Here is a 57671-nt window from a genome sequence, read left to right as displayed (position 1 = left end):
TTACAGCAATGTGATTCAAATCAGGTTGGCGAAATTTGGGTTGCGGGCCCTAGTGTTGCACAGGGATATTGGGGCTTGGAAGATGAAACTCGCAAAACTTTTCAGGCTTATGTATCAGACACTGGCGAAGGCCCCTTTATGCGAACCGGTGATCTTGGCTTCCTGCATGAGGGCGAGCTATTTGTCACGGGTCGCTTGAAAGACTTGATCATTATTCATGGAAGCAACCACTATCCGCAGGATATTGAATTAACCGTAGAGTCGAGTCACCTCGCCTTGCAATCCTCAGGTGGTGCTGCCTTCTCCATCACAGATGGTGGTAAAGAGCAGCTTGTCATCGTTCACGAGGTCACACGCCAAAACCGACAGCCTGATATTAATGAAGTTGCTGCGGCCATTCGTCAGGCCGTGGCAGATAAACATGATCTGCAAGTCTTCGCCATCGTTTTAGTCAAGCCGATGAGCATTCCCAAGACCTCCAGTGGAAAAATCCAGCGCCGCGCATGTAAAGCAGACTTTCTAAATGGGGAGTTGGAAGTTGTGGGTGAGTGGCGGGCAAAGAAACCCTCATACCCCGTTGGGGCACTTTCCCCAGCCCTTCCCCCGAAGGGGGAAGGGAGTCGTTCCTCTCGCCCTTCGGGAGAGGGGTCAGGGGTGAGGGCAGATGTCATTCAAGCCTGGCTTATCACTCGCATCGCATCCATGCTGGAGTTGGATGCGGCATCCATTGATCCGCGCCAGCCATTTACTTATTACGGAATGGGTTCTGTTCAAGCTGTGAGCCTGACTGGTGAACTTGAAGATTTTCTAAACCGCAGGCTCGCACCCACCCTCGCATGGGATTATCCAACTATTGAATTACTGGCGAATTATCTGGCGAATGATTCACAACCAACCAAATCTATTTCATCGCCCGTTTTAATCCAACCATCTTCAAAATTCACAAGAGAACCCATAGCCATTATCGGGTTGAGTTGTCGCTTCCCGAATGCCGCAAGCCCTCAAGCCTTTTGGGAATTGCTGCGAAACGGAGTGGATGCCATTAGCGAAGTCCCAGCTGATCGCTGGAATGTGGATGCCTTTTATTCATCCGATTTTGCCACGCCGGGAAAAGTCGCATCTCGTTGGGGTGGCTTTCTCAAGGATGTCGATTTATTTGACCCTCACTTCTTTGGGATTTCCCCACGTGAAGCGGCTCGCATGGATCCTCAACAACGCCTCCTTCTTGAGGTGAGTTGGGAGGCGCTCGAAAATGCTTTTATCAACCCTTCATCTTTAGCGGGCAGCCGCACGGGTGTCTTCGTTGGAATTAGCAGTAATGACTATTCGCGCTTACAGTTTGATGATACCGAAAGAATTGACGCATATGCGGGAACTGGTAATGCGCACAGCATTGCCGCGAATCGCCTGTCCTATTTCCTCGATTTGCGCGGCCCCAGCATGGCGGTGGATACGGCTTGCTCATCTTCATTGGTGGCAGCGCACCTTGCTTGTCAAAGCCTTCAGAATGGTGAATCAGATTTGGGTGTAGTCGGAGGCGTGAACTTAATCCTCACTCCCGAGTTGACCATCACCTTTTCACAGGCGCGGATGTTGTCTCCCGATGGTCGCTGTAAAACATTCGACGCCAGCGCAGATGGATATGTGCGCGGCGAAGGCTGCGGTGTGATTATTCTAAAACGATTATCGGATGCAATGCGTGACGGGGATAATATCCTTGCATTGATCCGTGGCTCGGCTGTGAATCAAGATGGACGTAGTAATGGACTGACCGCTCCCAATGGATTGGCTCAACAAGATGTCATTCGGCAGGCTCTTGCAAATGCCGATGTTGCCCCGCATCAGATCAGTTATGTGGAAGCGCATGGGACGGGCACGCCGCTCGGCGACCCGATTGAAATGTCATCTTTGCGCGCGGTACTTGATGATGGGCAAACAACAGGCAAGGTGTTGGTGGGTTCGGTAAAAACAAATATTGGGCATCTTGAGTCTGCGGCAGGAATTGCAGGGTTGATCAAATCGGTGCTCGCCATGCAACACGAAGCTATTCCACCTCACCTTCATCTAAAAGAAGTAAATCCATATCTTTCATTAGAAGACTCGCGGCTGGAAATTGGAACCTATCTGCGTCCATGGAAACGCCGCGACCAACTACGCTTTGCAGGCGTGAGTTCCTTCGGCTTCGGCGGCACGAACGCACATATTATTCTCTCTGATGCGCCATTGCTTGTTTCAGCAGCGCCGTCAGAAAACATGGAACGCCCTCGTCACATTCTTGCTTTATCGGCTAAGACAGATTCTTCATTGCTTGAATTGGCTCAACAAACAAAGTTTCAAATGGAATCACTGCAACAACCCATAAGCGATTATGCTTTTACTTCCAACACAAAACGTTCGCACTTTGAGCAGCGATTAACTATTCAAGCAGGAACAACCGCAGAACTGAAAGATGGATTGGATGCTTTTATTTCCAACACGAATATCCTCGCCATATCAACGGGTCATGCGAGGTTAAACGCACAACCAAAAATAGCCTTCTTGTTTACAGGGCAAGGCTCGCAATATTCAGGAATGGGGCAACAGCTTTATGAAACACAACCTGTCTTCCGTGCCGCACTGGATCAATGTGCTGAGATTCTAAAAAACATTTTGGATCGTCCGCTATTGGAGATTCTCTTCGCCGATAAAAACGAAAACATTCATCAGACCACGTACACACAACCCGCGCTCTTCGCCTTTGAATATGCCCTTGCGCAAATGTGGCAATCCTGGGGCGTCATGCCTCATGCGGTTCTTGGTCACAGTGTCGGCGAATATGTTGCCGCATGTGTTGCCGGTGTTTTCACTTTGGAAGATGGCCTGCGATTAATTACCGAACGCGCACGCCTGATGGGAAGCCTGCCTCACAACGGAATGATGGCCGCTGTATTCGCGGATGCATCGCGTGTGGCAGATATGTTGAAGCCTTATCAAGATCAAGTATCCATTGCGGCGGTGAATGGCCCTGATAACACCGTTATCTCTGGCGAAACATCCGCTGTGCAAACTGTATTAGATGCCCTCACCAAACTTGGAATTTCATACAAGCCGCTCACGGTCTCCCATGCATTCCATTCGCCGCTCATGGATTCGATTCTGGATGACTTTGAATCAACCGCGCAACGGATTCATTTCAACGCCCCTCGCATCCCTCTAAGCTCGAACCTGTTCGGCGGTATTCTGGAGCCTGATCACATCCCTGAAGCAGATTACTGGCGGAAGCATATCCGCGCGGAGGTGAAATTCTCGGCAGGGATGCAGTCGCTCGCCGCTTTGGGAATCGACTCCTTCATTGAAATAGGCCCCAGCCCCACATTACTAAGCATGGGCAAACGCTGCCTTCCAGAATCAAAGGTCGCATGGCTCCCCTCCTTACGTCAAGGACAGGATGACTGGCAAATCATTTTGGACAGCCTCGGCAAACTCTATGTCCAGGGCGCGGATGTAAACTGGGCTGGCTTCGATCAAGGATACACGCGCCAAAAAGTTTCCCTGCCCAATTATCCATTTGAACGTCAGCGCTATTGGTTTGAAGCAATAGCAAAAAAGAATCTACCTAATGAAAGCCATTTGCCTATTGTGCAGATGACTGCAAGCCCCGAATCGATATCTCTCGCCCAGCTTGAAAACAATAACGGCAGAGACAGCGACAATGGATATCACAAAGAACCAAAGGCAAAACAATTATCTGTTACCGACTTGGATCGCGCTTCTTTGTTAAAGACAGAGCCAGCGCAGCGCCAGCATACTTTGGAAGATTTCATCCAGAGACAAGCCGCCCGCGTTCTGGGAATGGGCGCCACTCGTTTGGATCTTAATCAACCACTTGATACAGTCGGCCTCGATTCGTTGATGGCTATCGAACTCAAGAACTCACTCGAATCTAAATTGGGAATCAATCTTTCAATTGCCAGCCTGCTTCAAGGGCCAACGATTTCAAGTCTCGCCACAGAAGCGCTTGAGAATCTGGATTCGCTTGAGGCTTCGAATGAAACGCCCTTCATCATCGCACAAGAATCCTCAAACGAGAGTCCGCTTTCTTATGGGCAACAAGCGCTTTGGTTTCTCCATCAACTTTTGCCTGAAGAGATTTCATTCAATGTGGCAGGTGCGGTTCGCATCACCAGTGAGTTAGATATCCCAGCCCTTGAACGCGCCTTCCAGCAATTAGTGGCACGTCACGAATCATTACGAAGTACTTTTAATGTAGTGACAGGCGAGCCTGTTCAGCGGATTCACTCATTGATGGATGGGATTTTCCATGTTGAAGATGCTTCGCAGTGGAGTGACGCAGAACTACACAACCAACTTGTCACCGAAGCCCATCGTTCATTTGATTTGGAGAACGGGCCATTATTGCGGGCGCTATTGTTCAAAAAGAGCAAAGGTCAACCCAACCGTGATAACGGTCATGAGCAATCATTGACACGGGAATACTTCCTTCTCCTTTCCATGGATCATATCGTCACAGACTTCTGGTCGATGGCTGTGTTGACCCAGGAGTTGCTTGCATTATATGAAGCAAATACAACTGGCAATGAGGTTTCTTTACCTCCGCTCCAAGCGCATTACTCGGATTATGTTCGCTGGCAGACAGATTTGCTGGCTGGCCCGCAAGGTGAAAAGCGTTGGGAATATTGGCGCGATCAACTTGGTAATGAGCTTCCTGCTCTAAATCTTCCCACTGACCGTTCACGTACGCCGTTGCAAACTTATCGCGGCGACTCGCAGCATTTGGTCATGGATGCTGAACTTTCCAGCCAATTGAAAGTTCTCTCTCAGGAACAAGGTGCTACTTTGTTCATGACGCTGTTGGCCGCCTTTCAAACTTTATTGCATCGCTATTCGAATCAGGATGAATTCATTGTTGGTTCTGTCACTGCCGGGCGAAGTCACTCGGAATTGGCAAATCTGATCGGCTACTTTATAAATCCTATTGCCCTACGCGCGGATTTTTCCAATAATCCCACGTTCAATCAAGTCCTTCAGCGCGTCCGTCAGATAACGCTTGGCGCGTTTGAACATCAGGATTATCCCCCCGCCCTACTCGCGAAACGATTGGGCTTGCAGCGTGATTCGAGCCGCCCTCCGCTTTTTGAAACCATGTTCATTTTGCAAAAAGCCCAGGGGATGGAGATGCAGGCTCTTAGTCCGTTTGCGTTGGGAATCGACGGGGCGCGCATGGAGATGAATGGCCTGACTTTTGAATCCATCGCTTTAAGAAGTGAGCCCGCGCAATTTGACCTGACCATGATGATGGCCGAAACTCAGGATGGTCTTGGAGCGGCTCTTCAATACAACATGGATCTATTTGATGCCGAAACCATCCAGCAGATGTTGAGTCATTTTCATTCCCTGTTGCAAAGCATTGTTGCTGACCCGATGAAGCCAGTTTCGACATATGCTTTGCTTGATGATTCGGAACGTCAACAAATTCTGATGGCTTGGAATGAAACACATACTGAATATCCACGCGATCTTTGCATCCATGATTTGATCCAGGAACAGGTGAAGCGCACACCCAATGCAGTCGCTGTCCAATTTGAAGATAAGAGCCTGACCTATAAAGAACTGGACAAGCGCGCTGATGAACTTGCAAAAATCTTGATCGCCCAGGGAGTAAAACCAGGGGCACTGGTGGGACTTTTTGTAAACCGCTCACTCGATATGTTGATTGGACAATTGGGCGTTCTTAAAGCAGGCGGAGCGTACCTGCCCTTGGACCCATCCTTTCCATCAGAGCGGCTTGCGCTCATGCTCTCTGATTCTGGAGCTGCGTTTATTCTCACACAAACAAACCTCTTGACTGACATGCCAGAGAATAAAGCTCAGATCATTTGTTTGGATGCACTGGAAAAATTGCCTTCAACAAAAAGAAAAAAGAAAACCAATGCTTCTAGCCCTGATGATCTTGCCTATATCATCTACACTTCTGGGTCTACTGGCAAACCTAAAGGCGTTCAGATCCATCATCGGGCGGTGGTCAACTTTTTGTGTTCGATGCGTGAGAGTTTGAGAATCAATGCAGAGGATACGCTTCTCGCAGTCACCACTCTTTCATTTGACATCGCAGTTTTGGAATTATTGTTGCCGCTTACTGTAGGAGCGCGTGTTGTCATTGCCAGTTCAGAAGTCTCTGCGGATGGTGCATTACTGGCAGATGCGTTAACCCATTCGGATGTAACATTCATGCAGGCCACGCCAGCGAGTTGGAGGTCATTGCTTGAGGCGGGCTGGAAGGGAAAAGCTGATCTCAAGATTCTGTGCGGCGGCGAAGCGCTCACCAACGATTTGGCAGAGCGATTGCTGGAACGCGGAGCGCAGTTGTGGAATCTCTACGGCCCAACCGAGACAACAATTTGGTCTACGATTTATCAGGTCACGTCAAATGATTATCAAGGCATTTCCAATACTGTTCCAATTGGCAAGCCTATCGCAAACACACAGATTTATATTTTGGATTCCAATCTGCAGCCTGTTCCTATAAATGTGATCGGTGATCTTTACATAGGCGGGGATGGAGTTAGTCGTGGTTATCTCAATCGTCCAGAGTTGACTGCGGAACGATTCATTCCGAATCCGTTTGATATTTCTTCTGCTATCAATATTTCACAAAAAAACTCTGGAGTCGGGCAGCTTATTTACCCTGTGGGTGCTGCCCAAAATTCCCATCAACAAGCTGATAGAGTCCAGAATCGTGATCTACCAATTATCTACAAAACTGGCGATATTGCCCGCTATCTCCCCGATGGCAATATTGAATTCTTTGGTCGCAGTGACCAACAAGTGAAGGTGCGCGGTTTCCGCATCGAAACAGGGGAAGTGGAAACTGCGTTGGCAGGGCATCCATCTGTGGGACAAGCTGTGGTTGTGGCATGGAAGGAAAGGTCGTCAGATGCGAGTCTGGTGGCTTATGTAGTACCAGCCTCGGCTGAGAAAGAAGCGGATGCCAGTCAGTTGCGAGTGTTCCTTCGCGTTAAGCTTCCTGAGTATATGATCCCATCCATCTTCGTTAATTTGGAATCCTTGCCATTAACCCCCAACGGAAAAGTAGATCGTAAAGCATTGCCACAACCATCACAGGCGCGTCCTGATTTGCGAGCACCTTACGTTGCCCCGCGTACACAATTGGAAAAAGAACTGGCCGAAATTTGCGCGCAGGTATTGGGATTGGAAAGCTTGAATGGACATTCTGGCGTTGGCGTGCATGATAACTTTTTTGATCTGGGCGGCCATTCATTGTTGGGAACGCGTTTGGTTTTTCTGTTGCGTGAAAAGTATGGGCTCGAAGCGGCGCAATTTCCACTGCGGGCACTATTCGAACAGCCGACGGTTGCCAACCTTGCAAGAATCATTGACGTGGCGATAAAAGGGGAAGGTGAAGTGGTTTATGCAAGCCGCGGTAATTTTATTCAGAGCGGCCAATTAAGTTTGGAAGAGTTAAATGCAGAGGCGCAGCTTGACCCAGGCATTACTGCGGGCGGACTTGTATATCAACATATTGAAGAACCGAAACATATTTTGCTCACCGGGGCAACAGGCTTCGTTGGTGCATTCCTGCTTCGTGATCTGCTAAAACATACATCAGCCGAAATTCATTGTCTTTTGCGTGCAGAGGATTTGGAACAAGGCATATTGAGATTGAAGCGCAATCTTAATTCCTATTCATTATGGGATGATTCCTTTAGTGATCGCATCAAACCGATATTAGGTGATTTGGGTGCACTGCAATTGGGTCTGGGCGTTGAGGCGTTTGAGGCGCTGGCCCATCAAATAGATGTGATCTACCACAACGGCGCGATGGTTAACTTTGTTTATCCATATAAGGCGCATAAGGCGTCCAACGTGCTGGGCATGCAGGAAATTCTGCGGCTTGCGAGTCAGATAAGACTAAAGCCAGTTCATTTCGTTTCTACTTTATCCATTTTGTATTCGGGTGGCGTCAATGATGGTCGCGTCATCCACGAAGATGCAAATTTGGATCAAGTCGGAGCGCCGTTTGGAGGCTATGCCCAGAGCAAATGGGTGGCGGAGAAGTTGGTCACGCAAGCTGGCGAGCGAGGCATACCTTATGCGATTTATCGCCCGGGTTTGGTTTCTGGAGATAGCCTCTCAGGCGCGTGGAATACAGACAACCTGATTTCCAGCATGACTCGCGCCTGTCTACTTTTAGGAAGCGTTCCCACTTTGGATGTTATGATTAATATTGTGCCAGTGGATTTTGTTAGCGCTGCGATTGTGCATCTTTCCAAAGCGGCAATGAATTTAGGAAAGGTCTATCACCTTGATAACCCCAAACCTCTTCATTTTAGCAAACTGGCCGATTGGATGATAGATCAGGGGTTCAACGCCCGTAAAGTTTCTTTCGATGAATGGCGCGCGGAACTCTTCAGGCAGTCTATTTATATGCCGTCTGATGGATGGGAATCCTACTTGCCTCTCATTGAAGAAGTGGAAGAGAAGCAGGTGTTCATGCCAGAGTTTGATCTTAGCAACACACTCGGCGGGTTGAATGGCAGCGACATCGTTTGTCATCCGGTCAATAACCAATTGTTCACTACGTATTTGGAATATTTCACTCCGCACGGTTTCCTTGAGAAACCCGAGATCAAAGCCACGTGAACCAGACTCCGCCAAATACAGATCGTTGGTTCGTTTGCCCACGGCCCAATTCAAAAGCAGATAGCCGCCTGTTCATCTTTCCATATGCGGGCGGCGCTCCGACAGCGTTTAATAAATGGCATCTTGAATTTCCCAGTAATATAGAAATCTGGATCGCTTATTACCCAGGCAGGGGTTCGCGCTTTAACGAACCCCCGATCAAAGAGCTTTCTGTTTTGGTTGAAAAGATCAATCATACGATCCAGCCTTTATTAGACAAGCCGTTTATTTTCTTTGGTCATAGTTTGGGGGGCACGATTGCTTTTGAGCTTGCTCGAAAACTATATGAGCAAAATCTTCCTCAGCCGCATATTCTTTTCGTCTCGGCTTGCGGCGCGCCACATATTCTCAATCCAAACCCGCCTATTCATACACTACCTGACTCTGAATTCATAAAATCGATACAGGAACTCAACGGCAGTCCCGCTGAAGTGCTGAACCATTCAGAGTTGATGGAGTTACTCCTCCCGGCATTGCGCGCTGATTTTGAAGCCATCGAAAAGTATCAACATATTTTCAGTGAACATCGGCTGCCCTGTCCCATCATAGCTTTCGGAGGAGACGATGATCCTCGTGTCACCCGCGAGCGATTGGAAGGCTGGGCTCTCTATACATCTGCCAGTTTCAAATCGAAATATTTTTCAGGCGACCATTTCTTTATCAATACCGCACGTGACTCAGTAATAGCATCAATGACCGCTGAGATATCATCATCGTATGCAAACAGATAACTGGATTTGCTCGATCTGGAAATTGATCAAGTCGATGTCTGACGCGTCTCTCTTAATCTGACATCTGATTCCATTAAATTGATCGCGGCTACCCTGTCAGCGGGTGATCGTTTCCGCTCGCGGCGATGCACTCAACCTGTCGAAGTGTCGAAGCGCGGGGCATAATTAAATGTATTTGCGGATTACTTCAACAGCCTTGCCAACGCCATCTTCAGCACTGATTTTTTCACCCAGACTAATCGCCCGCTCGCGCATCGTCGAATCGTGAAGGGCCGTGGAAATAGCCTGGGCCAACCGTTCAGTTGAAAGCTTTTTCCGCGCAATGGGTTCAGGGCCTACGCCGAGTTCAGCAATACGTCTTCCCCAATAGTATTGGTCACCAAAATGTGGGATAACTATATTAGGAGCCCCAGCACTTAATGCTGCTCCAGTTGTCCCTGCTCCGCCATGATGCACAATTGCAGCCATTTGAGGAAGTAGCCATCTGTGAGGCGTATTCTTAATTAGAAAGATATTCTCCGGTAATGGTTGGTCTGTTCCCAATCCACTCCATCCAGTAGACAGGACTGCTCGCTCACCTGTTTCTGCCAAAGCCTTCAGAATAATATTCGCTGTGTCTTGATTTTTAGCAGGGTTTCCCATGCTTCCAAAACCTATATAAATTGGGCGTCGGGTGGATTTTAAAAATTCAGTTAGCGCAGGCTCCGGCTGCCAGTCGGGATGTGGATCAAGGAACCAATACCCGGTAATGGTCACATGATCGGGAAGCTCCTCAGATTTTGGCAGCACAGCGGAGCTGTATCCGCATAGAATTGGCTGGTGTCCTTTCAGAATTTCTTTATAAGGGCCGATGACCGGGATACTTGTTTTTCTCCCCCAGAACTTACGGACAACAGGCAGGAAGACCTGCCATGAGATTTGATGAACCAGCAGGTGGGTTAATAAATTTAATGCCTTGCTTGGGCTGCGCTTGATATTGGATAATATGGCTGGGTATGACCGCGTGGGCATTGGATGTAGGCTCGCAGGAATACATGGAATGTCGAGTTCTTTGCCCAAATAGTAGATGAATGGCAAGGCATAACTATGATAGACGATTGCATCACTTCCCTGACAGGCATCCAGAACATCCATGATGATCTGGCTTAGCATGGGCCTGATAACACGATTTGTGCTCAAAATAAGATTAGGAATTGAGTCTGAATCAAGCCAGGATTGTGTCTTGCTGTTTTGCACAAACTCGAAAGAGTCGAATCGGATTGGAAAGAACTTCAAGTTGTAGCTGGCCGCCAGGCCAGCGAAATTTGAGTTTGCGGCAAACCGGACGTCATATCCCTCGTTCTTTAATCCGAGAGCCAAAGCAAGATAGGGTTGAACGTCTCCCTGGGAACCAACCGCTAAAACAGTTATGCTCATCGTTTACAATATACTATAAATCTCAACTTTATAAGTGCTGCAATCGTTGCTCCAATCATCACAAACCTGATGCTCCGATGTGAAAAAGAAGCAACCACAATAGCCAAAATTTTGCGAGGGTCGATGAAAAGTTCCAATAAATTACTTGATGTCTTGTATAAATATCATGCTTCAAAGAATCTTGTGTATCAGCTATTAAGAGACAGGGCCAAAGACCTGGCAAAAATGATCTCACCATATCTAAAGAATGGCGAGCTCATCCTGGATATTGGACCAGCAAGTTGCACTGTGACTGAAACCCTAATGAAACAGGGTCTAAAAGTCATTCCATTGGATGTTGAGGACTTTAGCATTGTCGAATCAGTATCACCCACATTGTATGACGGGCACAAAATGCCATTTAAAGATGATCAATTTGACACTTCTTTAATTCTTTTTGTTCTACATCATACATACGATCCGACCGAATTATTGGTGGAGGCCAAAAGGGTATCGAGAAAAATTATCGTACTCGAGGATATCGTTACTTCTCCCACACATAAATTCCTAACCGCAGCACTGGACAGCCTTATGAATTTGGAATTTTATGACCAGCCGCATACAAATAAAAGTGACAAAGAATGGCAGACTCTCTTTGGTCATCTAGGTCTTAAAGTATTAGACCGGCAATACAAAACCTCTGCCGCCATAATGAGGCACGCACTTTATTTCCTTGAAAAGTAGTTGTGACTCTGAGAACCGAGTGCTCGAATTTTATATTGGGAGGAAACGAACAGGAGAGATGGTTACTCGCGGTCCACCAACTGCGGAATTCGAATCCTATTCCATGCGTTAGCTGAGTCACCATGCCCGGTATTTATTCTATCCCAACATGATCTTTGGCCGATACTGCAATGCCTCCCCTAAATGCGCGGATTGGATCTCTTCGCTGCCAGTCAAATCTGCAATTGTGCGAGATAGTTTCAAAATGCGGTGATAGGCACGCGCCGATAAATTAAGTTGCGTCATTGCGGCTCGCATCAAGCTCTGACCTTCAGCCTGCAACTGGCAAAATTGCCTTACCTCCCCGACGCGCATATCTGCATTGCAAATAACATCGGTACTTGAGGAATCGGGATTCGTGAATCGGGCATGTTGTATATTCCTGGCTGCTTGCACCCGTTGACGAATGGCTTCGGATGTTTCGCTAACTCGGTTACTGCTCAACTTTTCATAATCAACCCTGGGGACTTCAATGTGAATGTCAATGCGATCCAGCAATGGACCTGAAATTCGTTTTTGATATTTTGTCACCATGGCAGGTGCGCAGGTGCAGGGTTTGAGTGAATCACCGTGATAGCCGCAGGGGCAGGGATTCATGGCGGCGATTAATTGAAAGTTCGCAGAAAAAGTTAATGAACCTTTTGCGCGGCTGATGGTGACGACTTTGTCTTCCATTGGTTGGCGCATGACTTCGAGGACGCGTGTGCCAAATTCGGGAAATTCATCGAGGAATAAGACGCCCCGATGGGCAAGGGAGATTTCACCGGGCTTGGGGATGTTTCCGCCTCCAACCAGGCCAGCATGTGAAATGGTATGATGTGGCGAACGAAAGGGCCGATGTCGAATCAACGGCGTTCCAGTGGGGAGTTGGTCTGCTACCGAGTAGATGCGTGTGACATCCAGCGACTCTTCGATATTCATTTCTGGCAGAATGCCGGGCATGGCGCGCGCGAGTAATGTCTTTCCCGCTCCAGGGCTGCCCACGAGAAGAACATTATGTCCACCGGCTGCGGCCACTTCTAATGCGCGTTTGACGTGTTCCTGCCCTTTCACTTCTGAAAAATCTGTGGGGGTGAAGAGTGGTTCGAGCGAGTCGCTTGAGGGTTGATAAGGCTGAATGAGACGCCGACCAGATAAATGATCGTGAAGATCCGCAAGCGATTTGACCGGGATAACTTCAAGGTCTGGAATCAAGGCTGCTTCAGGCGCATCCACTTCCGGGACGAACATCCGCTTGTATCCATTACTGCGGGCTGCTGCGGCCATTGGTAAAATGCCGCGCGTATGACGGACGACTCCATCCAGTGAAAGCTCACCGACGACAAGGGTGCCATCGACGACGTCATGTGGAAGATAGCCTGCGAGGATGATGACGCCGAGTGCGATAGGGAGGTCATAAGCGGGGCCTTCCTTGCGGACAACGGCAGGCGCAAGATTGACGACGATACGATGACGTGGGAAATGCAAACCTGCGTTCTTGACAGCGGTTTGCACGCGCTCGCGACTTTCTTGCACGGCGGCGTCTGGGAGTCCGACAATTGTTACGCCGGGCAGCCCATTGGTGTAATCTACTTCTACTTCGACGATTACGCCTTCAAGACCCACCACGGCGCAGGAATATACGCGGGATAACATGGGTGGAGTTTAGATGATATTACATGGAAAGTCAATCGAAGAAAAGAAAGAGGCCTGCTGGAAAGCAGGCCTCCTGTATTGAGATGAAATTTCAGTTACTGGTTGAGTGGAACGCTGACCATTACCGATTGTGTAGCCGAGTTGCCGCAGGCATCTGTCACCATATAAGTGATGGTATAGATACGACCTGTACCGACGCCAGAGCGTTCGGCACGCAACTTGAAGTTGAAATCGTCCACTATGACGATATCGTTCACAGTGTTTCCATCGTCGTCGCCATCGTCTGGCTCATTGGATGTTACCGAGACCAACGTAATGGTCGGACTGGGATCGAAGTCGTCACTAACCAGGACTGTTGCTGTAACATCCACATACTTGTGGTTGGCGGGCCAGAGAACACTTGGAGTCACTGAGACCTCATCAAATGTTGGAGCGATCTCATCACAGACGTCCAATCCAACGATGATTGGATCGTGATCCGAGGAACGATACTGGTTAGGCTCATAGATCGGCAGGCTGGTCGATTCGCGCTCAAACGAAGACTCATTAGCGCCATCGTCGATCTCGTCATTATAGTCAAAGACGGGAATCTCGTCGGCATTGATGTGCCACTCGGTGACGCCGGTTACTTCCTCCAACAAGCCACTGCTGACCAACCCGGTATCCAAATAGCCGAGCTGCCCATCAAATACATACGAGTAAGCCGATGGACCGACAAGAGTATCGAGCAGATCAGTGAAGTCATCTGCTGTACTGGCCGTGTCATCTGCACCTGCTTCAATGGTATCGATCGGATGCTCATTGCGATACGAATTCAAATCGCCCATGATCAGGAAATCTTCGTCTCCACTGTCGGTTGGATCCGTGGCAAGCCAATCGACCATGGCGGCCGCGGCATTTGTGCGAGCAATGTTGCAGTTGCCCTGTCCATCCAGGATATCCGGGTCGCCAAAATTGGTGCATGCAGAGCCTTTCGACTTCAAGTGGTTAACTACTACCGTGAAGATGCCGCCAGTCGTATCGTCCTGGAACGTTTGCGCTAACGCCGGGCGATTGAGGTCATCATTGAAGCGTGGGTCCACACTGCTATCGAGAATGGCAAAGTCGCCCACCGCGCTTACGGTTGATGGTCTATATATAAAAGCCACCGTGATCTCATCGGTGCCAACCACTCCGGTGTCGATGAAATCATACGGACCACAGTTGGCATTGATCCCGTTCAGTCCATCCAACAGGTCACTGATTGCTGTGGGGCCATTGTTCTCGATCTCGATCAAACCAACAACATCCGCGTCCATCGCGCAGATCGCTGCCGCGGTCTTTTCGCGCTGACGGTCAAGCTCAACAGTCGAGTCGGCGCCGCGGGAATTGATCGTGGTGAAGTAGTTCAGTACGTTGAAGCTGGCTGCTTTGAGAGAGTCACCCACATCCTCAGGAGTTGAGGTGCGTTCATTGTTGCTGGTGAAGTTGTAGCTGAAAGCAGGCTCGACCGGGCGTACGCGCCACGCATCCGTGCCGCTTTGACCGGCGAAGGACCAATGCAGAACGCCTGTTAGTCCAGAAATGCTATCGCCGCCGCGTACGAAGTTGCTGTTGCTCAAGCCGGGCCGCGGCCAGAAATATGGCTCATCCCCGGCAGGAGTGCTGCCCAGTGCATCATTCTGGATATTGTTATCATCGTCCAGAATAATGCGCCTGCTGTTCAAGTCAGCCAGGAATGCCGCATAACCCGGAATACTCGGCTCGTTGGCATCTGTAAACTGCGACGGCCGGGCATCCGCTGTAAGGATAAGCTGTCCGTAGCGGGCGAGTTCGAAGTATTCACTGACATAAAGTGTGTCAGTAAAGGTCACCAGCATACCTTCAACGTTTTCGAAAGTGGCCGCCGCGCGAGTGCTTCCAGAGGCAGGAAGGTTGATCACAGCCGGAGTCGGCAGGGGGGTGCCCGAGCTGACGACAGTGACATTGGCCGCTGAGGTGGCGCTCAACTGGCTCATCCCAAATTGTTCGCTGGCGCCGCCAGTGACTTGTACCTTGTCGCCCACGTTCACCGGGGTCGGACAACTGCTGCAGAAGACGAAGATGCCCTCGGAGGTGGCTGGATCAGCATCAATGTCCGCATCTTCTTCCTGGATAAAGAAGCCGCGCAATTCACCTGATCCCTGGGTTTGAAAATCGCCCACCACAATCGCCTCGACTGTGAACGGACCGGGGCCCGTCACCGCGCTGCCGCTGCCCTGAATATCATGGATGAGAGTAAAGGCGACCTCATCGTTGACAATCGTTCCTACGCCCTGACCGTCGGATACAGCCACACCGATCACATTCGTAACATTCACGAAGAAGGTCTCATTGGATTCCAGGCTTGTATCACCATTGACCAAAACGCTGAATACATAGGTTGAGCTTCCAGCAGGGATTATTTGCCCTGTCAGAGAATGGGCTGCGTAGTCGTTGCCAGCAACAGTCGCTGTGTCATCGGCGGTGGCAATATCGAAGGTTACGCCGCCCGGGCCGGCTGGAGCAGAGATGCTTACTGTGAAATCGAACGATGTTGTTCCAGAATTGCCCTCGTTGGAACTGATATTGTTGATCGCTAGTTCGAGGCCTGGCGGAGGCCCACCACACCCATTGGTAACACCCGGTGTACCATCAGGAGTGGAGAAGTTATGAATGTTTGTAAAGGAACCCAGCGGCGCGTCGGGACAGCGGTAGGCGCCCGAAGGTAAAAATGTTCCATCCGGCCCAATCGAGGGGGCACCATAGCTAAAATCAGCTACTGAATCACGGATGTTAATGGAATCCAGGATAGTATCCCAGGGAGTAGTATCAAGCGTACCATCGTTGTTAGTGTCAAGATCGCTGCCTGCGGTACCTGTAAACCCAGAAACCAGTAAGTAGGTCGCCGTACTATTCTCGAAGCTATCATTTGCAATCGAAATATCACCCGTAACAGCGTAGGCGCTGGCGCCAGCAGGACTGATACCCAGCCAAAAGCCATCAGTTGGAATGCTCTGCCCTGACAGGCTAATGACCTTATCAATTGTGCCCGCAAGAGTGCCCGTATCGCTTTCGATGCCTACCAGAGTTAACGCAGACAGATCGGTACCTGCTGAGCCTTGAAGCTCAACGAACTCCCAGTCTGTTCCAGATGTGCTGACCTGGATTTCATTTATGAAGACAGCCGGTGTTGCCGCAAGTGCAAATTTCAATGGGATTCCCCCCATCATTAAAGCCAATATCGTAAGTATCGAAAACATCTTGAACAACGATTTGTTCATCCTACTCTCCTCTAGTGGTCTATTTAGAATCGGAAAATGATGCCAACAGGTTTGAAATTGACGTGAAATTCGGTTTTGACGAGCGCGAGGCACCTCCTAAAACAATGTCACACACAATCCAATCGCTATTCAAGTTCCCAACATCTATTTTAGAATAGACCTATCAAAATTGCAAGTAGTTTTGCCTGCTATAATCCCCGCATGGAAAATCAAAAGCAGCCTCTTTGGACGCGCGACTCATCCATTTTGCTGGGAGGATTCTTCGTCACTATTTTTCTTATCGTTTATATCTGGTGGCCGCTAGCGGAGGAATATCTTGCGTATGTAGATTGGAACGGTGCATGGTGGCTGTACATGGATTGGCTGTTGCTTGGTGTTTTCCTATTCATGTCCATTACCATTGTGGCACGCGCAAATCTTAAAACGGATGTGCTGATCGTCTTCGTTGGTATCTGTGGGGGACTCGCAATTGAATCGTGGGGCACGCAAACGAATCTTTGGCATTATTACACCGCAGAACGCCCGCCTTTGTGGATCATTCCCGCCTGGCCGATTGCTTCTCTTTCGATTGATCGAATTACAAGGTTTATGGATTACGGATTCCGACGACTCCTGTCGTCGGTCCGAAGTCGGGAGACCCTTCGACAAGCTCAGGACACCGCTTCGGACTCCTTTTTCAAGACTCTCTACTGGCTGACCTTCGCTTCTTTCTTAATCTTGATGCTGGTCTTTGTTTCCCCAACATTTGACAAGTCCTATACATGGTTGGCAACAATTTTATGTATCCTGCTTATTCTCACGCCAACAGATCATCGTTTTGCCTTGCTGACGTTTATTGCGGGTGCGGGTTTGGGTTATTACCTTGAGTTATGGGGGACAACCCGCGAATGCTGGATTTACTATACAAATGAAACACCACCCTTATTTGCAGTGCTTGCGCATGGGATGGCTGCAGTCGCTTTTTGGCGGGCAGGGTTACTGGTGAAGTTGGTTTTGGAGAAGGTGAGTGGATGGCAGTTGTTGGTCAGGGGAGAGCAGTAAAAAGTAATGAGTGAGAAGTAACGAGCAGTGAGTGAAATCCCGAAGGGGTGGCATGATTGTTACAGGGAGAAATTGCCCGTCGAAACGGAATCAATGATCGGCGGGGTGAGAGGCGATTGTGAAGTTAAACATCTTGACAGGACGGCGAATCTGCCTATAATGTGACCTGCTGGTCATGTGACTTGGAGGTCACATTTTTTATGCCCAAACAAACCTTCCTCAATCTGCCTGAAGAAAAACGCGAAACGATTATGGATGCTGCTGTCGATGAATTTGCCCAATATGGTTTGGAAAACGCGTCTACAAATCGCATTGTTAAAAACAGCGGTATTGCAAAGGGAAGTTTCTATCAATATTTTGAAGACAAACAGGATGTCTTCATGTATTTGCTCTCCGTGATCGAGCGTAAGGAAATGGAATTTTTCAAGGACAAGCATCCACCAAGTAACAACATGGATACCTTCCAATATTTCCGCTGGATGGTCAAAACCGGTATGGAATTCGGACTTGCCAACCCACGTATGATCCAAGCTGCCTGGCGCGTATTGCTTGGCGAAGGATTCTATTACGGAAAAAATCTTGCCGAATATCGCCAGAAGACCACACAGGCACTGACGACAATGATCCAGCAAGCCATCGAACGCGGCGAAGTGGACCCAAGTGTGGATGTGGAACTCGCTGTCATGGTCATGGAAACATGGAGCAATGCGATCACTACCTACGTGCTAAACGAAGGTATGAAACAAAAAGATGTATTGAAATGGATGCGTGCACGCAAGACACAGGAAACGATCGATAAATTGTTATATGTAATGGAATATGGCTTGCGTAAAACAGAATCAGAATTTACTGCAAGTGCTTAGAAAGGAGTTTAGAAATGCAACTCTATTTAAAATTAGCATGGCGAAATATCTGGAGGCATCGCCGTCGCACGGTCATCATCGTGCTGGCCATGGCGCTGTCCCTTGGCATGATGATGTTCTATGATGGTTTGATGGATGGCTTCAACCAGGCTATTGCCGGAAACGCTGTGCGCGTGCTCGGAGGCAACGTCCAGGTTCATGCCGAGGGTTATCGCGAAAAAGTGGATAGCAACCCGCTTCTTCCTTTGACCGATGACACGGCTGTGGTGCAAGCGGCATTAGCCCAGCCTGACGTCGTCGCTGCTGCACGGCGCATCCAGACAGGGGGGCTGGTCAGCAATAGTGAAGGAGCGTTTTCGCTGAATATTATCGGCATCGAACCCGAAGCAGAAGCACCCGTCAGCCTGATCGCGGAACACATCGTTGATGGACGCTTTCTCGAATCCACTGATGAAGATTCGATCCTCATCGGCAAGGGACTGGCAGATGCTCTGGCGCTAAGCGTTGGCGACCGAATTACGATGGTGGGTAGTGATATTCATAAACAGAATCGCCAACGCACAATGACCGTCATCGGCATTTATGATATCGGCATTCCAAGCATGGAAAAGGGAACGCTTTATATTTCGTTGACCGAGGCCCAAAGCCTTTTTAACCTTTCGGGTCAATCCACGGAAGTGCAGATCACCCTGAAAAAGGTTGGAACAGAATCAAAAGTAGTTGCTGCGCTTTCATCCGTTCTGCCTGATTATGAAGTTGAGTCATGGGCCAATAACTACCCTGAGCTTGGGAATGCAGTTGGCCGAAAGAATATCGTGATGGATATTTTCAGCATCATCATCGTGATGATCGCTGGCATCGGGATTCTGAATCTGCTTTTGATGGCAATATACGAACGGACGCGTGAAATTGGTCTGCTCGGCGCCATGGGGCTGAAGCCAGGTGAGATCGCCACAACATTCATCCTTGAGGGCGCTTTGATCGGTGTGGTGGGCGTGTTCGCAGGTGTGGCAACGGGACTGGCGATCAACCTCAGCCTGATGCAAGTGGGCATGGACTATAGCTCGTTCGGAGGCATCACAGATTACATGGCGTTGATCAGTGGGCGCGTTTATCCCACCTTGGGTGTAAGTAAATTGTTCAGCCGTGCCGCGATCATGCTTGTCATCGCCGCGCTGGCCGCGCTGATCCCAGCCATGATCGCATCGAGGCGTGAGCCGTCCGAAGCTTTGCATCACGTCTAAACTATCGCGTTGAGCGGAGCGAACGCTTTTCAGCGAGCGTAGTCGAAGCATTTTTCATTGGCGAACCCGCCCTTCGACTACAGTCTCGACAAGCACTCGACCTCCGCTCAGGGCGAACGTAAAAGGTAAACCTTATGTACCAAGCATTCAAACTAGCTTTTCGTAACCTAGGACGCAACAAATCCCGTTCTTTGCTTTCTGCATTAGCGGTGGGTGTTGGCATGGCGTTATTGCTTCTCATGGTTTCAGTACTTGAAGGCGAGATGACCGGCGCATTGCAAAACACCATCCGCCTTCAAAGCGGACATCTCCAGATCAGACCTATATCCTATGAAGAGGGCAAGATCAGCCTGAAATGGGAAGACATGATTGCAGATCCTGACCAGGTGGCGCAACAGATCAAATCGCTGCCGCAAGTTGTTGTAGCAACACCTCGATTAGTTGCAAGCGCTATCTTAACCCTTAGCGATGAATCGAAAGGTGTGCAACTCCTCGGCATTGACCCTGACTCAGCGGCGAACCAGCCCTTTCGTGATGGGATGATCGCTGGAGAATTTATCAAAGCTGATGACCGCGAAGGCATCCTGGTCGGAAACATCCTTGCGGATAAATTAAGTCTGGAAGTTGGCGAGAAAGTTAACCTGTTGGTCACCACTTCCAATGGCGATGTGAATGAGCAGTTGTTTACGGTCCGCGGCATATTCACAACAAGGACGCCCGGCTACGATGAAAGCACGATCTTCATGCCGCTTGCCAAGGCACAAGCCATTACTGCAACTGAAAATCACGCCAGTACGATCTTTGTGATGCTGCAGAATGATAAGGATGCTGAAGCTGTTGCACAGGCCATACAATCAAACAATTACAAAGTCCTGACCTGGCGCGAGCAGAATGTATTCATCACCCAGTTTGAAGATTACGCCAACTCCTTCTTTGTCATTCTGTATCTGATTGTTCTTGGTATTACGGCCACGGTTGTTACAAATACATTGGTGATGGCAGTATTTGAACGGACGCGCGAGATCGGCATCCTTGCCGCCATTGGCATGAAAGGCCGCGGCATCATGGCGCAATTCCTGGCTGAAGCCGCATTGCTTGCCACAGGTGGTGTGATCGGCGGCTTGATCATTGGCGGTGCCCTGGTTGCCTATTTCACAGTTTATGGAATTTACATCGGCGATTATGGGATCACCGGCGTGCTTTTTGAAGACCGCATTTATGCCCACCTTACTCTTGACAATACCATCACCCTTGCCATCGCTACATATATCGTTACCCTTGTCGCTTCACTGTATCCCGCCCGGCTTGCCGCACGTTTGGAACCTGTCGAAGCATTACATGGATTAGGAGACTAACTCTCGCTCTGGGCGGCGTCTCGCCGCCGAGGACGGCAGCTAGAGCTTCAAAAATAGGAGGCTAAAATGGAAGTTACAAAAGTTACCAATGCAACGCGCGTTTACAAGATCGGCGAAGTGGAAACCAAAGCCTTGCGCGGCGTCGATTTATCAATCGAAAATGGTGAGTTCACCGCGCTTGTCGGACCTTCGGGTTCGGGCAAGACTACACTATTGCAGCTCATTGGGTTGCTCGACAAGCCCACTACTGGCAGTGTATCCATCAATGGGCAGGATGCCACCAATCTGAATCGTAATCAGCGTGCAGACCTGCGGAAGAATGCAATCGGATTCGTATTTCAATTCTTTGCGCTCATCCCAACATTGACCGCATACGAAAATGTGGAAATGCCGCTCTTGTTGAATGGAACAAAACCCGCGGATCGCAAGAAACGCGTCAATGAAATGCTGGAAGCAGTCGGCCTCACTGATCGCGCGCATCACCGCCCCGATCAACTCTCAGGCGGACAGCAGCAACGCGTCGCTGTTGCCCGAGCGCTTGCTACCAATCCCAAACTGATCCTGGCTGATGAACCCACGGCCAACCTCGATACCGAAAATGGCAAACAAGTTATGGACATCATGGAAAGGCTCAACAAAGAAACAGGTGTCACTTTCGTGTTTGCTACGCACGATCCGCGCGTAATCAAATATGCCAAGCGTGTTATTACATTACACGATGGTCTGATCGAACAAAATAACAAAGCGCATTCAAAATAATGTTTGGAGTTAGATAAATGAAAAATGTTTTATGGATAGGATTAAGTATTCTGGCGCTTATGTTAGCCGCCTGCGGACAGTCAAATACACCGGCGGCTATTCCAACTGTTTCCTTGGATAGCGATCAAACCTCATCGAACGCTCAAACCAGCAGCGGAGATTCGATTACAGCCGCCGCAGTTGTCGTCCCGTTGACCGAGGCGAGTCTTTCGTTCACCACTGTTGGCCGCGTCACTTCCGTCAATGTTGAAGCTGGAGACGTTGTTGAGGCGGGGCAGGTTCTTGTTGAATTGGATACCTCGATCCTGGAAGCAAAAGTCAAGGAGGCCGAAGCCAACCTGGCCTATGCAGAGATTGAACTCAAGTATTTGATACGCGTCACAGGTTGCCGCGGCGAGGGCTGCACGCCCAGCCAGAAACATATTGAAGTAGCTGAAAATGAAGTCGCCCGCGCGCAAGCCTTGCTTGATTCTGCCAATGCGACTCTGAACACACAATCGCATCTGACCGCGCCCTTTGCTGGTACTGTTGTATCTGTTGATATTTCTCCCGCTGAAACAGTTGTGCCGGGCCAGGTTGTGGTCGTATTGGGCGACCTGTCTAAATATCGAATTGAAACGACAGATCTAAGTGAACGCGATATTAATCAGGTCAAAACTGGTCAAACCGTGAATGTGTATCTCGAAGCGTTGAATGAAGAGTTTACCGGCAAAGTGGTTGACGTTGCCCGCACCTCAACCACGCTTGGCGGCGACGTGGTTTATAAAGTGACCATTGATTTCGACCAGCAGCCTCAAGGGCTGCTGTGGGGCATGAGCGCGGATGTTGAAATCCTTGTTGAGAATTGACAGGCATGATGAGGAGTTATAAATGAAACGACTTGGCTGGTCGATCCTTGTATTGACCATCATCCTGACGGCCTGTGGAAACCCAACTCCAATAGCAGTTTCTCCCGCCTCTCCCGCGTCTGTTGAAGAGACCATTGTCTCTTCCTCTGATGTTGCTGTTGCTTCTGCAACTGTTATTCCTGTGCAGGTATCAGAATTGGGGTTTACTATCTCCGCGCTTGTAAAGGAAGTAAAAGTCAAAGAAGGCGATAAAGTTCAAGCAGGTGAGACTTTGGTTGTGCTTGATACACCTGAATTGGAATTCGCGGTTGTGGCGGCGAAAGAGGATTACAACTCGAAAAGTCTTGCTGCGGAATTGCAAAAAGCCGAAAAGGTCAAGTATGTTAATCCAAATAACGGGAACATTCGCTGGTACAGCCTTCCAAGAGAAGTGTATCTGAAGGCTTTGTCGAAGGCAGACCAGTCTAAAGCAGTATGGGATTCCGCTGTTGCCAGCCTAGCGCAGGAAACGTTGTTAGCACCGTTTGATGGGACAGTGGTTGATGTTCAAGTCATCCCCGGGGAGACCGTGCAGGCAAATCAAACAGTTCTCGTGCTCGCGGATCTGCTGCATCTGCAAATTCAGACTACCGACTTGAGCGAACGAGATATTGCCAATGTGAAGATCGGTCAGAGCGTGGAAGTTTACATCGAAGCGCTGGATGTGACTGTAACAGGCAAAGTGACCCGTATCTCTCCCATCGCTGAGAGCGTGGGTGGGGATGTGGTTTATCCCGTCACGATTGAATTGGATGAACAGCCTGATGGTCTTCTATGGGGAATGACGGCGGAAGTGCAAATACAAACGAAGTAGCTAGACTTCCGAGTTCTTTAAGAACTCGGAAGTCTGTGTCATATGCGGATACAGGTAGACAGGCACAAGCGTATTTATACGCATTCACCTGTCTACTTTTTTTACCTGTTTACGTGCCTACCTTTTTACCTGTATACTTTCCTCGTAAAGGAGAACTTCATGACCACCATCACTGTCATTGGCGCGGGCAGCGCTTCATTTGGAGAAAACACTCTTTCAGCATTGCTTCGTTCAAAAAAACTGCAAGGCTCCACCCTTCGCCTTGTGGATCGTAACCCCCAAAGCCTTGATATTGTTCACAGGCTCGCGAATCGCTTGAACAAGGAATGGGATTCGAAATTCACCATCACAGCACACACACATCACAAGGATGCGCTTGAAGGGGCAAACTTCGTTGTCTCGGCCATTGAGGTGGGCCCGCGTGAGGAATTGTGGAAATCTGATTTTGAAATCCCATTGAAGCATGGCGTGCGTCAACCTTATGCAGAAAATGGCGGCCCCGGCGGTTTTGCACATGCCGCTCGTAATGTGAAACCCGTGCTCGAAATTGTGCGTGACATGGAACAGGCTTGCCCTGATGCATGGTTTATCAATTTCACCAATCCGATGGTTCGCATCTGTGATTTGGTTAATCGTCACAGCAAAATAAAAGCGGTCGGTTTATGTCATCAAATTTATATCGGTTATTGCATGGTGGGTATTGCGCTTGCCCAAGACCTTGGCATTCAAGTGCCCGATGGGCTCGAAGGCATGCATGCCGATGTAATGCAGCATCCGCTCCAACATATGGTTATGGATCAAATTGTTCCATTGATTGATATTCGCGCTGCGGGTACCAATCATTTCTCATGGATCGTTTCAGTCCACGACAAACTCACAGGCGAGGATTTATATCCGCTTTTGAAGAAACGCTTCTTCGAACTGGACGAAAAATTTGAACCGCTCACGCGCCGCATCTTTAATGACTTCGGCCTGTTCCCGGTTCCCGGAGATACCCATCTCTGCGAATACCTCCCGTGGATGAGCGACCCAATCACCAGACCTTGGGAAAAATTTAATATTCGGCTGTACGATTGGGAGATGATGGCTGGTCTGCGGGATTTCAGTTTGGATAGATTAAATGAAATGGCAAACGGCAATATAGCCATTGAAAGCCTGCTCGAAACAGATTCGGAAGGCGCGTTGGAGATGATCGAGAATATTGCGTTTGCAGGCAATCATTATCATCTGGCTGCCAATCTCCCAAATGTGGGTCAGATTGCCAACTTACCTTTGGGTGCAACTGTTGAGACTCCAGTCCACGTCAATGGGGCAGGGATACATCCTGTGCATGTCGGTTCATTACCTGAACCTATTGCAGAATTATGTCGCCGAGAGTTACTAACCGCACATTTATGTGTGGATGCGGCTGTTGAAGGGAATTATGAAAAAGCGTTGCAATGTTTATTGCTTGATCCTGTTATCAATGACATGGATATTGCAAGAAATATTCTTGATGATTATTTGAAAGTATATAAAGAACATTTACCGCAGTTTTATAAATAAAGTTTGTGTAACAACATTCTTTACCTCGTACTTGCTAAAGACGGACACTATGCCCGTCTTTGATTCTTAAAAACGTTAAAGACCTTAATGACCTTAAAAAAGTTTATCAAGATGAATGTAAAAATAGCAATTATTACTTATAATATTTTAAGATAAATGTATGCTCAAAAACCTTTACATAAATCAATAGTTGTATACAATAAACATATAATAATGATTAATTCGATCATTATTATATGTTGAATGAAGAAATTAAAAAAATAACATGCATATTCATTACAGCGAATCAACAACAAGACAATAAAAGAATGAATATAAAGGAAAGATCATGTACATTTGCGTATTAACAAGTATGCCGGACGAAAACGATATACCCTACGATCCATCGCCATATATGAATGGGTATCGTTGGAAGCAACATTTGGTTGAACCAGTAAATGTTGAAAAGCAAATTAAAAAACTCATCGATGAAGGGGTGGATGCATTTATCAATTTGTGCGATGGTACTCCCGATGATGCCCTTTCAGGTATTGCACTTGTGCATGCTCTTGAAAAATATAATGCCGCTTTCACGGGAGCTGATTCAAAATTCTTTGACCCCACCCGCGATGAAATGAAGAACGCTGCACGCCGCGTATCCGTTCCTACACCCAATTGGATCTTCGTCAATCGCGTGGAGGATGCGGAGAAGGCTGCGAAGCGTTTGAAATTCCCGATGTTGGTCAAACCGCCGCATGGCTATGCCAGCGTTGGCATCCGCCGCAGTTCCCGTGTGGAGAATATCGAGCAATTGCGTGAACAACTAAAACTTGAAATTGATGAATTTGGCCGCGCGTTGATCGAAGAGTTCATTGAAGGGCGCGAGTTCACCTGTCTGATTGCAGAGAACCCAGAAAACCCCAAAAAGCCAATTACATTCACGCCGGTAGAGTTTATCTTCCCGGACGGTGAATCATTCAAGCATTATGAAATGAAATGGGTCGAATACGAAAAAATGTCAGTGGCTGTGGTCACCGATCCACGCGTTGAAAAAACATTGCGCGAGCAGACCCTGCGCGTCTTCAAGGAATTGGGCGGCAATGGCTATGCTCGTTGTGATTACCGCATGGACGCAGAAGGCGTGATCCATATGCTTGAGATCAATCCAAACTGCGGCATCTTCTATCCGCCTCACGAACCTGGTTCTGCTGATTTCTCGCTTCTCAACGACCCAACCAATCACACCAAGTTCATGAAGTTGATCATCCGAAACGCCCAATTACGGCAGACACGCATCGCTGCGGAAAAGATCATGAAACGTCAGCCTCGCAAACGCGCCGTCGAAGTTGAACAGATGGTTTACGGCTAAATAAAAAAATGGACACGTACAACGTGTCCATTTTTTATTCCATGACGATACTCGCTCCCTCGCTGGCCTTACAGACGTAAACATTCGCCTCCAGCCCTGACCTCTGCCTGTATATCCTTGCAACAGCAGATTCAAACTCCTCAACTTTTTCCTGATTTACCAGCGCAACAGCACAACCGCCAAACCCTGCGCCTGTTATGCGTGCGCCGTAACAACTGTTTTGTTCGCGTGCACAATCTACCATGGTGTTGAGCGCCTCACTGCTGACTTCGAAATCATCGCGCAGACTGTCGTGGCTGGCATTAAATAATTCCCCTAATCTTCTTACATTTCCTGCTTTCATTACATCGACTGCTTCCAGCACTCGCTCATTTTCTGTAATGATGTGTCTTGCCCTCTTCATTACAATATCACTCAATCCACTTTCCTCTTTCGTCCCTTCCACTGAGCTTACATTGTCCCGATGCTCTTTTGGGAGAGCAATCCTTCTCTTGAATTCTTCCGCGCTCACATCTCTCAAGGCCTTCACCCCGAACCAACGCGCCGCCTCCTCGCATTGACTGCGTCTTTCGTTATAGGCCGAATCCACCAGCCCGCGCCTTGTGGATGTGTCCAAGATTACGATGGATACACCTTTGGGCAGGGGAACATGCTGAATTTCAAGAGAGCGGCAATCCAAAAATAAGGCATGACCATCCCTGGAAGCAGCGCTTGCGATTTGATCCATAATGCCGCAATTTACCCCAACCCATTCGTTCTCGGCCTTTTGTGCGATCTTCGCCATCTTTAGCGCATCCCATTCAAAGCCAGAGGCAGCGGCGAATGCGCGCGCAACTGCCAACTCCACTGCGGCTGAGGATGATAACCCAGCACCGCGCGGTACACCACCTGTTATGACTGCATCAAAGCCACGTAATTCGTAGCCAGACTTCATGAGTCGATAAGCAACACCTTTGGGGTATTCGATCCAGCCGCTGCCTTTCGTGAGGGAATGTAACTCGAAAGCAGAATCAGGTTTCGGGTCGTCCTGAGCGGCAGTCGAAGGAGGAAGCGCGGGTTTTATATCCAATGAATGAATGTGCACCTGTCCATCCAATCGAGGGCGAAGCGCAATCCATACCGCGCGATCAATGGCCATGGGCAGGACAAAGCCTTCGTTGTAATCTGTATGCTCGCCGATCAAATTGACCCGCCCCGGTGCGCGGACGATGATTTCAGATTCAGAGTTAAAATAGGTTCGAAATGATTGCTTGAGGTTTTGAATATCCATGATTGCTTTTATACCATAGCAGAGGCAATGTGACTGATCTTGAATTGCTCGAAAAATATGAGCCTGTTTTGCGATTCGCGAAAAGCGAGCGTTTTTTTCCGATGGCTGTGGAGCCCTATTTGGAAAGGTGCTCGTTATTTCCCAGTGGGGCACACGGGGTGGCGGAGTTGCTCACTCATTTACAGGAACCTCTTATTGATAAAGTCGGTAAGCTGAACAGCGAGCAGCATTATTTGCGATTCGTGAACAAGCCTTTGAATGATTCAGATGCGTGGGTCTGGTGGGGCGGCCTTTCTCTGGTTGGTGTTGCTGCAGGTTGGTTTTTCATGAAACTGGCAGGCATTGAACTTGCTATTATTATTTCTTTGGTTGCGGCATTGGTCATCTTTATGCTTGCCTCTCCGATTCGACTGCGTATTATTCCCGCTGTGTTTATCTCAATACTATTTATTGTGCTTTGCGTTGCACCTGTTTGGTTTTTTCTTCGCCCCAGTGAGTACGTCAGCATCGCCGTGGAATACCTTGTATTATTTCCAGTTTATTTGATCTATTTGTTTTATCTCCTGGTGCGTACCATGAAATTCATTATCGAGCGCATCCTACCTGAAGGCCCTGGTCTTATTATGGACATGCTTTCGCAAGCGACTGAAAAGATCGCGCGCGAGGCTTATTATCAATATGCGGAGATATTGGAGAAGGAACCTCAACCTGTTTATTATGGCCGCGTCCTGCGTGAAAGGGATGAGCAGAATAATCAATGGGTGATCCTGCAATATCACTTTTTTTATGCTTTCAATGACTGGCGGCTGGCGGCCAATGGCATGAACCATCATGAAGGGGATTGGGAGATGGTTGCGGTCTATGTTAAGAATGATCAACCGTATGCGCTCCTGCTCTCTCAACATGGGGCGGGAAATATTGAAAAATGGGAAACCGTGATCAAAGCGGCGGATAAGCAGGGGAATATGACCACACATCCCGTTGTGTATGCAGCACTCGGGTCGCATGCGAATTACAGCAGGCCGGAGGTGATCCGTTCGCCGAGTATGTATAAGCCAGGTAGGTTACAGCGTATTCTTTATTGGATCGATGGTCTGGTTCATTATTTATTTTTAGTATTTAACCCAAATCAGAAGGCGCGGCAAATTGCGTTGAAGGAACTTCAAGCCAAGCATACAAATTTTTTAGCCGAGGATGCCTTTGTTTACCTGCGTGATGAAACCGATCATTATGTTGTAAGCCTGCCAATGGAAATCGCATCTGGGGATGGGTTTCGGATTGGTTTTCAAGGTGATAATCTGAGAGAAGGGGTGATGAAATCAAGCAGCTATATAAAACGGATCATGTCTGATCGCAAGACGACCCGTCCGCCCATGAAAGAATGGAAGCGCGTGCTTCTTAATTCCGAACCGAGTTGGGTGCAATATAAAGGATTGTGGGGAGTGAAAAGTTATTTGACTGAGGAATCAGGCCCGCCAGGCCCGAAGTGGGATAGACCATGTAAAGATCAGATCGGTGTGAATCCGCGAGTCCGCTGGGATAAGCCGTTGGATTGGCTTACAGGATTGGAAGACTATAAACATTAAAGCATTTGCAAAAATTCCGAGGTCTTATGCCTCGGAATTTTTATTTGACAGACCACCTCGCATAGACCGCCTGTGAAAGCAGGCGGTTTGCGCTTGTTTCTCGTGTCACCAATTCGCCGCTATCTGTTTCCCCTTTGTATTTTTTCATCATTTCGTCGAGCGCTTGCGCTACATGGATGGCAGATGCGCGCACTGCATAAACTGTTACGATCACAAAAAGTGGGTTGCTGCTCAAACAAGCGCGGCACATATCCAATAAGTTTGGCAGGGATTTATACACTTCCCATACTTCGCCTTTGGGGCCGCGCCCGAATTTTGGGGGATCGAGAATGATGCCATCGTATTTCACTCCGCGCTTTGCCTCACGTTGGACATATTTCACCGCATCCTCCACGACCCAGCGGATGGGTTTATCGCTCAAGCCTGATAGCTCCTGATTTTCACGCGCCCAACTGACGGACTTCTTGGATGCATCCACGTGAGTCACTTGTGCTCCAGCCGCTGCTGCTGCAAGAGAAGCCAGACCTGTGTACCCAAATAGGTTGAGTATATTTGGTTGGCGGTTTGCCCTTCGGACGGAATCAGCCATAAAGTCCCAGTGAGAGGCGACTTCAGGAAACACACCGAGGTGGCGTCCTGGGGTTGTCATCGCAATGAACTTCAACTCTCTCATCCCCAACCCTTCCCCCGGAGGGGAAGGGAGTTCCCTCTCCCTTTGGGAGAGGGCTAGGGTGAGGGAATAACTCATTTCCCATCTCTCATCTACTCGTTTCTTAAAATCCCAATGACCGCCGCTCTCCTCGCCTGATGGTTGGAACACGGCATGAACATTGTTCCACTCTGATGCTGGCAAGGCGCGGCTCCACATAGCTTGGGATTCGGGGCGCGAAAAAATGTATTTGCCAAAGCGTTCAAGCTTTAAGCCATCACCTGAATCTAGTAATTCATAATCATGCCAGTTTTTTGCTTCGAGCAGGGTGAAGGTGGGGGAGTTTTGCATTCAGCAATGCCTTTGAAATATGAGAAACAGCATCCACCACTTGATTTTTACCAACAAATCAGTATAATGTGGGAAGAAGTGGTAGAAAGTGGTAGAAAGTGGTAAGGACGCCGGGATGCCCGGCGTTCATCGCATTAAAAGGATAAGTAGCACATATGTTCTTGGGTCACTTCCAACACAACCTCGATGACAAAGGACGCCTGATGATACCAGCGCGTTTTCGTGAATTGTTGGAAGGCGGCGCTTTTATCACACAGGGCTTTGACAAATGCCTGATGGTGATGACCGAGACCTATTTCAAACAAGTTTATGAGCGCATCGAGGCCATGAACCTGGCTGACCCCACCGCCCGTCTTTTGCGCCGTTTGATTCTGTCCAACGCCTACCCAGTTGTAGCGGATAAAGTTGGACGCATCCTTGTGCCACAAAACCTGCGCGCTTTCCTTGGAATTGAAAACGGCGAGCTGGTGGTAGCGGGGCAGGGTGAATATTTTGAAGTCTGGATGCCTGCACTGTGGAGCGAACAAATGACTCAACTGCAGGATACAGAAGCCAATAACGCTCGTTTCTCTACGTTAGATCTTTCCAAAACAAAACCTGCGTCATAACCAACGTTATGGACGCTCACAAACCTGTACTTTACAAAGAGATTATACACGCTCTGCAATCCCGCAACGGCGGGCGGTATGTGGATGGCACTTTGGGCGCGGGCGGTCACGCTCGCGGGATCCTGGAGGCTTGCGCGCCAGATGGGCATTTGCTGGGTCTGGATGTAGACCCACAGGCTTTGGCGCTTGCTCGTGAGACCTTGGCTCCTTACGAGGGGCGCATTCATCTCGTGCAAGCCTCCCACATAACGCTCAGTGAACAACTCGCCGTGTTGAAATGGGATTTTGTAGATGGCATTCTGCTAGACCTCGGTGCATCGTCTATGCAGTTTGATAATGCCGAGCGCGGCTTTTCCTTCATGCAAGATGGCCCGCTCGATATGAGATTTGGTCCACATGCAACAATGAGCGCGGAGGATATCGTCAACAAGTTTGATGAAAGAGAGCTGGCCGACATCATTTTCCGTTATGGCGAAGACCGTGACTCCAGAAAGATCGCGAGGGCCATTGTGATGAACAGACCGCTTCATACTACCCGTGAGCTGGTCGCAGTCATCGAGAAAGCCTCTCCCCGACGAGGTGACCGAGTGCACCCTGCCACGCAGACCTTTCAAGCTCTGCGAATCGCCGTCAATGAAGAATTGGCAGCAGTGGAGAAAACTCTTCCGCAAGCCGTAGCAGCTCTCAGGTCCGGTGGAAGATGCGCGGTGATCTCCTTCCACTCGCTGGAAGACCGCATCGTCAAAGAGTATTTTAGAGAGCAGAGCAAGGATATCGTCAACCCGCCTTACGAAAGAATTTATGAAGTGGAACGCAAGGCTGTAGTGAAGCTGATCAATAAGAAACCGATATTGCCGACTGATGAAGAGGTAAAAGAAAACCCGAGAGCGCGCAGCGCCAAGCTTAGAGTTGTAGAAAAATTATGAACATACCGAACGTAAACCACTACATTCATGCCTACAAGATCGCTCCCTGGCGCATTCAACGCCAGTGGATCGGAAACGTATTGCTTGCAGTGGTTGCGCTGGCTATGGTTGCCACTCTTTATCTCAACATCACCTCGAAGACTGCAATTGCGGGACGCGAAATTCAGGATCTTACTTATTCAATTGCTGTCAGCCAGCAATTGAGTGAAGATCTGCAAACACAGCTTGCTTCATTAACATCGGCCAGTGCTATGGAAACCCGCGCGCGTGAGCTTGGTTTCCGCCCGATGGAACCGGATGATGCTGAGTACCTGGTTATACCGGGCTATTCCGAACCTGTGTCATATATCTTATCCTCCGCGCCGCAGCTTCAATTGAGTGCCCTCACCCTCCCGCCGGAATATAACCAGTCCTTATTGGATTGGATGGATGAAAGAATATCATCTTCCCGAGGCGCACAATGAGACAGCAATATGCGCGCCGAACCCAGGTATTGATCAGCGCGATGGGGTTAATTGCATTTATCATCATTGTGCAGATGACGCGCATTCAAAACAGTGTGGAAGCCGATGTCTTTCGTCAGCAGGCGGAAAATTACGCTTACGAATTGCATACCTTTTACCCGAACCGCGGCGAGATTTATGATCGCAATGGTCGTTTGCTGGCAGGGAATAAAACCGTATACGAGGTCGGCGTTGATCTGACCACCGCCCAGGACCCTCATGCGATTGCATTTGCGGTGAGCGCAGAACTTGGCATGGATTACGATCAGATCATGAATGTAATTCAAAACCCGCCTGAGGGTCTTTCCTATATCGTCATTGCTGATTTCATAGATGCACAGCAAGCCTTAAATCTTCAAGAGTTGAAGAGGGCATTGCAGGAACAGGCCCCCGAAGGAACACTCGGCGGGCTGACCGGGCTTCAGTTCAAATCCCATCCGCAGCGCAGCTATCCTGAAGACGCGCTGGCTTCAAACATCATCGGTTTTGTAACCCGTGAAGGACGCGGCTACTTTGGCATTGAAGAGAAGTATGATACTTTGCTGGCAGGCAACCCGGTGCAGGTACTCGTCCCAACCGACCCGAATAAAGCCTTCGAGATTCCACGCGTGCCTGATGGCACAACCCTCGTCCTAACCATTAACCGAGATCTACAAGCTGCCGCCGAAGATATTTTGGATGCAGCCTTGGATGAGTATGAAGCGCAAGGCGGGACCATCGTAGTAATGGATCCACGTAATGGTGAATTGCTCGCAATTGCCGCCACCCGCCGCATGGACTTGAATCAATTCTGGAATTACGGCGTGGTTTACGACAATGTCAGCGAATACAACCCGGCCATTTCAAAACCCTACGAGCCCGGTTCCGTAACAAAAATCCTTACCATGGCCGCTGCATTGGATAGCTCCACTGTCAACCCCAATACAACCTACCTGGATACCGGCTCTATCTTGATCGGCGGAGTCACCATCAAGAATTGGGACCAACAGCCCTGGGGTGTCCAGAATATGGTCGGCTGTTTGCAGCACTCGTTAAACATCTGCATGGTCAACCTTTCTGTGCAAATGGGCGCGGAGACTTTTTATAACTACATGGATGCCTTTGGTTTTGGTCATCTCACAGGCGTGGATCTGGCTGGGGAAGTCAGTGGCAGACTCAAGACCCCGGGTGATTCAGATTGGTATCCGGTTGATCTTGGCACAAATGCCTTTGGTCAGGGTGTCACTGTTACCCCGATCCAGATGTTGATGGCAGTTTCATCAGTTGCAAACAATGGACGTTCGGTAACACCTCATGCCTTGAGCGCAATGGTGCGCGATGGCCGCCAATATAATGTCCCTGCGCAATATGCCGGCTCGCCCATCTCCGAGCAAACAGCAGATACATTAAGCGAAATGCTCGCCATCTCGCTTGAATCAGAAGCATCCAAGGCGCTTGTGCCCGGTTATCGCATCGCTGGAAAAACTGGCACCGCACAGATCCCTGTCAATGGATTCTATGACAGTACGCAAACCAATACCTCTTTTATTGGCTGGGGCCCGGTGGACGATCCGCAATTTATGATCTATGTCTGGCTCGAGCGCCCAGCCGCATCCATTTGGGGCGCTGAGACTGCCGCGCCGGTATTTGCTGAAATGGCAGAGAAAACCATCATCCTTTTGGATATTCCCCCGGATTATATTCGCCAACAACTTGTGGCAAAATAATATGCTCACATTCGCCGACATCCTCGAAGCCCTCACGCACAACGCGGTTCGCATTCCAAACGCAACTGCGGTTGTCACCGAAGCCGCAATAGACTCGCGCCAAGTGATCCCTGGTTCGCTCTTTGTGGCGATGCCCGGCGAAAATGTAGATGGTCACGATTTTATTGCAGATGCATTCAAGAGGGGGGCGTCTTTTGCTTTAATTCAGAAGGATGTATCCGCTTCTTTCCCGACCCTTGACCTGCGCGCCGCGCAAAGCGTATCAACTGGTTCTCCCCTTCAGCTTGATTCGCCTCTCTGCCTGCGCGTAGACAATACCCTCTCTGCCTTGCAACAAATTGCCCGCTTCTGGCGCCGCAAACTGGATTTGCGTGTGATCGGCATCACCGGCAGTGTTGGGAAATCCACCACAAAAGAAATGGTCGCCGAAGTGCTGGGCACCCGCTATCGCACGTTGAAAAACCTTGGTAATCTCAATAATGAGATCGGCTTGCCTCTCACTATTTTAAAACTCAGCTCCGGTTACGAACGCGCCGTATTGGAGATGGGATTTTACGTTCCTGGTGAGATCCAATTCCTTTGTGATATAGCCATGCCTCAAATTGGCGTAGTTACAAATGTGGGCACAGTCCATGCGGAGCGTGCCGGTTCACAGGAAGCGATTGCTAAAGGTAAAAGTGAATTGATCCAATCCCTTCCATCTGACGGTGTTGCGATCCTTAACTTTGATGATCCCTGGGTTCGCAAAATGGAGGAGAAATCCAAAGCACGAGTCTTCTTCTATGGGCTTTCACCGGAAGCAGACCTCTGGGCAGACCAGATCGAAGGCCTTGGTTTGGATGGCATTCGCTTCCGTTTGCATTACAAAGGTGAAGTACTTCATACACACATCCCCATGATCGGGCGGCACTCGGTTCATACTGCGTTGCGTGCCGCCTCTGTCGGTTTGAATGACGGCTTGAACTGGCAGGAAATTTTCGATGGCCTCTCCCATGGACATGCGCAATTGCGCCTTGTAGCTGTGCGCAGCGGGAATGGTGCATTGATCCTGGATGATACCTACAATGCCTCGCCCGAATCCATGCTGGCAGCATTGAATTTACTGGATGAAATGGATGGGCACAAGATCGCCGTATTGGGTGATATGCTTGAGCTCGGCCCATACGAAAAACAAGGCCACGAGATTGTGGGCGTGCGCGCTGCTCAGGTGGCAAAAGTTCTGCTTACGCTTGGCACGCGTGGGCGTATGATCGCAAACGCCGCGCGGCGCGCTGGAATGAAGCCCGCACATATTTTAGAATTTGAAGAATCTGAATCGGTGGTGGATTGGTTGAATAAAAATCTTACATCAGATGATACCGTGCTCATCAAAGGCTCGCACGGTTTGCGGATGGATCGAATCACCGCAGCCCTGGAGGTCAGCTCATGAGGCAGATCGCACTCTCGCTCAGCCTTTCAGGGCTTGCTTTCATCATGACCGCTATTTGGGGTGGACCTCTGCTGCGTATCCTGCGCCATTATAAAGTTGGTAAGATCATCCGCGTGGAAGAACCTGATGCGCATCGTGTAAAGATGGGAACGCCTACCATGGGCGGCGTCATGTTTATTCTGCCGGTGCTGCTGCTCAGCGGGTTGTTGAATGGAGTTGCCTTGGTCGGTGTGGCCTCCAGCGGCGTGGGGCGTTCCGTTCTTCTCCCAATGGCTGTCATGGTTGGATATGGCATTCTTGGCGCGTTGGATGACTGGGAAGGGATTCACGGCAGGCGCAAAGGCGATGGAATGCGTGTCCGTACCAAATTCATGTTCCAGGTGCTGCTTGCCCTTGGCACTGCTTACGTTCTGAAATATGTAATTGATGCACCGGACGTTTACATCCCCGGCCTCTTCTTCGAGATCGAGCTTGGCTGGTTCTATGTGCCTATTGCCGCTTTCATCATTGTCGCCGAATCGAATGCGGTCAACTTTACAGATGGCCTCGACGGCCTGGCAGGCTTGATCGCTGCCACAGCGATTGCCGCGTTCGGCGGCATTGCCATCATGCAGGAACAGGTTTATCTCGCGCGTTTTTGTTTTATTCTCGTTGGCGCGCTCTTTGGCTTTTTGTGGTTCAACGTCCATCCCGCCGAACTTATCATGGGCGATACAGGTTCGCTTCCCCTTGGCGCGGTGCTGGCAGTCATCGCGCTGATGACAGGTCAATGGCCCATGCTGCTCGTGATCGGTATTATCCCGCTTGCTGAAATGTTGAGCGATGTGATCCAGATCGGTTATTTTAAATGGACGAAAGGTAAACGTTTTTTCAAAATGGCGCCCATCCATTTACATTTTGAATTGCTAGGCTGGAGCGAAACCCAGATCGTACAACGCTTCTGGCTCATCGGTTTGATGGCGGCGTTGATAGGAATAGGTTTATCGCAGGTTTAGCTTATCCGTCATTGCGAGGGCGTTAGCCTGACACTGCGCCGCGCGCCAGTGCGGTGAGCAATCCCCAACAAAGAATAGAGATTGCTTCGCAAAGTGCGCTCGCAATGACGATAGAAAATTATGACCAACTGGAACGGCACCCGCACCCTCATCCTCGGCGCAGCGAGACAAGGAATCGCCCTTGCTCGCTGGCTCTCCCGTCACGGTTCAATCGTGACCTTGAGTGACTCGCGCCATGCAGACGAATTGACCTCCGCCCGAGCCTCCCTCGTGGATACGAATGTGACCTGGGCAGTGGGTGGGCATCCGCTTGAGCTTCTGGATCACACGGACGTGCTTTGCCTCTCCGGTGGCGTGCCGTTGACTTTGCCCATTGTGCAGGAAGCTATCAAACGCGGCATTCCCCTTTCAAACGATTCACAGATCTTCATGGAAGTCGCCCTATGCAAAACAATTGGCATCACCGGTTCGGCAGGTAAGACAACGACAACTACGTTAGTGGGTGAGATGGCTAAAAAAAACTCAGAAAGCAGAAGGCAGAATGCAAAATCATCTGCCTTCCACCATCTGCCTTCTGCTTTTATCGGTGGCAACATCGGTGACCCGCTCATTAACTACGTGGACGATATGAAACCCGATGACATCGCCATCATGGAATTATCATCCTTTCAACTGGAGCAGATGACCATCTCGCCGAACATTGCTGCTGTTTTGAATATCACGCCCAATCATTTGGATCGTCACGGTACGATGGAAGCCTACACTGCGGCCAAGGCGCGTATTTTGGATTTTCAAACTGACAAAGATACCGTCATCCTTGGCAGGGATGATAAGGGTGCCTGGGATTTGCGCGATAAAGTAAAAGGCAAATTGCTGACATTCAGCCTGCACGAGTTGGACAAAGGATTGAATGGAGCATATTTACATGATGGATTGTTGAACCTGCGCGATGGAAATGCCTACCTGCCTTTGTTATTGCGCGAGAAGATCCAATTGCGCGGCGACCATAATGTAGCCAATGTCCTCGCGGCGTTCACGATCGGTCACGCAGCTGGATTCAAATTGGATAACATGCTCGAAGCGGTTGAAGAATTTCGCGGTGTGCCGCATCGTTTGGAACTTGTGCGTGAGCTGCACGGTGTGCGTTGGTATAACGACTCGATTGCAACCGCGCCGGAGCGCAGTATGGCCGCCGTCCATGCTTTTGATGAGCCGATCGTGCTCATGCTCGGCGGACGTGACAAGAATCTGCCGTGGAATGACATTGCCAAATTGATATGTGAACGTGTGGATCATTTAGTGGTTTTTGGCGAGGCAGCGGATATGATTCAGAAAACAGTGGCAGGTGTCGGCGGAGAGCGAAGCGTGGATATTCGTCGCGCAACGAATCTTAAAGAAGCAGTCGCCCTCGCTGCAGAAGCGGCCCAGGCAGGAGACATCGTCCTGCTTTCGCCAGGCGGCACAAGTTACGATGAGTTTAAAGATTTTGCTGAGAGAGGAGAATCGTTTAGAAAATGGGTACTGGAACTTTCGTAAAAGAACAAACCTATTCATCGCATGGCCCCGCTGGTTTTTTGCGCGGCTTTGATATGCCATTGCTGGTATCTGTAGTGGCCTTACTTGTATTCGGGTTATTGATGCTCTTCTCAGCTTCGTGGGATTTTTCGCTCGGCGCCTATGGCGACCCGATGTACATGTTCAACCGCCAGCTAACCTGGCTTGGTATTGGCGTGGTGGTTGCAACTTTACTTGCATTCTTTGATTACCATCATTGGCGCAAATTAGTTGTGCCTGCCATGGCATTTACGATCCTCTTGCTGGTTGTTGTTTTGCTTATGAGTGAGATCCGCTTCAATGCGAAACGCGCCGTCTTTGGCGGGTCGGTTCAGCCATCGGAACTTGCCAAATTAATTTCGATTCTCTATCTCGGAGTTTGGCTGTATGCAAAGCGACAATTTCTGCATGATATTTCACTCGGTCTGATTCCTCTGGGCGTGATCCTGGGTGTGGTGGGCGGCTTGATTTATCAACAGCCCGACCTGAGCGCTGCTGCAACAGTCCTCGTCTTGGGAGGCTTGCTTTTCTTTTTAGCGGGCGGTGATCTGAAACAGATTGGTGTTCTGCTGATTGTTGCTTCCATTGCTGCATGGTCGGTTGCATCAATCAGCCTCACAGGCCGCGAACGTGTGGGAGATTTTGTGGCAGGCATCAAAGACCCATTGCAGGCTTCGTATCATGTGCGTCGTTCATTTGAAGCCATTGTCAACGGTGGATGGTTCGGTGTAGGGCTGGGTCAGTCACAATCAAAATTAACTGGTTTGCCTGTTCCGCCAACGGATAGTGTCTTCGCCGTTGTGGTTGAAGAACTTGGCTGGTTCGGCGCGGTTGCATTGATCGGTTTATATGGCTTTCTCATCTGGCGCGGATTAGTGATTGCACGCCGTGCACCAGATATGCTTGGCACATTGCTTGCTTCGGGCCTTGTGATTTGGATCGGTATGGAAGCGTTGATCAACATGGCGGTGATGGTTGGGCTTATGCCATTTGCAGGCAATGCTTTACCGTTCGTCAGCGCGGGCGGCTCAAACCTGGTTACTACACTTGCCGCGTTGGGCATTCTCTTTAATATTTCGCGCCAGGCAGGTGATGGCACAACTACAGATGAAGAATGGAGGTCTTACAGTGCGGTTGCTAATTTGCGCTGGTGGAACGGGCGGCGGAGTGTATCCCGCACTCGCCGTTCTGGAAGCGCTCAACGTTCAACGTGAGACACTCGACGTATTGTGGGTTGGCGGCGAAGGCGGCATGGAAGAGGAACTCGTGAAGCGCGAAGGCATTGCTTATCGTTCCGTTCCAGCCGCAGGTGTGCACGGTGTTGGTTTGCGTGCGCTGCCCGGCAACCTTGCCAAACTTACACGCGGGGTCATTGAATCGCGCCGCATTCTGCGCGAGTTCAAACCCGATGTGCTCTTCTTCACCGGTGGCTTCGTTGCTGCACCCATGGCCGTGGCTGGTCGAAATGTTCCAACCGTATTGTATGTCCCTGATATTGAGCCAGGTCTCGCACTTAAGTTTCTTTCACGTTTTGCGGATGTCATCACTGTGACCGCTTCCGACTCAAAAAAATATTTCCCCCGCCCCGAGAGACTCATTCTCTCAGGCTACCCGCTTCGTGCTGACCTTGCAAGTTGGTCCCGCGAAAAAGCGACTCAGCACTTTGGGCTTGATCTAAATAGGCCCACCCTGCTGGTCACTGGTGGAAGCAAAGGCGCACGTTCACTCAACATGACCACCTTGAAACACATCGAAGAACTGTTGAGCTTTGCGCAAGTGATTCATCTCACTGGTTCTTTGGATTGGCCTGTGGTTGAGAGAGCCGCACAGAAATTACCAGCGCAGCTTAAGCCTTATTATCATGCGATGCCATATTCACATGAAATGGGAGCCGCACTTGCAGCGGCAGACCTGGTTGTATCACGCGCGGGCGCATCTGCATTGGGAGAATATCCCTTCTTTGGTTTGCCCGCTGTGCTTGTGCCGTATCCGTATGCATGGCGCTATCAAAAAGTAAACGCTGATTACTTGGCCGAACACAATGCCGCAGTCATCTTGCAGGATGAATTATTGGAAGATAAACTCTTGTCTGTGATAAAAGATATATTGATGAATGAAAATAAACTGGAAGCCATGCGAGCCTCGATGAAAAAATTATCACACCCCAATGCAGCAAATGTTATTGCCAGCCAGTTGGTTGAATTGGCAGGAGAGCACCCACTATGATGAGCATCGTCTATATCTTCTGGATGTACGTCCTGCTCTTTGCGGTGATCGGGGCCATGCGTGGATGGGCAAAGGAATTGCTGGTGGCCTTCAGCGTCATCACTTCGCTGGCGGTCAACCTGCTTCTGGAGAAATACATTCCCCTCGTCCGCGACCTGGACGATGCGAGCACTTCTGTATTATGGATCCGCGTTATTATCCTGATTGCACTTGTTTATTTTGGATATCAAACTGTATCTCTCCCACGGCTTGCTTCCAAAGCCGCGCGTGAACGTTTGCAGGATGCACTCTTCGGTGCTGTATTGGGCGGCATAAATGGCTATCTCATTGCAGGCTCCATCCTGTTTTACAACCATGTGGCAAACTATCCATATCCGCATATCATCAGCCCCGCCACTGACCCAGCCATCATCCAGGCTGTTGATACGATGATGAAATACATGCCTCCTCGCTTTTTAGGTGAGCCAGGCATTTATTTTGCAGTCATTATCATTTTGATCTTTATTATTGTGGTGTATATCTGATCTTATGTCATTGCGAGGCGGCGCTTTTCCGCCGACGCAATCTCCTGCATCATCACGTAGATTGCTCACCGCACTGGCGCACGGTGCAGTGTTGGGCAAAGAACAAGAACGCCCTCGCAATGACATCAGGAAACCTTATGACACACGTTCACTTCATTGGCATTGGTGGTTCAGGGCTTTCTGCCATCGCGCGCCTGCTCAAGGAAAGCGGATATAAGGTGACAGGCTCAGACCGTACTCTCTCAAAATTTGCAGCAGACCTGCAAAATGAAGGCGTGTCGATCTATATCGGACATCATCCGCGCAACGTGGCAGGAGCAGATTGGGTGGTACGCTCCTCCGCAATTGGAGATGACAACCCCGAGGTGCGGGCTGCGATACAGGCAAGGATTCCCGTTCATAAACGCGCAGATTTCCTCGGCCAGTTAATGTCCAAAAAAACAGGTATTGCCATTGCAGGGACGCATGGCAAGACCACCACCACCGCCATGATCGCGTGGATTTTATATGCAATGAAACGCGACCCATCCTTTATTGTGGGTGGCACGTTGAACAACCTTAATACCAATGCACACGCAGGCAAAGGCGACCTTTTTGTGATTGAAGCTGATGAGTATGACCGCATGTTCCTGGGCCTCAAACCTTTCATTGAAGTTGTAACCAACCTCGAGCACGATCACCCGGATTGCTACCCGACATTTGAAGATATGTATTCCGCCTTTCAAAGCTTCGTAGACCTGCTGCCTCTGGATGGGACGTTGATCGTAAGTGCCGAAGATGAAGGCGCAGCAACTTTACTGACCCATGCACGCCGCCAGGGATTGAATATCGTTTCTTATAGTATTCAAGGTGAGATGACGATCAACAGCCCGCAATGGGTGCAGGCGCGCACCTTGCATGCCAATGATCGTGGTGGCTATGATTTTTCTATCATGACAAATATGGGCTCGGCTTCTGCGTCGATAATCAATGTCTCTTTGCAAGTGCCCGGTGAGCATAATGTACGGAATGCGCTCGCTGCCTTATCAGTCATAGCAACTTTGGGTCTTTCGCTTCAGGAAGCGGCCAATGCGTTGAGTCAATTCACTGGAACAGGCCGCCGCTTTGAAGTGCGCGGTGAGCGCAACGGCGTGACCGTGATTGATGATTATGCCCATCACCCCACTGAGATCCGCGCCACGTTGGCGGGCGCAAAGGCGCGTTATCCGCGCCATCGTATTTGGGCGGTCTGGCAGCCTCATACCTACTCGCGCACACAGACTTTATTCCTTGAATTCTCACGTGCCTTTGTAGATGCTGATGAAGTGCTTGTGACTGAAATTTATGCCTCACGTGAAGCAAAGCAAGGCTTCTCCTCCGCTGAAGTGGTTAGTGCCATGCCTCATCCCTCAGCCCACTATACAGGTTCGCTTGAAGATACGAAGAATTATTTATTGAAAAACCTTCGCTCCGGTGACGTTGTGATTGTTCTTTCGGCTGGTGACGCAGACCAAATCAGCGAAACCCTATTGAAGGAAATATGAGGCGATAATGACTGACAAAAAACAAGAGACGCCTCAAGACCAGACCGAAGTGATTGCTCTGCCTCCGTTGAGAATGGTCCTGGTCCATGCCAGGGATGAACGCGAAAATAAAGCCCTACGGAAACCTGTGATCAAACCTGTGGCAGAGCAGGAGCATGTAGAGCCGCAGGCATTGAAGAAGATCATTGAACATTTGGAGAAGAAAGATTAGTTGAAATGATTATGACCAGTTCCGCTTATTCCGTTGATGTATTACGCCAGCAGTTTGGCAACGCTGTGCACGAGAATGTCTCTCTTGCACCGTACACTTCTGCGCGCATCGGCGGCCCTGCGGATGTGATGATTACTGTCAAATCGGCGGATGAACTTGCTGGCGTTATGCAATTGATCTGGGAACATCAACTTCCATATTATGTGCTGGGCGGCGGCTCGAATGTTCTGGTCAGTGATAAAGGTGTGCGTGGGATAGTGGTTTTGAATAAGGCGAAGGAAGTGCGCTTCGAAACAGGTGACAGCCCAACAGTCTGGTGTGAAGCGGGGGTCGTCTTTAGCAATCTTGCAAATCGCTGTGCATCCAAAGGCCTGACAGGTTTGGAATGGGCAGCCACAATCCCCGGCACAATTGGCGGCGCAGTGTATGGAAATGCAGGTGCATTCGGCGGTGATATATCTGGTAATTTGATTTGGGCCGAGATGTTGACGAAGAATGGACGCGAGAAATTTTCTGTTGAGCAAATGGGATATGGTTATCGCACCAGTGTATTGAAACGCGGTGAAATTAAGGCAATAGTACTTTCGGCTTTATTGAGATTAAAAAATTCAACGAAAGAGGAAGTGTCTGTTAAAATCGAGCAATTCAGCGGAGGCCGAAAAGCCACGCAACCGCCCGGTGCCAGCATGGGTTCCATGTTCAAAAACCCTGAGGGCGATCATGCGGGGCGTTTGATCGAAGCCGCGGGGCTCAAAGGTACGCGCATCGGCAATGCTGAGATCAGCAAGCTGCACGGAAACTTTTTTATCAATCACGGTGAAACCAAGGCGGAAGACGTTCGCGCCTTGATTCATTTAGTGCAAAAAACTGTAAGTGAAAAATTTGGCGTTCAATTGGAATTGGAAGTGGAATTTGTTGGAGAATGGAACGTTTAAACGTGCAAACGTTTAAACGTGAAACGATATGAAGAAACTTCGCATTGCAGTGTTATTTGGCGGACGTTCCGGCGAACATGAGGTCTCGCTCATGTCTGCACGTTCCGTGCTGGTTGCGTTGGATGCGGAGCGATATGAAGTGATTCAAATTGGCATCACGCTGGATGGCAACTGGCTGACAGGTACGAATACCTTGGAAGCATTCGAGAAGAAGGATGTTTCCAGCCTTGATCCAGTCATTCCTCCAACCGAACCTGCGGCGCTTAAATCTTTGCGCGTAGTGCGTTCTACAAAGATGGGCGATAGGCTTGAAACCCTTGCCGCAGTGGATGTCTTCTTCCCTGTTCTGCATGGGCCATTTGGCGAAGACGGTACGATACAAGGCCTGCTCGAACTTGCGGATGCGGCTTACGTAGGTGCAGGTGTAGCTGGTTCATCTGTCGGCATGGACAAAGGTATTTTCAAAGATGTCATGCGTGCCAATAATATTCCAATTGTCGATTCACTGCTTGTTCTGCGGAGTGAGATCGAAAGTGATATGAACGCTGTTCTCGATAAAGTTGAAAAGATGGGAGCATATCCATTCTTTGCGAAACCCGCCAACCTGGGTTCGTCGGTTGGGATCAGCAAATGTAATTCGCGCTCCGATCTTTCCGAAGGCTTGATGGAAGCTGCGCGCTATGATCGCCGCGTTGTCATCGAGCGCGGCGCGGTCAATGCGCGTGAAGTGGAAGTAAGTGTGCTGGGCAATGAATCTCCAGAGACTTCCGTTTGCGGTGAGGTTCTGCCGAGCCGTGAATTCTACTCCTATGAATCAAAATATATCGATGGCACATCCGGGCTCATCATCCCTTCGCAATTGCCAAATGAAGTCACAAACAAAATTCGCGACTATGCTGTGCGTGCTTATAAGGCTATCGATTGCGCAGGCATGGCACGCGCAGACTTTTTTGTTGAAAACGATACACACAAGATCTACTTGAACGAATTAAATACATTGCCAGGTTTTACCTCCATCAGCATGTATCCCAAGTTGTGGAAGGCCAGCGGTATCACTTACCCGCAGCTTGTAGATCGATTGATCGAACTTGCACTCGAGCGCAAACAGCAGCGCGATCACACCGAGCATCGGAGGACAGCATGAGCAGCAAACGCGACCTCACTCGCGCTGAGCTTGTCCGCCGCCGCCGTGCACAGCGCGCTGCCAAAGAGTTGGAACAAACCACAAAGCGCGCGCTCAAGCCGATTGTGCCGGTCACTTCGCGCACACCGACCATTCCGATCAAGTCCAGGCCCATGCTGGTGTCAAAGCCTCGCCGATTCAATGTTGCGCTTGGTCTGCCGGAGTTCCATTTACATAAGCCAAATATTTCGTTCCCGCGTTTCCATGCAAATTGGCGGTTTGCTTCCATCATCATCGCTTTATTGCTTGGCACTGCCATATATCTGGCGCTCACACTTCCTTACTTTTATATCCCGGTTGCAACCGTGCTTGGCAACAATCGCATCAGCCGGGAAGAGATCAACAGCGTGCTTGGCGTTACAGGTCAATCCATTTTCACGGTTCAACCGCAGGATGTTCGAACACGTCTGCTGATGAACTACCCGGAACTACTTACAGCGGAAGTAAATGTCTATTTGCCGAACCATGTTTACGTTACGGTCACCGAGCGTCAGCCCGTCATCCTGTGGCAGCAAGGCGAAGGCTATACATGGATCGATGATAGCGGTGTGGCATTTCGTCCAAGAGGTTTTGTGGATGGGCTTGTCTCCGTCACTGCTTTGGATGAACCGCCTGCAGGCGTTGCTGTTGACCCGCTCAGCCCGCCGCCCTATGTGCAAAAAGAATTAGTGGATGGAATTCTCGTTCTCGCCCCGTCCGTACCTGCCGGCTCGACGATGACATTTGACTCAGCCCAGGGCCTCGGCTGGACAGATTCCCGCGGCTGGAAAGTTTCATTTGGCATTAGCGCAAACGACATGCCCTTGAAGTTACGCGTGTATCAATCCCTGGTTGATTCATTGATCGCGCAAAATAAATATCCTGAATATATAAACGTAGTTTATCCTGAAGCGCCGTTTTATCGCATGGCTGAAAGCACGCTTGAAGAATCAATCGAAGAAGAACCACAAGAAGAAACAGTGAGTAGTGAACAATAATGGAAGAGATCGTAGTTGGCATTGACGTAGGCACGACCAAGGTTTGCACCCTCGTTGGGCGGGTGGAGGATGAAAAGACCATCCGCATCCTCGGCGTTGGCATTGAGCCTTCGGATGGAATCCGCAAAGGTATTATTGTGGATCTTGCTGCCGCATCACAAGCCATCAAACGTTCGGTTGAAAAAGCGGAACGCACTTCTGGCCTGGAGATCACTACCGGGTTGGTCAGCCTTGCAGGGGCGCATGTCTCATCTGTAAATAGCCGCGGTACGACAGGTATACCCGGCGGCGTAATCGACGCAGTGGATATTGCCCGCGCTCTCGAACAGGCGCAGGCCGTTGCCATCCCGCATGACCGTGAGATCGTGCATGTCATTCAGCGCGGCATCACAGTCGATGGGCAGGAAGGCGTGAAGACCCCCGCTGGTATGCATGGCTACAAACTTGAAATGGAAACACATATCATCACCGCAGCTGCAGCAACAATGGATAACCTTCGTCAGTGTGTAGGCGCGGCAGGTGTTGATATTCAGCAATTTGTTTTGAATCCGCTGGCCTCTGCTGAAGTGGTGTTGACCGAGCAGGAACGCCAGATGGGTGTTGCGGTTTGCGATATTGGCGGCGGCACAACTGACCTCGCAATTTATGTCAACGGTGATGTCTGGCATACGATGGTGCTGGCTGTTGGCGGCAATCACGTCACTCAGGATATTGCGCATGGGCTGCGATTGCCCATGTCTCAGGCGGAGGAAGTGAAGAAGCAGCAAGGTTATGCTATTCGGTCCGAAGTTGGAAGCGATGAATATTTCTCCATCCGTCCCTTTGGTGAAGATCATGATGTCAAGATCAATCGCCAGGACCTGGCTCACATCATCGAAGCTCGTATTGAAGAAACCTTTGGCTTGATCCTGCAGGAGATAAAACGTTCTGGTTATGACGGTTTGCTTCCCGCAGGTGTGGTATTGACGGGTGGCACATCTGCCCTGCCCGGTATCAAACGGATTGCAAGCGCAGTATTGGGAATGCCCGTGCGTACAGCGCAGCCTGAAAACCTCACAGGGCTGGTCGATAAATTGAATTCGCCTGCATATTCAACAAGCGTGGGGCTGTTGCGTTGGGCAACTACCATGCGCGAACATGATGTTGTAGTTTCAAGCGGCAATAAAAACCGCCGCAGATCGCGAGGAGAGAAAACTATGAATTTTGATGCAATCAAAAATTGGATGAAACGGTTGTTACCGTAATATAGACTCTTTCTTCTTTCGTCTTTCGTGCTAGAAGAAAGATGAAAGAAGAAAGAAAGCTCAATGAGAAAAGATTCACAAGTCACTTTAAAAACCTTTTAAAATTTTTCAATCTCGTTTAAGATATGGCATATTCCTTGCCAGGAGGAACACATGGACTCGAACAAAAGAAATCTGCAATCCGAAGCCTTCGCCCGTATCAAAGTAATTGGCGTGGGTGGAGCCGGTCAGAATGCCGTCAACCGTATGATGGAAGAAGGCATTCAAGGCGTTGAATTTATCGCTGCCAATTCTGATGCGCAGGCGCTTACGCTTTCACGTGCGCCTGTTCGTGTGCGCCTGGGTGACAAGATCACACGCGGCCTTGGTGCAGGTGGTGATCCTGAGATCGGACGCAAAGCTGCGGAAGAATCATCCGATGAACTTTATAACGTGCTGAAAGGCGCGGATATGGTCTTCGTCACTGCGGGCATGGGCGGCGGCACTGGCACAGGTGCGGCTCCTGTAGTTTCGCAAGTTGCAAAGGAATGCGGCGCGCTCACCATTGGTGTGGTCACACGTCCATTTACTTTTGAAGGCGGCAAACGCTCACAATCTGCTGAAGCCGGTGTGACAAAAATGAAGGAACACGCTCACACCCTCATCTCCATCCCGAATGATCGTTTGCTTCAATTGGCTGATAAAAAATCGTCCCTGCAGGATGCCTTCCGCATGGCAGATGAAGTTCTGCATCAGGGCATTCAAGGCATCTCCGAGTTGATCACGATCCCTGGTTTGATCAACCTCGATTTCGCCGATGTCCGCACTATCATGTCTGAAGGCGGTGCTGCACTTATGGCAGTTGGCCGCGGCTCCGGTGATGATCGTGCCAAGACCGCAGCCGAACAAGCCATCTCTAGCCAATTGCTTGATATTACGATTGATGGCGCGCGCGGCGTTCTCTTCAACGTAACTGGTGGCTCGAACATGACTCTCTTCGAGGTCAATACCGCTGCGGCCATCATCCGTGAGACTGCGCATCCTGATGTCAATATGATCTTCGGCGCTGTTATCGACCCCGAGATGGGTGATGAGATCCGCGTGACCGTCATCGCAACTGGATTTGAACGCAGTGGAGTCCCGCGCCGCGCTTTGGAACGCCTCCCACGCAGCAACGAGAAGCCTGCTTCTCAATCTGGAGCCATGTCTGCCTCCTCGCTTTTTACACGCCCAAGTGAATCCGTCAGCGTCAACGCAGAGACACGCTCATCCAATGATACAAAATCCGCTTCACAACCGCCGAGCATCAACGCAGACGATCTGGATGTTCCCACATTCTTGAGAAATAGACGATAAGTTTCAATAAAACAAAAGTGACAGTCACACAATGTGACTGTCACTTTTTTGATTCATGCTAAAATATAAATGATGAAAGCCAAACTCCCACACCCTGAACATTATTCCTATCAAATACATCGCAAGCAGCGCAATATGCAGATCATTTTGCCTGTTGCCTTGAGTGCCTTGATATTGGTCGGCATGGTCGTATTGATCAGCCTCGCCACATTCAGGTCTGGTGGAGATGTGGGGCGCTGGGCTGCCATCTCCACGATCTGGATCGTTATTCCCATCATGATTGCGGGGTTGATATTTCTTGCCGTCCTCATTGGCCTTATCTACCTGATGGCGCGCGCGCTCGGCATTCTTCCGCACTACACTGGCATTGCCCAGGATTATGTCTATAAAGCGCGTTCATATATTATTCGCGGGGCGGATATGGCCGTAAAGCCCATCCTTGCCCTGAACGGCTGGCTGGAAACTATAAAAGCATTTTTTGGAAGGATAACACCATGAATAAAAGCAGAGTGATCATCGGCGGCACGTTGATCGGTGCAATAACCGGCCTGATAGCCGCCGTTCTTCTTGCGCGGCGCGCCGAAAGGAGTGACCGCGAAACAGCCATCACCACCGGGGAGGGCATGAAGCTCGGCGTTCTGATCTTCGGCCTGTTGAGGGCGATTGCTTCCCTGAGCGATGACTAAACATCGACTTATAAGAAAGACCGATGATCGTAATGGGTTGTCGGTCTTTTTGTCATTATTATGCGGGCACATTGATGGAGGAGAAGAGGATTGTAGGAGAACTTGATGTCAGAAGATTTATCCGCACAAAATGATGACACATTTCTTGATATATTCAAGAAACATAATGCGGTCATGCTTCTGATTGAACCTGAAACAGGGCGGATTTTGGATGCGAATGAAGCGGCTGAAAAATTTTATGGATATTCCCTTGCCCAATTCAAAAGAATGCATATCGCTGATATTAATCAGCTTCCGCCTGCCCAGGTGGATGGAGAGCAAAAACGCATCCTGAACGGAAAGGATAATTATTTTATTTATCCGCATAAACTAGCCAATGGTGAAATTCGGATCATCGAATCGCGTTCATCTCGTGTTACTGTAAATGGGGACATGGTCCTTTTTTCCATTATTCAGGATATCACCGAACGCAGGCAGGCAGAACAGGACTTGCACACAAACGAATTAAAATTCCAAACGCTCGCAGAGAATATCCCAAGTGTGATCTATCAGTGCCTTAATGATGATAACTACACTGTCAAATATATTAACAATGCAGTTGCCGAATTAACCGGCTACCCTCCAGATGCATTTTTGAATGGGTCGATCAGCTTTTTTGACCTCTATCATCCCGATGATATTCCGCTCGTGACCGCGCCTTTTACAGATACGTTTCGTGTCACATATCGCATCCGCCACAAGTCCGGGGAATGGCGCTGGGTGGAAGAATGGGGCACGGGCGTGCCAGACAACCAGGGCGAAATTCGGTATATCGAAGGCGTGATCGTGGATATCACCGAAAGCAAAAAGATGGAAAATGCGCTGCGCGAATCTGAAGCGCGTTATCGTTCATTATTCGATCAAATGATGGATGGCATTTACCGCAGTACACATGAGGGGAAGTTTGTTGATGTAAACCCGGCTATGGTGAAGATGTTTGGATATTCATCGAAGGATGAAATGTTGAATATCGACATCAAGAAAGAACTTTACTTTGCGCCCGATGAAAGAGGCAGTCATATTTTGGATACAGGCCAGGAGGAAATTGAAGTCTACCGAATGCGCCGCAAAGACGGCTCTGAAATATGGGTTGAAGATCACGGGTATTACGTCCACAATGAGCAGGGGAATATCATTTATCACGAAGGCATGTTGCGTGATATCACCGAACGCAAACGGGCAGAGGATTCACTGCGTCAGCGGCTGATCGAATTGGAAGCCTTGTACAGTGTTTCGGCATCTTTGCGGGCAGCTCAAACCTTTGAAGAAGCCCTGCCCATTTTGCTGGATCAGACACTCGCCGCGCTTGGGACAGACGCAGGTACGATCCTGCTTTACCATGCGGATAGCAGCGAATTAAGGGATACCTTTCCGCGCGGCTGGTTCAAGGATCTTCAAAATACTCCGGTCAAAGTTGGTACGGGGGTGGCTGGAACTGTATTCGCAACTGGTGAGCCCTACCATTCCATCGAGTTTGCAAAAGACCCTTTACCACAACCTTCCACTCGCAGAAAGATCCCAGCGGGTTGGGGTGGAGCTTGCGTACCCATTCGGGCTGGCGCTGAAATCGTAGGCGTAATTTTTGTCTCGGTTCAATTGCCGCGCCAGATTACTCCAGAACAAATGAAACTCCTAAACTCCTTGGCAGAAATAGCGGGTTCTACCCTGCATCGTACCCGCCTATATGATGAGACCGCGCGCCGTGCTCAGGAATTTGCCTCATTGTATGAAACGAGTAATGCTCTCTCCGCCGAGACTGAATTGAACACCATGCTTCAGGTCATTGTGAATACAGCCAAGAAACTGCTGCACTCTTCATCCAGTGGGATCTATCTTTTTATTCCATCCAGCAATGAACTGGAATTGACAGTGGATACACAGGCTTACATTACCATTGGATCCCACCTGAAAATAGGGGAAGGGCTCGCAGGGCATGTAGCAAAGACTCGTAAACCTCTGCGAGTTGACGATTATTCAACTTGGGAAGGTCGTTCTCCTCAATACGAAGGAGTTCCCCTGCGTGCAGTACTTGAAGTGCCCATGCTATATAGCGGCGAGTTGATCGGCGTTCTAACAGTGGATGAGGCCGGTGATTCTGAACGAAAATTCACGGAAGCAGATGAACGCCTCTTATCGCTTTTTGCATCCCAAGCCGCGGGCGCCATTCATTCGGCCCGCCTTCGGCTCGAGGCGCTTCACCGCCTCGAACACCTGCAAACCCTGCGGACGATTGATAAAGCCATCGCCACCAGCCTTGATCTTCGCATCACCCTGAACATCGTCCTCAATCAAGTCATCAATCAATTAGGTGTGGATGCCGCCGATGTGCTTTTGCTTCATCCTCACGAGCAAACGTTGCAATTTTCAGCCGGGCAGGGGTTTCGTACGAACATGATCGAAAACGCAGATGTTCACCTTAATGATAGCTTTGCGGGGCGCTGCGTCATGGAACGTACCGTCATCCAGGTTTTCGATCCTGAAGTCGTGATCGAAAATCAGCCCTTTTATCGTTTATGGTTTGAAGAAAAATTTACCAATTACATTTGCATTCCCCTGCTTGTAAAAGGGGAGGTAAAAGGCGTTCTCGAAGGATATAGCCGCTCAAAATTTTCAGCAGATGATGAATGGCTTGAATTCCTTGAAACACTGGCAGGGCAAGCCGCCATTACAATTGATAATGCGCAGCTATTTGACAGCGTCCAGCGCGTCAACATGGAGCTTGCCATTGCTTATGAAGCCACCATCGAAGGCTGGTCTCGCGCATTAGACTTGCGCGATAAAGAGACCGAAGGCCATACACAGCGTGTTACAGAACTCACCATGGCCTTGGCGCGGGCAGCCGGCATCAACGGTAGCGAACTGCAACATATCCGCCGTGGTTCCTTGCTGCATGACATCGGCAAGATGGGCATCTCAGACCGCATCTTACACAAGAAAGGCAAACTGACCAACAAGGAATGGGAGATCATGCGCACGCATCCCGTGCTTGCCCTTAGAATGCTTCAACCCATTATCTACCTGCGCCAGTCTTTGGATATTCCTTATTGCCATCACGAAAAGTGGGATGGCTCAGGTTACCCGCGCGGACTTAAAGGCGAAATGATCCCGCTCTCTGCACGCATCTTTGCCATTGCAGATGTATGGGACGCCCTTACCAGCTCACGCCCCTATCGCAGAGCCTGGACCAAAAAGAAGGCCCTTGAATATATCAAAACACAAAGCGGGCAATACTTCGACCCGTATATTGTGGAAACCTTCTTAAGAACGATAAAGGATATTTAACGGTTTACAAAATGACAGTCGACTCCATCTCAAAACAAACATATCGCCGCTTCCTGCTCGCCTCACAGGGACTTTGGCCTGGTCGCCGTTTCGAGGGGCCGCTCGGCGCTGAATCCGCTTTGCGCCAGATGCAGGCGCTTCAACTCGACCCGTTGACCATGGTCGCACGCAGCCAGGACATTGCCATATATGGGCGCGTGTTGAATTACAAGCCTGAACATCTATACGAGATGGCCTATGCAAAGCGCAAAGCCTTCGACTATGGCGGCTGGCTGATGATGTACCCCATGAGCGATTTTCCATATTGGCGTTTGCACATGAAACAGCGCAAAGCCCAGGGGTTGAACTACGAATCTTTCAAGCATCCGCCAAAAGAGTTGTTGAAATTCATCCTCAACGAGTTGCGTGAGCGCGGCCCGTTGGGGAATAGGGATTTTGAAGGCACAAAGGTAAAAGCATGGAGTTATCGCGGGCGCAAGGAAACTTCCGTTGCCCTCTTTTACCTGTGGTTGACAGGTGAAGTGATGATCTCCAACCGCAAAGGCTTCGACCGCATCTACGACCTGCGGGAACGGGTTGTGCCGTCAGAGTTTGATTATTCGGTAACTGAAAAAGAAACGATTGACTTTATGAGCAGGAAGATCATTGCCTTTTTGGGAATGATGCGTGAAAGCCGTCTGGGAACTGAACTTTCCTATTACATCCATAAAGATGTATCGCGGGAAAATGCGAAAAATCTGGTGCATCAACTTGTTGAGCAGGGTGTTGTCTCGCGGGTTGGGGTGGAAGGCTCAAAGGATGGATTCCTCATCTTGAACAGCGACCAGCCTCACCTGTCCGAATTGGAAGCGGGGCGCATTCCCAAAGCATGGAAGCCAAAAGGTCCAACAACGGATGAAGAAGTCACCTTGCTCGCACCGTTGGAAATCGTCAGCGCAAGAGGCCGCGCGCAAAAAGTTTTTGACTTTGAATATTTATGGGAGGTGTATAAGCCCGCCCATCAACGCCGCTGGGGTTATTACACTTTGCCGATCTTGTATGGTGACGACCTGGTGGCGCGGCTTGACCCCAAGCTCGACCGCACAACCAACACCCTTCACATCCTCGGCTTCTGGCTCGAAGACGATGCCCCGAAAGATGAAGCCTTCGCGGATGCGCTCGCCAATGGCCTGAAGAGATTCGCCGATATGATTGGCGCGCAGAAAATCGACCTAAGTGGAATCAAACCAATAAAACTGCGTGCTTACTTGAAGAAGAAGTTGAAATCATGAAATTAAAAAATGCCATCACCGATGTGCGCGGCATCGAAGTGGGGCACACGCAGAATGAAGAAGCCTTAACTGGCTGCACTGTCATCCTCTGCCGAAAAGGCGCGGTGGCCGGTGTGGATGTGCGCGGCGGTGCGCCCGGAACGCGCGAGACCGATCTGTTGGATCCCATTAATCTCGTGCAGAAAGTTCATGCCATCGTTTTGGCTGGCGGCTCAGCATTTGGTTTGGATGCAGCCAGCGGCGTGATGCGCTATCTCGAAGAAAAGAAGATCGGATTCAATACCGGTGCCGCCAAAGTGCCAATCGTCCCTTCTGCCATTTTATATGACTTGAACCTCGGTCGCGCGGACCTGCGGCCTGATTCTGCCATGGGATATCTCGCCGCCGCTTCAGCATTATCCGACCCACCTGCCGAGGGAAATGTAGGCGTAGGCACGGGCGCATCCATCGGCAAGATGTTTGGCCTCAAGCTGGCGATGAAATCTGGGGTTGGCACCGCCAGCATGGATATCGGTGGGGGCGTGATCGTGGGTGCCATCGTGGCGGTAAATGCCTTTGGTGATGTGACTGATCCAAAAACAGGCGAGATCATCGCAGGCCTTCGGTCTGGGAAGGTCGGCCCACTGCGAATTGGGAAAAAGAATCAATTTGCGGATACGCTTGCGATGATGAAGAATCCAATAGGCCGTGGGATTCTCGGTTTTGCGGGTCGTGCCAATACGGTGATCGGGGTTGTAGCGACCAACGCAAAGTTGACCAAAGCCCAGGCGACCAAAGTTGCGCAGATGGCGCAGGATGGCATCGCTCGCACCATAAGACCTGCTCATACCATGTTGGATGGTGATGTGATCTTTGCACTGTCCACCGGCGCAAAAAAAGCCGATGTCTCAATTATCGGCGCGTTCGCCGCGGAAGTGATGGAGGATGCAATTTTGCGAGCAGTGAGGATGGCAAAGTCTGCTGGCGGATTGCCCGGGTTGAATAAAACATGAAAAACTTAAAAAGTTGATTTATACTGAAGTCGGAGTTTTGATTCTTAGAATATGGAATATCTTATGGAGCAAGTAGCCTCTCCAGAAACGGGCACAATCGCGATGGATCTTGCCATCGTGTTTATTTTGGTTCTAGCGAACGCCTTCTTTGTGGCTTCTGAATTTGCGCTTGTCTCCGTCCGCAAGACACGCATTGACCAGCTTGCCGCTGAAGGCAACAGCGCCGCAGTTGTGGTTAAACATGCCGTGCGGGATCTTGACCGCTACATTGCCGCCACTCAAGTGGGGATTACGATTGCATCCCTGCTGTTGGGAGGTCTGGGGGAGGAAGCGCTGGAGCCGCTTTTGCATCCCCTTTTCATTTGGATACCGGAGACGTGGTTGGGCCTTACCTCTGCGGGGCTGACTGCGGGCTTTGCCTATTTCATCATGACCGCGTTGCACGTTATTATTGGCGAGTTGATGCCAAAGTCCATTGCACTTCAAAGGCCAGACGTAACCGCCCTTTGGATCGGCCGCCCGATGTTGTTCTTTGCCACTATCTTTTCCCCGTTGACCTGGCTGCTGAACGGCATAGGCAACTTCCTCTTGCGCCTGATCGGCTTTCATCCTGCCGAGGGTCATAGCCAGGTGCACTCACCGGAAGAATTGGATATGCTTTTTACAGAGTCACACAAAGGCGGTGAAATCAATGTCACCGAGTTTGAGATTTTACATCGTGTTGTGAGGTTCTCGGATACCACCGCGCGTGCCGTGATGGTGCCGCGGTTGGAGATGCAGGCTCTGCCGTTGGCAATAACACGCAGCGCATTAACTGATTTTTTGCAGGGTCGGCCTCACACGCGTGTTCCAGTTTATGACGATTCGTTGGATGACATTATTGGGATTGTCAACTCCAAAGATTTGGAGCATCTGAATTACCGCGAGCTTTCTCAGGAATTGGAACAATTGAAGACAACCATTTCTGATAAGAACAGCGGTCAACCAACACTGAATGGCAGCCAGGCAATTGATGAGAAAGTACTGGATTTGACGCCACTAGTGCATGAGGTGGCCTTCGTACCTGAAACGATCAGGATAGATAAATTGCTTACAGAGTTCAAGAAACGCCGCCAGCAGATTGCCATTGCCATAGACGAATACGGAGGCACAGCCGGTCTTGTTACCCTCGCAGACTTGCTGGAACGGGTTTTTGGAGATTTGCCCGATGGAGAAACAGAGCCAGAGATTTTGAAGCGGTCGGATAGTCATATACAATTGGCAGGGCGTGTTGGAATAGACGAAGTAAATGAACTCTTCGGCTTTGGTTTTCGCTCCGATGAAGCCGATACGATGGCTGGCCTGGTCATCAATGCTTTGGGCCGAACTGCTGCTGCTGGTGATGAAGTGGAGATCAATGGTCTTCGGATACGTGTTGAGAAAGTTGACCGTCATCGCATCATTACCCTAAGCCTGTTCCTGCCAGCGGATAGGAAGGCTGAAACCCTGCCTTCTGATCAAGCTGATTAGATCGCCTGACAAACAAACCCATTCAAATACGCGTTATCGGGGATGTAATCGCTCCCCTGCGACAAGTGCTTGACCTTGCTGATTGAAAGCCGTACAATGACAAAAGTTTGTTCTGGCATTAATGTTTCTCCGCATAATGTCTAAATTAATTTAGGTGTTTAGGTGGCAGGAAATATATAAGTATTTAGGCCGCCATTTGGCGGGTAAACGCGTAGTTGGCACGCCCCTTGCAAATCTATGAACAACACAAGCAAATTTATCGTCTTTTTAGATACAAGCGTTTTGCTAAAGGCATTTGTTGGCTATCGTCAGCATCACGAATTGCCTTTGTTTATTAATGACCAAGAAACCAAACGATTTACTTTTGAAAAGTGTGTTTATGAAGCATATATGGCTTTTCGTGGTGTTGGTGGTAAAAAGCCATCTGAAGGACGTGGTGATTGGGCTAACCGCTTCTTGAAAAATGAAAGTGACCCTCAGTCTTTAGATAAATTGGCAAGCAGATTTCATGATGACAACATTGGATATGCTTTATTTTGGTCAAACAATATTTTAGGAATTGACCCATCCAGTTATGCCGAAATGGTTGCTCGCTATGTCAATCCAAATGAAATTGAAAAGGCACAACAAAACATAGATGAATTATCCGCTCTAAAGAAACAGCGGGCATTGTTTGAAAGTCTATGTAACGGTTTTCGGGAAATGCTTCGAGAAAATAATATTGTCATATTGCCTTACACTCTTATTTTTGGCGACGATATTTCATGGATGAAAAATTATGGTATCAAGTCTGGCAACAGGGCAGACCCATTTGTAATTGATGTCTTTGTTAGAGAAACTATAATTCCATCGGAAGATTTAGAAAATATTTTTGCGGCGGCTCGAATTTCTGCTGATGTTTTTGTAACAGACGATAATCACCTGATAAAATGTGCGTTGAGTTTAGGCTCAAATTCGTCACTCTCCCCAGCGTCATTTTGCAGAAGCGATGAATACGAATCAAAAAAGCAAGAGCGTAAATCTGGTTTGGCGTTTGCAAAGTTCTAAAAACCAAAGGTCTTTTATGGCAAAAAGCGTGCCACCGATGAGTAGCAGTTGTCAAGAGGGAAAAAATCAAAGCTTTTTGTGCTGCACGAGGGATGGCGAAATCAAAAAAAGGCAACGCTCCGCCAGCCCGCCAGGACCTCCTGCCGCATTGGGCGCATTCATTTCCGCGCGACTTACTGGAAATTCACAGAAATTATTGCTTCAACTCTGGCTTCAAGGCCAACACTTCCTCCTTGGAAGCAATTCGTCGCGGCAGGCCGCCTCTCACGATCCGTGTCAGGTGTTCCCCTTTTCCCAGGCGCATCAATCCATACTTCGCAAACTGTTGATTGCTCATGCCATTCAAAGCAGGTTTGTCGATATGCCAGGCCCAGGTCAGCATCTTGTAGGCCAGATCTTCCTCACTGGATTGATCGTAGGATTCCTGCCTAGTCAACAGATACCAAAGCGTCACCAACAATTTTCGGGCAATCGCAACAATCGCCTGGTTCTGATGCTTCCGTTTGCACAGCTCATCATATTCCGCCCGCCAACTCGGATTGGAACGGATTGCCTGCCAGGAGGCTTCCACCAACGCCCAGCGTAATTCCTTGCGCCCAAACTTGGTGATCCCTTTTTCGCGATGTTTCTGCCCGCTGTCATGCACGCCAGCTCCCAAGCCTGCATAACCCACTAATTTCTTCGGACTTTCAAAGCGTCGGATGTCTCCAATCGCAGACAGGATCGTCA

General features: G+C 49.5%; 44 protein-coding genes (1 of these 44 running past the window's edge). 37 read left to right on the top strand and 7 right to left on the bottom strand.

Annotated elements, in window-relative coordinates:
- Together AC14M5_RS03195 and AC14M5_RS03190 are read left to right on the top strand one after the other, a co-directional pair.
- A protein-coding gene (locus tag AC14M5_RS03195) for an amino acid adenylation domain-containing protein (RefSeq protein WP_484028184.1) crosses the window boundary here: on the top strand, positions 1-8661 show its 3' portion. Its footprint begins 1191 nt before the window's first position; 8661 of the gene's 9852 nt are visible here — the last part of the coding sequence; the start codon falls outside the window, past its left edge; the stop codon is at positions 8659-8661.
- Positions 8658-9431, top strand: coding sequence for a thioesterase II family protein (locus AC14M5_RS03190; RefSeq protein ID WP_484028183.1), 774 nt, complete (start codon positions 8658-8660; stop codon positions 9429-9431). Before AC14M5_RS03195 ends, AC14M5_RS03190 begins: the two co-directional genes overlap by 4 nt.
- Positions 9432-9596: 165 nt before the next feature.
- Here AC14M5_RS03190 and AC14M5_RS03185 read toward each other — a convergent pair whose 3' ends face one another.
- Entirely contained in the window at positions 9597-10847 is a 1251-nt protein-coding gene (locus AC14M5_RS03185) for a glycosyltransferase (RefSeq protein WP_484028182.1), read from the bottom strand.
- A gap of 123 nt (positions 10848-10970) precedes the next feature.
- On the opposite strand from AC14M5_RS03185, the gene AC14M5_RS03180 reads away from it, so the two are divergent.
- Positions 10971-11570 carry a class I SAM-dependent methyltransferase gene (locus AC14M5_RS03180; RefSeq protein ID WP_484028181.1) on the top strand — a complete coding sequence of 200 codons (600 nt, stop codon included), beginning with the start codon at positions 10971-10973 and terminating at the stop codon, positions 11568-11570.
- 138 nt (positions 11571-11708) lie between these two features.
- Here AC14M5_RS03180 and AC14M5_RS03175 read toward each other — a convergent pair whose 3' ends face one another.
- Positions 11709-13244: a YifB family Mg chelatase-like AAA ATPase gene (locus AC14M5_RS03175; protein ID WP_484028180.1), complete on the bottom strand. Its 1536-nt coding sequence runs from the start codon at positions 13242-13244 to the stop codon at positions 11709-11711.
- A gap of 95 nt (positions 13245-13339) precedes the next feature.
- Complete coding sequence (locus AC14M5_RS03170) at positions 13340-16525, bottom strand: ExeM/NucH family extracellular endonuclease (RefSeq protein ID WP_484028179.1); 3186 nt, start codon at positions 16523-16525, stop codon at positions 13340-13342.
- A gap of 201 nt (positions 16526-16726) precedes the next feature.
- Here AC14M5_RS03170 and AC14M5_RS03165 point away from each other — a divergent pair, with 201 nt between their 5' ends.
- The 9 genes from AC14M5_RS03165 to AC14M5_RS03125 all read left to right on the top strand — a co-directional run bounded on the left by AC14M5_RS03165 (position 16727) and on the right by AC14M5_RS03125 (position 26381).
- Complete coding sequence (locus AC14M5_RS03165; RefSeq protein ID WP_484028178.1) at positions 16727-17566, top strand: hypothetical protein; 840 nt, start codon at positions 16727-16729, stop codon at positions 17564-17566.
- Between the two features lie 200 nt (positions 17567-17766).
- A complete protein-coding gene (locus AC14M5_RS03160; protein WP_484028177.1) occupies positions 17767-18429 on the top strand; it encodes a TetR/AcrR family transcriptional regulator in 663 nt (220 codons plus the stop codon).
- Between the two features lie 14 nt (positions 18430-18443).
- Positions 18444-19673: an ABC transporter permease gene (locus AC14M5_RS03155; RefSeq protein WP_484028176.1), complete on the top strand. Its 1230-nt coding sequence runs from the start codon at positions 18444-18446 to the stop codon at positions 19671-19673.
- Between the two features lie 134 nt (positions 19674-19807).
- Positions 19808-21028, top strand: a complete 1221-nt coding sequence (locus AC14M5_RS03150) for an ABC transporter permease (RefSeq protein ID WP_484028175.1) — start codon at positions 19808-19810, stop codon at positions 21026-21028.
- Positions 21029-21094: 66 nt separating this feature from the next.
- Entirely contained in the window at positions 21095-21787 is a 693-nt protein-coding gene (locus AC14M5_RS03145) for an ABC transporter ATP-binding protein (protein ID WP_484028174.1), read from the top strand.
- A 17-nt stretch (positions 21788-21804) separates the two neighbouring features.
- Positions 21805-22635 (top strand): efflux RND transporter periplasmic adaptor subunit, encoded by an 831-nt coding sequence (locus tag AC14M5_RS03140; RefSeq protein WP_484028173.1) that lies wholly within the window; start codon positions 21805-21807, stop codon positions 22633-22635.
- A 22-nt stretch (positions 22636-22657) separates the two neighbouring features.
- Entirely contained in the window at positions 22658-23488 is an 831-nt protein-coding gene (locus AC14M5_RS03135; RefSeq protein ID WP_484028172.1) for an efflux RND transporter periplasmic adaptor subunit, read from the top strand.
- 159 nt (positions 23489-23647) lie between these two features.
- Complete coding sequence (locus AC14M5_RS03130; RefSeq protein WP_484028171.1) at positions 23648-25033, top strand: family 4 glycosyl hydrolase; 1386 nt, start codon at positions 23648-23650, stop codon at positions 25031-25033.
- Positions 25034-25361: 328 nt separating this feature from the next.
- On the top strand, positions 25362-26381 hold the full coding sequence (locus AC14M5_RS03125; RefSeq protein WP_484028170.1) for a D-alanine--D-alanine ligase family protein: 1020 nt from the start codon (positions 25362-25364) through the stop codon (positions 26379-26381).
- Between the two features lie 34 nt (positions 26382-26415).
- On the opposite strand, the gene galK is transcribed toward AC14M5_RS03125, so the two are convergent.
- Positions 26416-27651 (bottom strand): galactokinase, encoded by a 1236-nt coding sequence (gene galK, locus AC14M5_RS03120; protein ID WP_484028169.1) that lies wholly within the window; start codon positions 27649-27651, stop codon positions 26416-26418.
- A 29-nt stretch (positions 27652-27680) separates the two neighbouring features.
- Here galK and AC14M5_RS03115 point away from each other — a divergent pair, with 29 nt between their 5' ends.
- Positions 27681-29237, top strand: coding sequence for a hypothetical protein (locus tag AC14M5_RS03115; RefSeq protein ID WP_484028168.1), 1557 nt, complete (start codon positions 27681-27683; stop codon positions 29235-29237).
- 40 nt (positions 29238-29277) lie between these two features.
- Here the strand turns inward: AC14M5_RS03115 and AC14M5_RS03110 are convergent, their stop codons facing one another.
- A complete protein-coding gene (locus tag AC14M5_RS03110) occupies positions 29278-30237 on the bottom strand; it encodes a class I SAM-dependent methyltransferase (RefSeq protein WP_484028167.1) in 960 nt (319 codons plus the stop codon).
- Positions 30238-30392: 155 nt separating this feature from the next.
- Here AC14M5_RS03110 and mraZ point away from each other — a divergent pair, with 155 nt between their 5' ends.
- The 23 genes from mraZ (at position 30393) to AC14M5_RS02995 (ending at position 55895) form a co-directional block, all read left to right on the top strand.
- The gene (gene mraZ / locus AC14M5_RS03105; protein WP_484028166.1) at positions 30393-30845 is read left to right on the top strand and encodes a division/cell wall cluster transcriptional repressor MraZ; all 453 of its coding nucleotides are present in this window, start codon (positions 30393-30395) and stop codon (positions 30843-30845) included.
- Positions 30846-30853: 8 nt separating this feature from the next.
- Positions 30854-31771, top strand: coding sequence for a 16S rRNA (cytosine(1402)-N(4))-methyltransferase RsmH (rsmH, locus tag AC14M5_RS03100; RefSeq protein ID WP_484028165.1), 918 nt, complete (start codon positions 30854-30856; stop codon positions 31769-31771).
- Entirely contained in the window at positions 31768-32235 is a 468-nt protein-coding gene (locus tag AC14M5_RS03095) for a hypothetical protein (protein ID WP_484028164.1), read from the top strand. The genes rsmH and AC14M5_RS03095 overlap by 4 nt, the downstream gene beginning before the upstream one ends.
- Positions 32232-33980: a peptidoglycan D,D-transpeptidase FtsI family protein gene (locus tag AC14M5_RS03090; RefSeq protein ID WP_484028163.1), complete on the top strand. Its 1749-nt coding sequence runs from the start codon at positions 32232-32234 to the stop codon at positions 33978-33980. Before AC14M5_RS03095 ends, AC14M5_RS03090 begins: the two co-directional genes overlap by 4 nt.
- A gap of 1 nt (position 33981) precedes the next feature.
- On the top strand, positions 33982-35409 hold the full coding sequence (locus AC14M5_RS03085; RefSeq protein ID WP_484028162.1) for a UDP-N-acetylmuramoyl-tripeptide--D-alanyl-D-alanine ligase: 1428 nt from the start codon (positions 33982-33984) through the stop codon (positions 35407-35409).
- The gene (gene mraY / locus AC14M5_RS03080; RefSeq protein ID WP_484028161.1) at positions 35406-36404 is read left to right on the top strand and encodes a phospho-N-acetylmuramoyl-pentapeptide-transferase; all 999 of its coding nucleotides are present in this window, start codon (positions 35406-35408) and stop codon (positions 36402-36404) included. Before AC14M5_RS03085 ends, mraY begins: the two co-directional genes overlap by 4 nt.
- A gap of 120 nt (positions 36405-36524) precedes the next feature.
- Positions 36525-37940, top strand: a complete 1416-nt coding sequence (murD, locus tag AC14M5_RS03075; RefSeq protein WP_484028160.1) for a UDP-N-acetylmuramoyl-L-alanine--D-glutamate ligase — start codon at positions 36525-36527, stop codon at positions 37938-37940.
- Positions 37919-39172, top strand: a complete 1254-nt coding sequence (locus AC14M5_RS03070; protein ID WP_484028159.1) for an FtsW/RodA/SpoVE family cell cycle protein — start codon at positions 37919-37921, stop codon at positions 39170-39172. Before murD ends, AC14M5_RS03070 begins: the two co-directional genes overlap by 22 nt.
- Positions 39087-40184 carry an undecaprenyldiphospho-muramoylpentapeptide beta-N-acetylglucosaminyltransferase gene (gene murG, locus AC14M5_RS03065; protein WP_484028158.1) on the top strand — a complete coding sequence of 366 codons (1098 nt, stop codon included), beginning with the start codon at positions 39087-39089 and terminating at the stop codon, positions 40182-40184. Before AC14M5_RS03070 ends, murG begins: the two co-directional genes overlap by 86 nt.
- A complete protein-coding gene (locus AC14M5_RS03060; protein WP_484028157.1) occupies positions 40181-40708 on the top strand; it encodes a CvpA family protein in 528 nt (175 codons plus the stop codon). The genes murG and AC14M5_RS03060 overlap by 4 nt, the downstream gene beginning before the upstream one ends.
- A 137-nt stretch (positions 40709-40845) precedes the next feature.
- Positions 40846-42231, top strand: coding sequence for a UDP-N-acetylmuramate--L-alanine ligase (murC, locus tag AC14M5_RS03055; RefSeq protein WP_484028156.1), 1386 nt, complete (start codon positions 40846-40848; stop codon positions 42229-42231).
- A 7-nt stretch (positions 42232-42238) separates the two neighbouring features.
- Positions 42239-42442 carry a hypothetical protein gene (locus AC14M5_RS03050; protein ID WP_484028155.1) on the top strand — a complete coding sequence of 68 codons (204 nt, stop codon included), beginning with the start codon at positions 42239-42241 and terminating at the stop codon, positions 42440-42442.
- 11 nt (positions 42443-42453) lie between these two features.
- Positions 42454-43377 (top strand): UDP-N-acetylmuramate dehydrogenase, encoded by a 924-nt coding sequence (murB, locus tag AC14M5_RS03045; protein WP_484028154.1) that lies wholly within the window; start codon positions 42454-42456, stop codon positions 43375-43377.
- 28 nt (positions 43378-43405) lie between these two features.
- On the top strand, positions 43406-44521 hold the full coding sequence (locus tag AC14M5_RS03040; RefSeq protein WP_484028153.1) for a D-alanine--D-alanine ligase family protein: 1116 nt from the start codon (positions 43406-43408) through the stop codon (positions 44519-44521).
- The gene (locus AC14M5_RS03035; protein WP_484028152.1) at positions 44518-45537 is read left to right on the top strand and encodes a cell division protein FtsQ/DivIB; all 1020 of its coding nucleotides are present in this window, start codon (positions 44518-44520) and stop codon (positions 45535-45537) included. The genes AC14M5_RS03040 and AC14M5_RS03035 overlap by 4 nt, the downstream gene beginning before the upstream one ends.
- Positions 45537-46781 carry a cell division protein FtsA gene (gene ftsA, locus AC14M5_RS03030; RefSeq protein ID WP_484028151.1) on the top strand — a complete coding sequence of 415 codons (1245 nt, stop codon included), beginning with the start codon at positions 45537-45539 and terminating at the stop codon, positions 46779-46781. Before AC14M5_RS03035 ends, ftsA begins: the two co-directional genes overlap by 1 nt.
- Positions 46782-46934: 153 nt before the next feature.
- Positions 46935-48116, top strand: a complete 1182-nt coding sequence (gene ftsZ / locus AC14M5_RS03025) for a cell division protein FtsZ (RefSeq protein WP_484028150.1) — start codon at positions 46935-46937, stop codon at positions 48114-48116.
- Between the two features lie 69 nt (positions 48117-48185).
- Positions 48186-48614 carry a hypothetical protein gene (locus AC14M5_RS03020; RefSeq protein ID WP_484028149.1) on the top strand — a complete coding sequence of 143 codons (429 nt, stop codon included), beginning with the start codon at positions 48186-48188 and terminating at the stop codon, positions 48612-48614.
- Complete coding sequence (locus AC14M5_RS03015; RefSeq protein WP_484028148.1) at positions 48611-48802, top strand: hypothetical protein; 192 nt, start codon at positions 48611-48613, stop codon at positions 48800-48802. Before AC14M5_RS03020 ends, AC14M5_RS03015 begins: the two co-directional genes overlap by 4 nt.
- 105 nt (positions 48803-48907) lie before the next feature.
- On the top strand, positions 48908-52123 hold the full coding sequence (locus tag AC14M5_RS03010; RefSeq protein WP_484028147.1) for a PAS domain S-box protein: 3216 nt from the start codon (positions 48908-48910) through the stop codon (positions 52121-52123).
- A gap of 11 nt (positions 52124-52134) precedes the next feature.
- A complete protein-coding gene (locus tag AC14M5_RS03005; RefSeq protein WP_484028146.1) occupies positions 52135-53394 on the top strand; it encodes a winged helix-turn-helix domain-containing protein in 1260 nt (419 codons plus the stop codon).
- A complete protein-coding gene (locus AC14M5_RS03000; protein WP_484028145.1) occupies positions 53391-54386 on the top strand; it encodes a P1 family peptidase in 996 nt (331 codons plus the stop codon). The genes AC14M5_RS03005 and AC14M5_RS03000 overlap by 4 nt, the downstream gene beginning before the upstream one ends.
- A gap of 63 nt (positions 54387-54449) precedes the next feature.
- Positions 54450-55895: a hemolysin family protein gene (locus AC14M5_RS02995; protein ID WP_484028144.1), complete on the top strand. Its 1446-nt coding sequence runs from the start codon at positions 54450-54452 to the stop codon at positions 55893-55895.
- On the opposite strand, the gene AC14M5_RS02990 is transcribed toward AC14M5_RS02995, so the two are convergent.
- Entirely contained in the window at positions 55892-56014 is a 123-nt protein-coding gene (locus AC14M5_RS02990; RefSeq protein ID WP_484028143.1) for a hypothetical protein, read from the bottom strand. The two genes, AC14M5_RS02995 and AC14M5_RS02990, sit on opposite strands and share 4 nt — an antisense overlap.
- Before the next feature lie 118 nt (positions 56015-56132).
- Here AC14M5_RS02990 and AC14M5_RS02985 point away from each other — a divergent pair, with 118 nt between their 5' ends.
- Positions 56133-56942: a hypothetical protein gene (locus tag AC14M5_RS02985; RefSeq protein ID WP_484028142.1), complete on the top strand. Its 810-nt coding sequence runs from the start codon at positions 56133-56135 to the stop codon at positions 56940-56942.
- 193 nt (positions 56943-57135) lie between these two features.
- Here the strand turns inward: AC14M5_RS02985 and AC14M5_RS02980 are convergent.
- Positions 57136-57671, bottom strand: a 536-nt coding sequence (locus tag AC14M5_RS02980; protein ID WP_484028141.1) for a transposase, incomplete at its 5' end; no start/stop codon positions are given.

The sequence above is a fragment of the Candidatus Villigracilis sp. genome, assembly GCF_057083605.1.
This window is presented reverse-complemented; position numbering and strand designations above follow the sequence as displayed.

What these genes read in the sequence shown, in the direction of transcription:
- AC14M5_RS03185 (WP_484028182.1), bottom strand. Translation starts at nt 10,847, where the DNA reads ATGAGCATAACTGTTTTAGCGGTTGGTTCCCAGGGAGACGTTCAACCC.
- AC14M5_RS03180 (WP_484028181.1), top strand. Translation starts at nt 10,971, where the DNA reads ATGAAAAGTTCCAATAAATTACTTGATGTCTTGTATAAATATCATGCT.
- AC14M5_RS03175 (WP_484028180.1), bottom strand. Translation starts at nt 13,244, where the DNA reads ATGTTATCCCGCGTATATTCCTGCGCCGTGGTGGGTCTTGAAGGCGTA.
- AC14M5_RS03170 (WP_484028179.1), bottom strand. Translation starts at nt 16,525, where the DNA reads ATGAACAAATCGTTGTTCAAGATGTTTTCGATACTTACGATATTGGCT.
- AC14M5_RS03165 (WP_484028178.1), top strand. Translation starts at nt 16,727, where the DNA reads ATGGAAAATCAAAAGCAGCCTCTTTGGACGCGCGACTCATCCATTTTG.
- AC14M5_RS03160 (WP_484028177.1), top strand. Translation starts at nt 17,767, where the DNA reads ATGCCCAAACAAACCTTCCTCAATCTGCCTGAAGAAAAACGCGAAACG.
- AC14M5_RS03155 (WP_484028176.1), top strand. Translation starts at nt 18,444, where the DNA reads ATGCAACTCTATTTAAAATTAGCATGGCGAAATATCTGGAGGCATCGC.
- AC14M5_RS03150 (WP_484028175.1), top strand. Translation starts at nt 19,808, where the DNA reads ATGTACCAAGCATTCAAACTAGCTTTTCGTAACCTAGGACGCAACAAA.
- AC14M5_RS03145 (WP_484028174.1), top strand. Translation starts at nt 21,095, where the DNA reads ATGGAAGTTACAAAAGTTACCAATGCAACGCGCGTTTACAAGATCGGC.
- AC14M5_RS03140 (WP_484028173.1), top strand. Translation starts at nt 21,805, where the DNA reads ATGAAAAATGTTTTATGGATAGGATTAAGTATTCTGGCGCTTATGTTA.
- AC14M5_RS03135 (WP_484028172.1), top strand. Translation starts at nt 22,658, where the DNA reads ATGAAACGACTTGGCTGGTCGATCCTTGTATTGACCATCATCCTGACG.
- AC14M5_RS03130 (WP_484028171.1), top strand. Translation starts at nt 23,648, where the DNA reads ATGACCACCATCACTGTCATTGGCGCGGGCAGCGCTTCATTTGGAGAA.
- AC14M5_RS03125 (WP_484028170.1), top strand. Translation starts at nt 25,362, where the DNA reads ATGTACATTTGCGTATTAACAAGTATGCCGGACGAAAACGATATACCC.
- galK (WP_484028169.1), bottom strand. Translation starts at nt 27,651, where the DNA reads ATGGATATTCAAAACCTCAAGCAATCATTTCGAACCTATTTTAACTCT.
- AC14M5_RS03110 (WP_484028167.1), bottom strand. Translation starts at nt 30,237, where the DNA reads ATGCAAAACTCCCCCACCTTCACCCTGCTCGAAGCAAAAAACTGGCAT.
- mraZ (WP_484028166.1), top strand. Translation starts at nt 30,393, where the DNA reads ATGTTCTTGGGTCACTTCCAACACAACCTCGATGACAAAGGACGCCTG.
- rsmH (WP_484028165.1), top strand. Translation starts at nt 30,854, where the DNA reads ATGGACGCTCACAAACCTGTACTTTACAAAGAGATTATACACGCTCTG.
- AC14M5_RS03095 (WP_484028164.1), top strand. Translation starts at nt 31,768, where the DNA reads ATGAACATACCGAACGTAAACCACTACATTCATGCCTACAAGATCGCT.
- AC14M5_RS03090 (WP_484028163.1), top strand. Translation starts at nt 32,232, where the DNA reads ATGAGACAGCAATATGCGCGCCGAACCCAGGTATTGATCAGCGCGATG.
- AC14M5_RS03085 (WP_484028162.1), top strand. Translation starts at nt 33,982, where the DNA reads ATGCTCACATTCGCCGACATCCTCGAAGCCCTCACGCACAACGCGGTT.
- mraY (WP_484028161.1), top strand. Translation starts at nt 35,406, where the DNA reads ATGAGGCAGATCGCACTCTCGCTCAGCCTTTCAGGGCTTGCTTTCATC.
- murD (WP_484028160.1), top strand. Translation starts at nt 36,525, where the DNA reads ATGACCAACTGGAACGGCACCCGCACCCTCATCCTCGGCGCAGCGAGA.
- AC14M5_RS03070 (WP_484028159.1), top strand. Translation starts at nt 37,919, where the DNA reads ATGGGTACTGGAACTTTCGTAAAAGAACAAACCTATTCATCGCATGGC.
- AC14M5_RS03060 (WP_484028157.1), top strand. Translation starts at nt 40,181, where the DNA reads ATGATGAGCATCGTCTATATCTTCTGGATGTACGTCCTGCTCTTTGCG.
- murC (WP_484028156.1), top strand. Translation starts at nt 40,846, where the DNA reads ATGACACACGTTCACTTCATTGGCATTGGTGGTTCAGGGCTTTCTGCC.
- AC14M5_RS03050 (WP_484028155.1), top strand. Translation starts at nt 42,239, where the DNA reads ATGACTGACAAAAAACAAGAGACGCCTCAAGACCAGACCGAAGTGATT.
- murB (WP_484028154.1), top strand. Translation starts at nt 42,454, where the DNA reads ATGACCAGTTCCGCTTATTCCGTTGATGTATTACGCCAGCAGTTTGGC.
- AC14M5_RS03040 (WP_484028153.1), top strand. Translation starts at nt 43,406, where the DNA reads ATGAAGAAACTTCGCATTGCAGTGTTATTTGGCGGACGTTCCGGCGAA.
- AC14M5_RS03035 (WP_484028152.1), top strand. Translation starts at nt 44,518, where the DNA reads ATGAGCAGCAAACGCGACCTCACTCGCGCTGAGCTTGTCCGCCGCCGC.
- ftsA (WP_484028151.1), top strand. Translation starts at nt 45,537, where the DNA reads ATGGAAGAGATCGTAGTTGGCATTGACGTAGGCACGACCAAGGTTTGC.
- ftsZ (WP_484028150.1), top strand. Translation starts at nt 46,935, where the DNA reads ATGGACTCGAACAAAAGAAATCTGCAATCCGAAGCCTTCGCCCGTATC.
- AC14M5_RS03020 (WP_484028149.1), top strand. Translation starts at nt 48,186, where the DNA reads ATGATGAAAGCCAAACTCCCACACCCTGAACATTATTCCTATCAAATA.
- AC14M5_RS03015 (WP_484028148.1), top strand. Translation starts at nt 48,611, where the DNA reads ATGAATAAAAGCAGAGTGATCATCGGCGGCACGTTGATCGGTGCAATA.
- AC14M5_RS03010 (WP_484028147.1), top strand. Translation starts at nt 48,908, where the DNA reads ATGTCAGAAGATTTATCCGCACAAAATGATGACACATTTCTTGATATA.
- AC14M5_RS03005 (WP_484028146.1), top strand. Translation starts at nt 52,135, where the DNA reads ATGACAGTCGACTCCATCTCAAAACAAACATATCGCCGCTTCCTGCTC.
- AC14M5_RS03000 (WP_484028145.1), top strand. Translation starts at nt 53,391, where the DNA reads ATGAAATTAAAAAATGCCATCACCGATGTGCGCGGCATCGAAGTGGGG.
- AC14M5_RS02995 (WP_484028144.1), top strand. Translation starts at nt 54,450, where the DNA reads ATGGAGCAAGTAGCCTCTCCAGAAACGGGCACAATCGCGATGGATCTT.
- AC14M5_RS02990 (WP_484028143.1), bottom strand. Translation starts at nt 56,014, where the DNA reads ATGCCAGAACAAACTTTTGTCATTGTACGGCTTTCAATCAGCAAGGTC.
- AC14M5_RS02985 (WP_484028142.1), top strand. Translation starts at nt 56,133, where the DNA reads ATGAACAACACAAGCAAATTTATCGTCTTTTTAGATACAAGCGTTTTG.